Origin of the sequence: Pseudomonas graminis, from assembly GCF_004364335.1 — a bacterium.
GTDB classification, from domain to species: domain Bacteria; phylum Pseudomonadota; class Gammaproteobacteria; order Pseudomonadales; family Pseudomonadaceae; genus Aquipseudomonas; species Aquipseudomonas graminis_D.
In genome coordinates this window covers 1-56,282 of the sequence record NZ_SOCR01000010.1, presented here as the reverse complement: position 1 = coordinate 56,282, position 56,282 = coordinate 1, and the positions used below count along the sequence as shown (strand labels likewise).

At 57.5% G+C, this 56,282-nt stretch carries 61 protein-coding genes and 4 tRNA genes (1 of these 65 running past the window's edge); 11 read left to right on the top strand and 54 right to left on the bottom strand.

Annotated elements, in window-relative coordinates; translation table 11 throughout:
• Positions 1–184 carry the end of a thioredoxin gene (gene trxA / locus EC919_RS19505; RefSeq protein WP_133776014.1) on the top strand. It extends 689 nt beyond the left edge of the window, so only the last 184 of its 873 coding nucleotides appear in the window; the start codon falls outside the window, past its left edge; its stop codon occupies positions 182–184.
• A gap of 182 nt (positions 185–366) precedes the next feature.
• On the opposite strand, the gene EC919_RS19500 is transcribed toward trxA, so the two are convergent.
• Positions 367–720, bottom strand: a complete 354-nt coding sequence (locus EC919_RS19500; RefSeq protein WP_133776013.1) for a hypothetical protein — start codon at positions 718–720, stop codon at positions 367–369.
• A 346-nt stretch (positions 721–1,066) separates the two neighbouring features.
• Between EC919_RS19500 and EC919_RS19495 the strand changes: the two genes are divergently transcribed.
• The 5 genes from EC919_RS19495 to EC919_RS19475 all read left to right on the top strand — a co-directional run bounded on the left by EC919_RS19495 (position 1,067) and on the right by EC919_RS19475 (position 5,222).
• Positions 1,067–1,645 carry a DUF2796 domain-containing protein gene (locus EC919_RS19495; RefSeq protein WP_133776012.1) on the top strand — a complete coding sequence of 193 codons (579 nt, stop codon included), beginning with the start codon at positions 1,067–1,069 and terminating at the stop codon, positions 1,643–1,645.
• 63 nt (positions 1,646–1,708) lie between these two features.
• Positions 1,709–2,419 carry an ABC transporter ATP-binding protein gene (locus tag EC919_RS19490; protein WP_133776011.1) on the top strand — a complete coding sequence of 237 codons (711 nt, stop codon included), beginning with the start codon at positions 1,709–1,711 and terminating at the stop codon, positions 2,417–2,419.
• Between the two features lies 1 nt (position 2,420).
• Complete coding sequence (locus tag EC919_RS19485) at positions 2,421–3,686, top strand: ABC transporter permease (protein ID WP_133776010.1); 1,266 nt, start codon at positions 2,421–2,423, stop codon at positions 3,684–3,686.
• 16 nt (positions 3,687–3,702) lie between these two features.
• The gene (locus tag EC919_RS19480; protein ID WP_243842299.1) at positions 3,703–4,221 is read left to right on the top strand and encodes a DUF3299 domain-containing protein; all 519 of its coding nucleotides are present in this window, start codon (positions 3,703–3,705) and stop codon (positions 4,219–4,221) included.
• 314 nt (positions 4,222–4,535) lie between these two features.
• Entirely contained in the window at positions 4,536–5,222 is a 687-nt protein-coding gene (locus tag EC919_RS19475; RefSeq protein ID WP_133776009.1) for an OmpW/AlkL family protein, read from the top strand.
• 66 nt (positions 5,223–5,288) lie between these two features.
• On the opposite strand, the gene EC919_RS19470 is transcribed toward EC919_RS19475, so the two are convergent.
• Both EC919_RS19470 and EC919_RS19465 read right to left on the bottom strand, forming a co-directional pair.
• Complete coding sequence (locus EC919_RS19470) at positions 5,289–6,218, bottom strand: NAD-dependent epimerase/dehydratase family protein (RefSeq protein ID WP_133776008.1); 930 nt, start codon at positions 6,216–6,218, stop codon at positions 5,289–5,291.
• On the bottom strand, positions 6,211–7,095 hold the full coding sequence (locus EC919_RS19465; protein WP_133776007.1) for a sugar nucleotide-binding protein: 885 nt from the start codon (positions 7,093–7,095) through the stop codon (positions 6,211–6,213). The genes EC919_RS19470 and EC919_RS19465 overlap by 8 nt, the downstream gene beginning before the upstream one ends.
• 202 nt (positions 7,096–7,297) lie before the next feature.
• Between EC919_RS19465 and EC919_RS19460 the strand changes: the two genes are divergently transcribed.
• The gene (locus EC919_RS19460) at positions 7,298–11,611 is read left to right on the top strand and encodes a DEAD/DEAH box helicase (RefSeq protein ID WP_133776006.1); all 4,314 of its coding nucleotides are present in this window, start codon (positions 7,298–7,300) and stop codon (positions 11,609–11,611) included.
• A 263-nt stretch (positions 11,612–11,874) separates the two neighbouring features.
• Here the strand turns inward: EC919_RS19460 and EC919_RS19455 are convergent, their stop codons facing one another.
• On the bottom strand, positions 11,875–14,028 hold the full coding sequence (locus tag EC919_RS19455; protein ID WP_133776005.1) for a mechanosensitive ion channel family protein: 2,154 nt from the start codon (positions 14,026–14,028) through the stop codon (positions 11,875–11,877).
• Between the two features lie 20 nt (positions 14,029–14,048).
• A complete protein-coding gene (locus tag EC919_RS19450; protein ID WP_133776004.1) occupies positions 14,049–14,249 on the bottom strand; it encodes a hypothetical protein in 201 nt (66 codons plus the stop codon).
• Between EC919_RS19450 and EC919_RS19445 the strand changes: the two genes are divergently transcribed.
• From EC919_RS19445 to EC919_RS19435, 3 genes are read left to right on the top strand one after another with little or no spacing between them, the layout of a single operon-like run.
• Positions 14,248–16,602, top strand: coding sequence for an FdhF/YdeP family oxidoreductase (locus EC919_RS19445; protein ID WP_133776003.1), 2,355 nt, complete (start codon positions 14,248–14,250; stop codon positions 16,600–16,602). The genes EC919_RS19450 and EC919_RS19445 overlap by 2 nt on opposite strands.
• A gap of 57 nt (positions 16,603–16,659) precedes the next feature.
• Complete coding sequence (locus tag EC919_RS19440) at positions 16,660–17,238, top strand: TetR/AcrR family transcriptional regulator (RefSeq protein WP_133776154.1); 579 nt, start codon at positions 16,660–16,662, stop codon at positions 17,236–17,238.
• Positions 17,239–17,286: 48 nt separating this feature from the next.
• A complete protein-coding gene (locus tag EC919_RS19435; protein WP_133776002.1) occupies positions 17,287–17,766 on the top strand; it encodes a DUF1348 family protein in 480 nt (159 codons plus the stop codon).
• 91 nt (positions 17,767–17,857) lie between these two features.
• On the opposite strand, the gene EC919_RS19430 is transcribed toward EC919_RS19435, so the two are convergent.
• Both EC919_RS19430 and EC919_RS19425 read right to left on the bottom strand, forming a co-directional pair.
• The gene (locus EC919_RS19430; RefSeq protein ID WP_037017756.1) at positions 17,858–18,397 is read right to left on the bottom strand and encodes a single-stranded DNA-binding protein; all 540 of its coding nucleotides are present in this window, start codon (positions 18,395–18,397) and stop codon (positions 17,858–17,860) included.
• Between the two features lie 9 nt (positions 18,398–18,406).
• Positions 18,407–19,801, bottom strand: coding sequence for an MFS transporter (locus EC919_RS19425; protein ID WP_133776001.1), 1,395 nt, complete (start codon positions 19,799–19,801; stop codon positions 18,407–18,409).
• Positions 19,802–19,990: 189 nt separating this feature from the next.
• Between EC919_RS19425 and uvrA the strand changes: the two genes are divergently transcribed.
• A complete protein-coding gene (gene uvrA / locus EC919_RS19420) occupies positions 19,991–22,825 on the top strand; it encodes an excinuclease ABC subunit UvrA (RefSeq protein ID WP_133776000.1) in 2,835 nt (944 codons plus the stop codon).
• Between the two features lie 72 nt (positions 22,826–22,897).
• Here uvrA and bfr read toward each other — a convergent pair whose 3' ends face one another.
• The 47 genes from bfr to birA all read right to left on the bottom strand — a co-directional run bounded on the left by bfr (position 22,898) and on the right by birA (position 56,020).
• On the bottom strand, positions 22,898–23,362 hold the full coding sequence (bfr, locus tag EC919_RS19415) for a bacterioferritin (RefSeq protein WP_122623962.1): 465 nt from the start codon (positions 23,360–23,362) through the stop codon (positions 22,898–22,900).
• Between the two features lie 250 nt (positions 23,363–23,612).
• Positions 23,613–23,999 (bottom strand): 50S ribosomal protein L17, encoded by a 387-nt coding sequence (gene rplQ / locus EC919_RS19410; RefSeq protein ID WP_065988453.1) that lies wholly within the window; start codon positions 23,997–23,999, stop codon positions 23,613–23,615.
• A gap of 42 nt (positions 24,000–24,041) precedes the next feature.
• Positions 24,042–25,043, bottom strand: a complete 1,002-nt coding sequence (locus EC919_RS19405; protein WP_007970428.1) for a DNA-directed RNA polymerase subunit alpha — start codon at positions 25,041–25,043, stop codon at positions 24,042–24,044.
• Positions 25,044–25,065: 22 nt separating this feature from the next.
• Positions 25,066–25,686 carry a 30S ribosomal protein S4 gene (gene rpsD / locus EC919_RS19400; RefSeq protein ID WP_037017742.1) on the bottom strand — a complete coding sequence of 207 codons (621 nt, stop codon included), beginning with the start codon at positions 25,684–25,686 and terminating at the stop codon, positions 25,066–25,068.
• An 18-nt stretch (positions 25,687–25,704) separates the two neighbouring features.
• On the bottom strand, positions 25,705–26,094 hold the full coding sequence (gene rpsK, locus EC919_RS19395; protein ID WP_002555466.1) for a 30S ribosomal protein S11: 390 nt from the start codon (positions 26,092–26,094) through the stop codon (positions 25,705–25,707).
• Positions 26,095–26,124: 30 nt separating this feature from the next.
• Positions 26,125–26,481, bottom strand: a complete 357-nt coding sequence (gene rpsM, locus EC919_RS19390) for a 30S ribosomal protein S13 (RefSeq protein ID WP_037017739.1) — start codon at positions 26,479–26,481, stop codon at positions 26,125–26,127.
• A 131-nt stretch (positions 26,482–26,612) separates the two neighbouring features.
• Positions 26,613–26,729: a 50S ribosomal protein L36 gene (gene rpmJ / locus EC919_RS19385; RefSeq protein WP_002555468.1), complete on the bottom strand. Its 117-nt coding sequence runs from the start codon at positions 26,727–26,729 to the stop codon at positions 26,613–26,615.
• A gap of 28 nt (positions 26,730–26,757) precedes the next feature.
• The gene (gene secY / locus EC919_RS19380) at positions 26,758–28,089 is read right to left on the bottom strand and encodes a preprotein translocase subunit SecY (protein WP_133775999.1); all 1,332 of its coding nucleotides are present in this window, start codon (positions 28,087–28,089) and stop codon (positions 26,758–26,760) included.
• Entirely contained in the window at positions 28,090–28,521 is a 432-nt protein-coding gene (gene rplO, locus EC919_RS19375; protein ID WP_037017733.1) for a 50S ribosomal protein L15, read from the bottom strand. It lies immediately after the preceding gene.
• A gap of 3 nt (positions 28,522–28,524) precedes the next feature.
• The gene (rpmD, locus tag EC919_RS19370) at positions 28,525–28,701 is read right to left on the bottom strand and encodes a 50S ribosomal protein L30 (protein ID WP_028621547.1); all 177 of its coding nucleotides are present in this window, start codon (positions 28,699–28,701) and stop codon (positions 28,525–28,527) included.
• A 2-nt stretch (positions 28,702–28,703) separates the two neighbouring features.
• Complete coding sequence (gene rpsE, locus EC919_RS19365; protein WP_037017729.1) at positions 28,704–29,204, bottom strand: 30S ribosomal protein S5; 501 nt, start codon at positions 29,202–29,204, stop codon at positions 28,704–28,706.
• 3 nt (positions 29,205–29,207) lie between these two features.
• Positions 29,208–29,558 carry a 50S ribosomal protein L18 gene (gene rplR, locus EC919_RS19360; RefSeq protein WP_133775998.1) on the bottom strand — a complete coding sequence of 117 codons (351 nt, stop codon included), beginning with the start codon at positions 29,556–29,558 and terminating at the stop codon, positions 29,208–29,210.
• A gap of 10 nt (positions 29,559–29,568) precedes the next feature.
• Entirely contained in the window at positions 29,569–30,102 is a 534-nt protein-coding gene (gene rplF / locus EC919_RS19355) for a 50S ribosomal protein L6 (protein WP_108121485.1), read from the bottom strand.
• A 12-nt stretch (positions 30,103–30,114) separates the two neighbouring features.
• A complete protein-coding gene (rpsH, locus tag EC919_RS19350; protein ID WP_037017722.1) occupies positions 30,115–30,507 on the bottom strand; it encodes a 30S ribosomal protein S8 in 393 nt (130 codons plus the stop codon).
• 214 nt (positions 30,508–30,721) lie between these two features.
• The gene (gene rpsN / locus EC919_RS19345) at positions 30,722–31,027 is read right to left on the bottom strand and encodes a 30S ribosomal protein S14 (protein ID WP_003186042.1); all 306 of its coding nucleotides are present in this window, start codon (positions 31,025–31,027) and stop codon (positions 30,722–30,724) included.
• A 13-nt stretch (positions 31,028–31,040) separates the two neighbouring features.
• Entirely contained in the window at positions 31,041–31,580 is a 540-nt protein-coding gene (gene rplE, locus EC919_RS19340) for a 50S ribosomal protein L5 (RefSeq protein ID WP_037017720.1), read from the bottom strand.
• A 20-nt stretch (positions 31,581–31,600) separates the two neighbouring features.
• A complete protein-coding gene (gene rplX, locus EC919_RS19335) occupies positions 31,601–31,915 on the bottom strand; it encodes a 50S ribosomal protein L24 (protein ID WP_002555478.1) in 315 nt (104 codons plus the stop codon).
• A gap of 11 nt (positions 31,916–31,926) precedes the next feature.
• Positions 31,927–32,295, bottom strand: a complete 369-nt coding sequence (gene rplN / locus EC919_RS19330) for a 50S ribosomal protein L14 (protein ID WP_002555479.1) — start codon at positions 32,293–32,295, stop codon at positions 31,927–31,929.
• Positions 32,296–32,318: 23 nt separating this feature from the next.
• On the bottom strand, positions 32,319–32,585 hold the full coding sequence (gene rpsQ, locus EC919_RS19325; protein ID WP_003194644.1) for a 30S ribosomal protein S17: 267 nt from the start codon (positions 32,583–32,585) through the stop codon (positions 32,319–32,321).
• Between the two features lie 2 nt (positions 32,586–32,587).
• Positions 32,588–32,779, bottom strand: a complete 192-nt coding sequence (gene rpmC, locus EC919_RS19320) for a 50S ribosomal protein L29 (protein ID WP_002555481.1) — start codon at positions 32,777–32,779, stop codon at positions 32,588–32,590.
• Entirely contained in the window at positions 32,779–33,192 is a 414-nt protein-coding gene (gene rplP, locus EC919_RS19315) for a 50S ribosomal protein L16 (protein ID WP_003186052.1), read from the bottom strand. The genes rpmC and rplP overlap by 1 nt, the downstream gene beginning before the upstream one ends.
• 12 nt (positions 33,193–33,204) lie before the next feature.
• Positions 33,205–33,891, bottom strand: coding sequence for a 30S ribosomal protein S3 (rpsC, locus tag EC919_RS19310; RefSeq protein ID WP_003176422.1), 687 nt, complete (start codon positions 33,889–33,891; stop codon positions 33,205–33,207).
• Between the two features lie 13 nt (positions 33,892–33,904).
• Complete coding sequence (rplV, locus tag EC919_RS19305) at positions 33,905–34,237, bottom strand: 50S ribosomal protein L22 (protein ID WP_003103908.1); 333 nt, start codon at positions 34,235–34,237, stop codon at positions 33,905–33,907.
• Positions 34,238–34,250: 13 nt separating this feature from the next.
• Positions 34,251–34,526, bottom strand: coding sequence for a 30S ribosomal protein S19 (rpsS, locus tag EC919_RS19300; protein WP_002555486.1), 276 nt, complete (start codon positions 34,524–34,526; stop codon positions 34,251–34,253).
• Positions 34,527–34,542: 16 nt separating this feature from the next.
• Positions 34,543–35,367, bottom strand: a complete 825-nt coding sequence (gene rplB / locus EC919_RS19295) for a 50S ribosomal protein L2 (RefSeq protein ID WP_003176423.1) — start codon at positions 35,365–35,367, stop codon at positions 34,543–34,545.
• A 14-nt stretch (positions 35,368–35,381) separates the two neighbouring features.
• Positions 35,382–35,681, bottom strand: coding sequence for a 50S ribosomal protein L23 (gene rplW / locus EC919_RS19290; protein WP_065988457.1), 300 nt, complete (start codon positions 35,679–35,681; stop codon positions 35,382–35,384).
• Positions 35,678–36,280: a 50S ribosomal protein L4 gene (gene rplD, locus EC919_RS19285; RefSeq protein WP_037017717.1), complete on the bottom strand. Its 603-nt coding sequence runs from the start codon at positions 36,278–36,280 to the stop codon at positions 35,678–35,680. The genes rplW and rplD overlap by 4 nt, the downstream gene beginning before the upstream one ends.
• 12 nt (positions 36,281–36,292) lie before the next feature.
• The gene (gene rplC, locus EC919_RS19280; protein ID WP_065988459.1) at positions 36,293–36,928 is read right to left on the bottom strand and encodes a 50S ribosomal protein L3; all 636 of its coding nucleotides are present in this window, start codon (positions 36,926–36,928) and stop codon (positions 36,293–36,295) included.
• Positions 36,929–37,009: 81 nt separating this feature from the next.
• Positions 37,010–37,321, bottom strand: a complete 312-nt coding sequence (gene rpsJ / locus EC919_RS19275) for a 30S ribosomal protein S10 (protein WP_003186070.1) — start codon at positions 37,319–37,321, stop codon at positions 37,010–37,012.
• Positions 37,322–37,460: 139 nt separating this feature from the next.
• On the bottom strand, positions 37,461–38,654 hold the full coding sequence (gene tuf / locus EC919_RS19270) for an elongation factor Tu (protein ID WP_133775997.1): 1,194 nt from the start codon (positions 38,652–38,654) through the stop codon (positions 37,461–37,463).
• A gap of 31 nt (positions 38,655–38,685) precedes the next feature.
• On the bottom strand, positions 38,686–40,791 hold the full coding sequence (gene fusA, locus EC919_RS19265) for an elongation factor G (protein WP_133775996.1): 2,106 nt from the start codon (positions 40,789–40,791) through the stop codon (positions 38,686–38,688).
• 30 nt (positions 40,792–40,821) lie between these two features.
• A complete protein-coding gene (rpsG, locus tag EC919_RS19260) occupies positions 40,822–41,292 on the bottom strand; it encodes a 30S ribosomal protein S7 (RefSeq protein ID WP_002555493.1) in 471 nt (156 codons plus the stop codon).
• Positions 41,293–41,408: 116 nt separating this feature from the next.
• A complete protein-coding gene (rpsL, locus tag EC919_RS19255) occupies positions 41,409–41,780 on the bottom strand; it encodes a 30S ribosomal protein S12 (protein ID WP_002555494.1) in 372 nt (123 codons plus the stop codon).
• 202 nt (positions 41,781–41,982) lie between these two features.
• Positions 41,983–46,182, bottom strand: a complete 4,200-nt coding sequence (gene rpoC / locus EC919_RS19250; protein ID WP_108121483.1) for a DNA-directed RNA polymerase subunit beta' — start codon at positions 46,180–46,182, stop codon at positions 41,983–41,985.
• Positions 46,183–46,245: 63 nt separating this feature from the next.
• Positions 46,246–50,319, bottom strand: coding sequence for a DNA-directed RNA polymerase subunit beta (gene rpoB / locus EC919_RS19245; protein ID WP_133775995.1), 4,074 nt, complete (start codon positions 50,317–50,319; stop codon positions 46,246–46,248).
• Positions 50,320–50,540: 221 nt separating this feature from the next.
• Positions 50,541–50,903: a 50S ribosomal protein L7/L12 gene (rplL, locus tag EC919_RS19240; protein WP_133775994.1), complete on the bottom strand. Its 363-nt coding sequence runs from the start codon at positions 50,901–50,903 to the stop codon at positions 50,541–50,543.
• 78 nt (positions 50,904–50,981) lie between these two features.
• Positions 50,982–51,482, bottom strand: a complete 501-nt coding sequence (gene rplJ, locus EC919_RS19235; protein ID WP_133775993.1) for a 50S ribosomal protein L10 — start codon at positions 51,480–51,482, stop codon at positions 50,982–50,984.
• A gap of 197 nt (positions 51,483–51,679) precedes the next feature.
• Positions 51,680–52,375 carry a 50S ribosomal protein L1 gene (rplA, locus tag EC919_RS19230; RefSeq protein ID WP_065988464.1) on the bottom strand — a complete coding sequence of 232 codons (696 nt, stop codon included), beginning with the start codon at positions 52,373–52,375 and terminating at the stop codon, positions 51,680–51,682.
• Positions 52,375–52,806, bottom strand: a complete 432-nt coding sequence (gene rplK / locus EC919_RS19225) for a 50S ribosomal protein L11 (RefSeq protein ID WP_037017696.1) — start codon at positions 52,804–52,806, stop codon at positions 52,375–52,377. Before rplK ends, rplA begins: the two co-directional genes overlap by 1 nt.
• A 119-nt stretch (positions 52,807–52,925) precedes the next feature.
• Positions 52,926–53,459, bottom strand: coding sequence for a transcription termination/antitermination protein NusG (gene nusG / locus EC919_RS19220; protein ID WP_003317113.1), 534 nt, complete (start codon positions 53,457–53,459; stop codon positions 52,926–52,928).
• A gap of 9 nt (positions 53,460–53,468) precedes the next feature.
• Complete coding sequence (secE, locus tag EC919_RS19215) at positions 53,469–53,837, bottom strand: preprotein translocase subunit SecE (RefSeq protein ID WP_037017694.1); 369 nt, start codon at positions 53,835–53,837, stop codon at positions 53,469–53,471.
• A 44-nt stretch (positions 53,838–53,881) separates the two neighbouring features.
• Positions 53,882–53,957 (bottom strand) — tRNA-Trp (locus EC919_RS19210).
• A 176-nt stretch (positions 53,958–54,133) separates the two neighbouring features.
• A tRNA-Thr gene (locus EC919_RS19205) sits at positions 54,134–54,209 on the bottom strand.
• 27 nt (positions 54,210–54,236) lie between these two features.
• Positions 54,237–54,310 (bottom strand) — tRNA-Gly (locus tag EC919_RS19200).
• A gap of 27 nt (positions 54,311–54,337) precedes the next feature.
• Positions 54,338–54,422: transfer RNA gene (locus EC919_RS19195), tRNA-Tyr, on the bottom strand.
• Positions 54,423–54,564: 142 nt separating this feature from the next.
• Entirely contained in the window at positions 54,565–55,002 is a 438-nt protein-coding gene (locus tag EC919_RS19190) for a hypothetical protein (protein WP_133776153.1), read from the bottom strand.
• A gap of 61 nt (positions 55,003–55,063) precedes the next feature.
• Positions 55,064–56,020 carry a bifunctional biotin--[acetyl-CoA-carboxylase] ligase/biotin operon repressor BirA gene (gene birA / locus EC919_RS19185; protein ID WP_133775992.1) on the bottom strand — a complete coding sequence of 319 codons (957 nt, stop codon included), beginning with the start codon at positions 56,018–56,020 and terminating at the stop codon, positions 55,064–55,066.
• Between the last annotated feature and the right edge of the window lie 262 nt (positions 56,021–56,282).

Genomic DNA, 56,282 nt, shown 5'->3' with positions numbered 1-56,282 from the left:
CCAGCAATTGTCCCGTCAGCAATACGAAGCCGCGCTGGAAGGGTTGCTCAAGCTGTTCATCCGCAACCGCAGCTACAACGAAGGCCAGCCGCACAAGACGCTGCTACAGGTGTTCGACCTGCTGGGGAATGATCACCCGCTGGTCACGACGTATCGTCGTCGGTTGTTTGCGGCGCTTTACTAGCCTTCTCGGCCAGAGCCAGTCCTACATTGGACAGAGCCAGTCCCATTGAATGTACGCGGTCTACTAGTGGGACCGGCTTTAGCCGGGAAGAGGCCCGCATGAGCACCCTCAATTTTGTGGTGTGACGCTTGACGTCTTCCCGGCTAAAGCCGGTCCTACACGGAGCCTGCAGGCTGTGTGTATCACTCAACCCAGTGATACACCGGCGTGTCGCCCTGGCTTTCCACTTTCACATTAGTGCTGTGGCGCAGGCGCACCATCAGGCGTTTGCCCGCAGCGGTGCTGCCCGACAGGCCTTCCAGCTGACCGAGCAGGTCCGGTCCGGTCAGGTGGCCTGCCTTGCGCAACAACTCCTGAGCGATATCCCAGACAGCATCGTTGCGACCGGCCGCAGGCTTGACGGACGTATCCGTGGGCGCCGAAGTTTCCTGCACCTGCGCGCCCAGCTGAATGCCCAGCCGAGCCCAGTCGGCGTCGTCCATTTCCACAGTCAGATCCACCGGCAGATCGCCGACGGTTCCACGGATTCGCAGCATGGGGTGTGTCCTCTGATAGGGCGGACCGGCATGGTCCCACAGGAATTGGCGACCTGCACGCGATCCCTGACACCCCGCAATACTGTAGGAGCGTTGCCCCTGAAATCGCATTCGCGGGCAAGCGCGCTCCTACAAGGGGTGGCGTCGAACGTATGATCGGCGTCGTGCACAAGACCTGTAGGAGCGCGCTTGCCCGCGAACACGTCGGCGCATTCAGCATCTTGGTTGGCTGACACACCGCGTTCGCCACGCTCCTACAAGGCCGCTTGAAAAAGTTAAGAAACGGCGCAACACATTGTTATAAGATTACATAACAAATTTCAGACTCGCCTCCGGAGCTTCCCCCATGCGTCGTTTGCTACTCGCCCTGCCCTTCGCCCTGCTGCCCCTCGCCGTCGCCCACGCGGCCGATGAGCATGACCACGATCATGAGCACGGCAGCCTTGGCGCGCACGTGCATGGTGTGGCGCGGATGGACATGGCGCTGGACGGGCGCACGCTGGAACTGGAACTCGACACCCCGGCGATGAACATCGTCGGCTTCGAGCACCCGGCAACCACTGACGCAGACAAGATGACGCTTGCTCTGGCCAAGGAAACCCTGCTCAAGCCCCACGCGCTGTTCAGTCTTCCGGAAGCGGCCGGATGCACCGCCACCAAACAGCGGGTGGAAAGCACGCTGTTTGGCGACAAGGATGACGACGATCACGATCACACCGATGGCGACGCGGCTGAACATGAGCACAGCGAAATTCACGGCCATTATCAGTTCACCTGCAGCGCGCCGAACGTGCTCAACAAGCTCGACCTGACCCAGCTGTTCAAAAGCTTCCCGGCCACCCAGACCATTCAGGTGCAGCTGGTGACACCGAAACGCCAGATGGGCGCTGAAGTGCGTCCAAGCAATCCAGTGGTCAAGTTTTAACCAGCAAAGTTCTATCCGCGATCGGGCTTCCCGGTCGGTCACTTTTCAGACGCACGTGTGGTCATGACTCAAGCGCTCATTGAATTGTCCGAACTCGGCTTCAGCTGGCCGGGGCATCCGCAACTGCTGGACATTCCGGCGTTTCGCCTCGATGCCGGCGAAACCCTGTTTCTCAAAGGCCCCAGCGGTAGCGGCAAAACCACGCTGCTCGGTCTGCTGGGGGGTGTGCAACGCCCCAGTCGCGGGAGCGTTCGCCTGCTCGGTCAGGATCTGACACAGCTCTCGGCCGGCGCCCGGGACCGATTTCGTGTCGATCACACCGGCTACATTTTCCAGCAATTCAACCTGCTGCCGTTTTTGTCGGTGCGCGAGAACGTCGAGCTGCCCTGCCGCTTTTCCAAACTACGCACCCAGCGGGCGACCCAGCGTCACGGCAGCGTCGACAAAGCGGCTGAAACCCTGCTCGCTCACTTGGGTTTGAAAGACCCTGAAATGCTCAGCCGCCGCGCCGACTCCCTGTCCATCGGTCAGCAGCAACGCGTCGCTGCTGCCCGCGCCCTGATCGGCCAGCCGGAGCTGGTCATTGCTGACGAACCGACGTCGGCGCTGGATGCTGACGCCCGCGAAGCATTCATCCAGTTGCTGTTCGCCGAATGCCGCGAGGCCGGCGCCAGCCTGCTTTTCGTCAGCCACGATCAGAGCCTGGCGCCGCTGTTCGATCGCAACCTTTCGCTGGCCGAGCTCAATCGCGCCGCCGTTGCTGCAGAGGTCTGAGATGTATCTTCTTCGTCTGGCGCTGGCCAGCCTCGCCAACCGCCGCTTTACTGCATTCCTCACCGCGTTTGCCATTGCCCTCTCCGTCTGCCTGCTGCTGGCGGTCGAACGGGTGCGGACCGAAGCGCGCGCCAGCTTTGCCAGCACCATCAGCGGCACGGACCTGATCGTCGGCGCGCGCTCTGGCTCGGTGAACCTGCTGCTGTACTCGGTATTCCGCATCGGCAACGCCACCAACAACATCCGCTGGGACAGCTTCGAGCATTTCGCCAACAGCAAGCAGGTGAAGTGGGCGATCCCTATTTCACTGGGTGACAGCCACCGCGGCTATCGGGTGATGGGCACCAACGAATCGTATTTCGAGCATTACCAGTACGGTCGTCAGCAGCATCTGGAGCTGGCAGACGGTCGGGCATTTGCCACCGACCCGTTTGAAGTGGTCCTCGGCGCGGAAGTGGCGGACGCGCTGCATTACAAGCTCGGCGACAAACTGGTGCTGGCCCACGGCGTCGCGACGGTGAGTCTGGTCAAGCATGACGACAAGCCTTTCACCGTCGTCGGCATTCTCAAACGCACTGGCACGCCGGTTGATCGCACACTGCACATCAGCCTGGGCGGCATGGAAGCGATTCACATCGACTGGCACAACGGCGTGCCGGCACAAGGCGCCGGACGTATCAGCGCCGATCAGGCCCGCAACATGGACCTCACGCCCACCGCCATCACAGCGTTCATGCTTGGCCTGAACAGCAAGATCGCCACCTTTGCGGTGCAGCGCGACATCAACGAGTTTCGGGGTGAGCCGATGCTGGCGATTCTGCCGGGCGTGGCGTTGCAGGAGCTGTGGAGCCTGATGGGCACGGCTGAAAAAGCGCTGTTCGTGATCTCGTTGTTCGTTGTCTTGACCGGGCTGATCGGCATGCTGACGGCGATCCTCACCAGCCTTAACGAGCGGCGTCGGGAGATGGCGATTCTGCGCTCGGTGGGCGCGCGGCCTTGGCATATCGCCAGCCTGTTGGTGCTGGAAGCGTTTGCCCTGGCGTTGGGGGGCTCGGTCTGCGGGCTGGCGCTGCTTTACATCGGCATCGCCTCCGCGCAGGGTTACGTGCAGGCCAATTACGGTTTGTACCTGCCGCTGTCGCTACCCAGCACCTACGAGTGGACGCTGCTGGCGGGGATTCTCGGCGCTGCCGTGTTGATGGGCACCGTGCCCGCGTGGCGTGCCTATCGGCAATCGCTGGCAGACGGGTTGTCGATTCGTTTATGAGGTCGTTGTGATGCGGATGGGTTGGATGTGGCTGTTGATGCTAGCCGCGACGCCGTTGTGGGCGCAGGACCTGCGCGTGCTGACGTGGCAGGAAATGATCCCGCCTGACGCCCCTCCGGTGAAGCTGATCACCGCGCCGATTCACAACCTGTCGAGCCTGGCGGACACCCTGTCCGTCGAGTCCGCGCCGGCCGCGCATCAGTTGGCGCCCCATGCGCCGGTGGTCAAGTCGCTGGACGGCGAGCGAGTGCGGCTGCCGGGTTACATCGTGCCGCTGGAAGTCAGCGAGGAAGGCCGGGTGACGGAGTTTCTATTGGTGCCGTACTTCGGCGCCTGCATTCACGTGCCACCGCCGCCGCCCAATCAGATCGTCCACGTGACCAGCGAACTGGGCGTCAAGGTTGACGAGTTGTACCAGCCGTACTGGATCGAAGGCCCGATGCAGGTTAAATCCTCAACCAGCGAATTGGCCGATGCCGGTTACCAGATGGAAGCCGACAAGATTCTGGTCTACGAAATGCCGGATGAGCAGTGACCGCTCATCCCGGACACCGACGAACTCGATTGGACGCTGATCTGTAGGAGCCGGCTTGCTGGCGAACCCGGCAGGTCAGCCAATGTTGCAGCGTCTGATCTGATGCGTTCGCCAGCAAGCCGGCTCCTACAGTGAATCGCTGTTCATCGCCAATTCCAAGGGCCTGCCGTGTAGGGCCAGTGCATCACTCATGCCCCCATAGCCCGACGCCAATACCACTTAATTAATCGCTTTTTCATTGAGCCAAGTCAAAAACCGCGACCTGGACGCTTCGTAACATACGGCATCTCTTTTTATGCCCTTACGGAGCCCCCATGCACAAGTCCCTGCTCAGCGCGCCCCTGCTCGCGCTTGCACTCGGTGTCCCCTTCGCCGCTCAAGCTCACCAGGCCGGTGATTTCATCGTTCGCGCCGGGTCTGCCACGACAGCGCCCAACGAAGACAGCGGAAACCTGAAGCTCGATGGCGCCAAGGTCCCGGGCACCAAAGCGACGCTGACCAGCGACACTCAACTGGGCCTGACCTTCGCCTACATGCTCACCGATCACGTGGGCCTAGAGTTGCTGGCGGCAACGCCGTTTCAGCACACCGTCGGGATCAAAGGCCTTGGCCCGGGGCTGGACGGCAAACTGGCGAACGTGAAACAGCTGCCGCCGACTCTGTCGCTGCAGTACTACCCGATGGACGCGACGTCAAAATTCCAGCCGTACGCCGGTCTCGGCGTGAACTACACCTGGTTTTACGATGAAAACCTGAGCAGCGAACGCAAAGGCCAGGGCATGAACAACCTGCACATCAAGAACTCGTGGGGCTGGGCCGGTCAGATCGGCGCGGACTACATGTTGACGGACAAGATCATGCTCAACGCCGCCGTCTGGTACGTGGACATCGACACGCAAGCCACGCTGGACGGTCCTTCGGCGCTGGGCGTCGGCCGGACTAAAGTGAACGTGGACGTCGATCCGTGGGTGTACATGGTTGGCGTCGGCTACAAGTTCTAAGCGCTTGCGCCCGAACCAGCAGGCACAAAAAAGGCACCTTATCGGTGCCTTTTTGCTGCGCGGGTTTCAGCGCCCCAGCAACCGCGCCAGGCCAACTTTCAGCGGCGTCGGCTCGGGGACCTTGAAGCGCTCAAGCAAACGCTGATTGCTCGCCCGTGAATGCTTGATGTCACCCGAACGTGCGGGAAGGTAGCTCACCGGCGGCAGACTCCCGACCACCTCGGCCAGCGCCCCTAGCAGCTCATTCAGCGAAGTCGTGGCGTTCAGACCGACATTGACCGCGCCCTCTTCCACCGTCGGCATCTCGACCCCCTGCACCACGAGGTCAACCAGGTCCTCGACGTAGAAGAAGTCCCGCGTCTGCTCACCGTCGCCGAACACCGCAATCGGCAGACCGTTTACCGCACGCTCCGCGAAGATGCTGATCACGCCCGAGTACGGGGACGAAGGATCCTGGCGCGGGCCGAAGATGTTGAAGAAGCGGAACACGACGGGCTCGAAACCATGCTGACGGCGATAGAAATCGAAGTAATGCTCACCGGCCAATTTGTCCGACGCGTAGGGGGTCAGCGGTGCTTTCGGCGTGTCTTCAGTAATGGCCTCGCCTTCACCGTTGTTGCCGTAAACCGCAGCGCTTGAAGCAAACACCACGCGTTTGATGCCGGCCTGGCGCATCGCTTCGCAGACATTCAGCGTGCCGATGAAGTTGCTCTGATGCGTCTTCACCGGGTCATCCACCGAGGCCTGCACCGACGCGACGGCAGCCAGGTGCGCCACGGCCTGACAACCCACCGCCGCCCGGACCACCAGCGCGGCATCGGCCACATCACCTTCGATCAACTCGACACGCGGGTTGTCCAGCGGCAGGTTGCTGCGTTTGCCGGTGGAAAGATCGTCGAGGATGCGCACCGAATAGCCCTTGGCGAGCAGCGCGTCGGTCAGGTGCGAACCGATGAAACCGGCGCCGCCGGTGATGAGGACAGGAGCATCAGACATGGCGGTAATAGCGGTCCAGTAGATTGGGCAAGCCAGCACGCCAGGCGCGTGGCTTGATACCGAAAGTGTGGAGGATTTTCTTGCAGGCGAGCACGGCGTTCTGCGGCTCTTCGCTGGCGTCCGGACGTGCGGCGTGGGCCTGCGCGGTAGGTACCTCGATCGCCAGCGGGCGCAGCAGGCGAGCTTCGGTCAACACGGCCTGCCCAAACGCCAGTGGCGTGGTCGCTTCGTGGCCGGCGTAGTGATAAGTGCCCCACAGCGGCGCGGCGCAATCGAGCTGTTTGAGCACCGAAATGATGACCCTCGCGGCATCGTCGACCGGGGTCGGATTGCCACGCCGGTCGTCTGCCAGCAGCAATTCACCAGGGGATTCGGCGCGGCTGAGAAAGCGCCCGAGCACGCCTTCGGCGCTGTCGTCGAGCAGCCAGCCGAAACGCAGCAAGACATGCTGCGGGCAGGTGGCACGCACGCTTTGCTCAATGCGCCACAAGGCCTGACCACGGGAACCCAGCGGCACGGGCTCGTCTTTTTCGCTGTAAGCCGTGGCCCGCGAACCGTCGAATACGCGGTAGCTGGACGGTTGAACGAGGACGATATTGTGGTGCTGGCACAGTTCGGCGAGACGCTCGACGGAGCGTTCCTGATTATCCAGCCTGTCAGCGCTCACCTTCTCCGCCTGAAACCAGTCGAAGTAGTAAGCGAGATTGATCAAGGCATCCGGGCGGGTGTCATCGAGCAGTTGCGTCAGGCTTGCCGCATCCCAACCGTCTTGTGGTGGACGCGGCGCGAGGAATCCAATGTTCTCCTCGGCACCTAGACGAATCAACGCCTGCCCGAGGGCATTCCCGCCGCCCAACAGCATAAGGCGCATTCGCATAGAGTCAGCAGGCTCAGTCTTCAGGTCGATTAAAAATAGGTGAAAAACGTCCGCAAACATAACACGTCATCGGGCAAGTCCCAACAACGGCGGGCATGCGCGCGTGCGGCGCCCCTGAAACCTGTCACCGATCGCTCGCCCTGTGTCTTCCTCCGAGCATCTGACCCTTGCATCTACCAGCCGGCGCCCGCATTAATTGCGGATGAACCTTCCCCAGACGCCCGACCCGGTGCTCGACGCCTTTCATCCGGCGGTCAGCGCGTGGTTTCGTTCGACGTTTCCGGCCATTACCGCGGCCCAGGCCCAGGCGTGGCCGCTGATCAAACGCCGCGAGTCCACGTTGATCGCCGCGCCCACCGGCTCCGGGAAAACCCTGACGGCATTTCTGGCGGTCATCGATGATCTGGTGCATCAAGGGCTGGAGCGCGGCGGCGAGCTGCCGAACGAGACCTTCGTGGTGTACGTCTCGCCCCTGAAAGCGCTGTCCAACGACATCCAGATCAATCTGCAGAACCCGCTGGCGGGCATTACCGATCATTTGGTCCAGCAAGGCCTGCCCGGCCTGCGCATCACTACCGCCGTGCGCACCGGTGACACGCCGCAGAAAGAACGCACGGCCATGCGTAAAACCGCGCCGAACATTTTGGTCACGACACCGGAGTCGCTTTACGTGCTGCTGGGCTCCGACTCCGGCCGGCGCATGCTCGCGAGCACGCAGACTGTCATCGTCGATGAGATTCACGCCATCGCGGCCGGCAAGCGCGGCAGTCATCTTGCCCTGACGCTGGAGCGTTTGCAGGCGCTGTGTGCAAAACCCCTGCTGCGAATCGGGCTGTCAGCGACGCAAAAACCCATCGAGCGCGTATCACGCTTTCTGGTGGGCAGCGATCCGGTCAGCCGCCCGTGCGCCATCGTCGACATCGGCCACGCGCGCCCTCGGGACCTGGCTATCGAAGTGCCGCCGGTTGCCTTGAGCGCCGTGATGTCCAGTGACGTCTGGCAATTGGTCTACGACCGGCTCGCCGCGCTGGCGCGTGAACACCGCACCACCCTCATCTTCGTCAACACCCGGCGGCTGGCCGAGCGCATGGCGCGGCATCTGAGTGAGCGGCTGGGCAAAGAGGCAGTCGCCGCCCACCACGGCAGCATGGCAAAAGAGCAACGACTGGACGCCGAGCAGCGCCTCAAGCGCGGTGACCTACAAGTCTTGATCGCCACGGCTTCGCTGGAGCTGGGGATCGACATTGGCGACGTCGATCTGGTCTGCCAGATCAGCTCGCCCCGCTCCATCGCGTCCTTTTTGCAGCGCGTCGGCCGTTCCGGTCACCACGTAGGCGGCACGCCCAAGGGGCGGCTGTTCGCTGTTTCCCGGGATGATCTGATCGAGTGCGCGGCGTTGCTGGATTGCGTGCGTCGCGGCGAGCTCGACACGCTGGTCATTCCCAAGGCGCCGCTGGATGTGCTGGCGCAGCAGATCATCGCCGAGGTCAGTTGTCAGGAATGGCAGGAGCAAAACCTGCTGGCGCTGTTCCGCAAGGCTTCGCCCTACGCCGACGTCGACGAAGGCCATTATCAGGCGCTGCTGAGCATGCTCGCCGAGGGTTACAGCGGGCGTCAGGGCGTGCGCGCGGCGTACCTGCATCGCGACGCAGTGACCCGCACCTTGCGTGGCCGGCGCGGCAGCAAACTCACGGCGGTCACCAGCGGCGGCACGATTCCGGACAACGCCGATTACAGCGTCGTCCTCGAACCCCAGGCGCTGAACATCGGCACCGTCAACGAAGACTTCGCCGTGGAAAGCGCGGCGGGTGACATCTTCCAGTTGGGCAACACGTCCTACCGGATTCTGCGGATCGAGTCCGGCCGCGTGCGGGTCGAGGACGCCCACGGCATGCCGCCGAACATTCCGTTCTGGATGGGCGAGGCGCCGGGGCGCAGCGATGAATTGTCTTTTGCCGTCGCACGCTTGCAGGCCGACATCGACGGGCAGCTCAGCGCCCACCCCGGCAATCTTCGGGCCTGCACCGACTGGCTGATGAAAAGCCTGGGCCTGAGCCTCGCCAGCGCCGAGCAGATCATTGAATATCTCGCCCGCGCACATTCGGCCCTGGGCGCACTGCCGTCCCAGGACACGCTGGTCATCGAGCGCTTTTTCGACCAGTCCGGCGGCACGCAACTGGTGATTCATTCCCCGTTCGGCAGCCGGGTCAATCGTGCGTGGGGGCTGGCGTTGCGCAAGCGCTTCTGCCGCACCTTCAACTTCGAGCTGCAAGCCGCCGCCAGCGAGGACGCCATCGTGCTGTCGCTGTCCACGGCGCACAGCTTTGCGCTCGATGAAGTCTGGCGTTATCTCAACTCCGCCACCGCCGAGCATTTACTGATTCAGGCAGTGCTGGATGCGCCGCTGTTCGGCGTGCGCTGGCGCTGGAACGCCGGTGTCGCGCTGGCCCTGCCGCGTTACACCGGCGGGCGAAAAGTGGCGCCTCAGTTGCAACGGATCAAGAGCGATGACCTGATCGCCACCGTGTTTCCCGACCAGATCGCCTGCCTGGAAAATCTGGTGGGTGAGCGGGATGTGCCGGAGCATCCGCTGATCGAGCAGACCCTGGACGATTGCCTGCACGAAGCCATGGACGCCGAAGGGTGGCTGAAATTGCTACGACGTATGGAAAACGGCGAAGTGCGACTGGTCAGCCGCGATCTGCCCGCGCCCTCGCCGCTGGCGGCGGAAATCCTCAACGCCAAGCCGTATGCGTTTCTCGACAACGCGCCGCTGGAAGAACGTCGCACCCAGGCGGTGCTCAATCGGCGCTGGAGCGACCCGGAATCCACCGATGATCTCGGCGCGCTGGATGTCGATGCGATCAAAGCGGTGGCCGATGAAGCCTGGCCGCAGCCGCAAAACGTCGATGAGATGCACGAGGCGCTGATGAGCCTGGGGTGCATCACTGGCGTTGAGGCCCGCGAGCACAGCGGCTGGATGAAATGGCTGGAAAGTCTGGCCCGCTCCGGCCGGGGCACGCGCTTGCAGGTCACCCCTGAGCAAGCGTTGTGGATCCCCCTGGAACGCCTGACCTGCTTGCAGGCGATCTACCCCGCCGCCGAAATGCACCCGCCGTTGGCAGCATTGGCCGGGTTCGATGAAGCGTGGGGCGAGGACGAAGCGCGCGTCGAAGTCGTGCGGGCGCGGCTTGGCGGCTTCGGCCCGCTCACGGTCGCAGCCATCGCAGAGCCGCTGGCGCTGACACAGAACCAGGTCGCTCAGGCACTGGCGCAGTTGGAGAACGAAGGTTACGTGCTGCGAGGCCAGTTCAGCCCTGACGCCCGCGAGGAACAATGGTGCGAGCGGCATCTGCTGTCGCGCATCCACCGTTACACGGTCAAACGCCTGCGCCGGGAAATCGAGCCGGTCTCGCTGCAGGACTTCACCCGATTCCTGTTCGACTGGCAGCATCTCTCTGCGACGACCCAGAGTCAGGGCAAAGCCGCGCTGCCGGAAGTCGTCGCGCAACTGGAAGGTTTTTCGTCAGCCGCAGCCGCTTGGGACAGTGATCTGCTTCCGGCTCGCTTGAAGGACTATTCATCGATCTGGCTGGATGACCTGTGTCGGTCCGGCAAGGTGGTATGGATGCGTCTGACCAGTCGCAACAAAGTTGGCAGCGCTGCGTTGCGCAGTACGCCGATCGTGCTGCTGCCGCGACCGCAGGTTCGCCTGTGGACCGGGCTGACCGAACAGCCGGCGCCGACCGAATTGTCTCTGCGCGCGCAAAAGGTTCATGAGGTGTTGTCGAGCCAGGGCGCGATGTTTTTCGACGAGCTGACCGGGGAAGCGCATTTGCTGCGGGCTGAACTGGAAACGGCGCTGCAGGAGTTGGTCGGCGCCGGGCTGGTCAACGCCGACAGTTTCGCCGGACTGCGGGCGCTGATCACCCCGGCGAGCAAGCGCGCCAGCCACACCAGTCGGCGCAATCGCGGCGCTTTCATTGGCGGCATGGACGATGCCGGGCGCTGGGCGTTGCTGCGTCGCGCGCCGGCGAAGGAAGAAGGTGCGTCGCAAAGGATCGACAGCGATACGCTGGAGCATGTCGCCATGACGTTGCTGCGCCGATACGGCGTGGTGTTCTGGCGCCTGCTGGAGCGCGAGGCAGACTGGCTGCCGACGTGGCGCGAGTTGCTCCGCACGTTCCATCGGCTTGAAGCGCGCGGAGAGATTCGCGGCGGGCGCTTCGTAGCAGGACTGGCCGGTGAACAGTTCGCGTTGCCCGAAGCCATCCCGCTATTGCGCGAAGTCCGCAATCGCCCACTGGACGGCAGCCTGATTGCAGTCAGCGGAGTCGACCCGCTCAACCTCGCCGGTACCCTGCTGCCCGGCGCGAAAGTCCCGGCGATTGTGGGCAACAAGCTGGTTTACCGCGACGGCATCCCCATCGCCGCCATCATCGCCGGCAAGCCGCAGTACTGGGGCGAGGTGGATGAAGCGCTTATGTTGCAGGTGCGCGATAGGTTGTTCAGATAAGCGCAGCCGATCTCTGGGGAGCGAGTTGCTGGCGAAGATGGTGTGCCAGCCAGACTCGATGTTGGATGCACTGACGCCTTCGCGGGCAAGCGCGCTCCTACAGGGGCGTTACGTCGTTCGCATGAGTTGTGGTTGGCCCCAATCCGTAGGAGCCGGCTTGCTGGCGAACCTCGCCGGTCTGACACCGATGTAGCGTCTGAACGGACGCTTTCGCGGGCAAGCCGGCTCCTACAGCGGTGTATCGGCGCCCGCCGCGTAAGATCTCAAACCGGGCTTTCTGACCCATCCTTGTTCACCACCGAGGTCTTGCCGGGCAGCGCTTGTTGCTCTGCGCCTTCTTCCCCTTCAGGTGCCTGATGATTGTGCGGGCTCATCACCAGTTGTGGATAAGTTTGCGCGAACCGAACATCAGGGGACTTATCCACAAGCCGTTTGAGCCGATCGTTGAACGCACGGCTCACCGCGTACTGCCCGCCCGATGACGTCCGGAACTGCGCGGTGATGACGATCCCGTTCATGTCCATGCGATCCAGCCCGAACACTTCCAGCGGGCCCTGCAGTTTGCTCGCCAGCAGCAAATCGTCACTGATCGACTGCCCCGCTTCACGAATCAACGAGGTCGCCGCGTCCACGTCGGTGTCGTAGGTGAACTGGAACGAGAAGAACGCATAAGCGAACTGCCGCGACTGGTTGGTCACCGCCTTGATCTGCCCGAACGGCACCGAATGCACGAAGCCCTTGCCGTCGCGCAGACGCAAGGTACGGATCGTCAGGCTCTCGACTGTGCCGGCATGGCCTGAATCCAGCACTACCCAGTCGCCAATGGAGATGGTGTCCTCGATGATGATGAACAGCCCGGTAATGACGTCCTGCACCAATTGCTGCGAGCCGAAGCCGATCGCCAGACCGACAACACCGGCACCGGCCAGCAATGGCGCGACGTTGATACCCAGGTTCGCCATGGTCGTGATGGTGCAGATCACCACGAGGATGATTTTCATCGCGTTGCGCAGCAGCGGCAGGATGGTCTTGACCCGCGTGCTCGGCTGACGCCCGGAACGTCCATTGGCCGGAGGCTTCAGGGCTTCCTGAATCGCTGTATCCATCACCACCCACAGCAGCCAGGTCACCAGAAGAATCAGACCGATGCTGCTGAGGGAATCGCTGATTACTTTACCCAGCGCATTGCGTTGGGCGAACTCAAACAGCGAGAAACCCCAGATCCGCCCCAGCAACTCGATGAAGCCAATCGCCAGCGCGATACGCATGACCGCGTGCAACAGGCTCAGCAGACGCTCCTTGTAAACACTGTCGGTCCGCGCCTCGGGGGGCTTGAACATGTGCTGGAACAAGGTGCTGAGAAACACCGCGCCAATCAACAGCACCGTGGTCAGCAACGCGCAACGCAAAGCTTCCTGACTGCCTTCCCCGGCGCCGATCAGGTTCACCGCCGAGACCAGAATCATCAGCAGGATCGGCAAGTGCCAAAGGCTGGAGAAGATCTTCAGCGTCTGTTGCACCGCCGGCCGCGCCAACCGGGCACCCAGGGAACGGTTGCGGATCAGATGCGCGATCGGCCGGCGCATGCGGATGACGACCATGCCAAACATCACCGACGCCATCAGCCCGGTGAACGCCGCGATGCTGGTGGTCACGTTGCCGCCGAACAGCCTGGCAATCTGCGGGCTGGTCAACGCGTCACTCAACGCTGCGAGAAAGCCAATGATGAACAACGGGTGCGGCGCGTAGTGACGAATGATGCGCACCGCCGGCCGTTTATGGCCCGAGTTGAACAGCACGATCAGCGACAACAGCACCGAGGTGGAGAAAATCCCGCTGCTGGTCGAGTAAGCCAGACACAGCGCCAGCGCGCGGCCCACCGACGTCGGCATGAAGTGACTGACGTACAGCGTCAGCGGCAGGCAGATGAGCGCCGGCACCATGTACGGCAGCACATAGCCCAGCACCCCGACCACGCGATCCCGGCGGGCCAAAAACCGATGCCGTGATAACCGGGTCACGAGAAACGCACCAATGCGATTAAGCAGCAGGAACGCCCCCGCCCACACCAGGGACAGCATCACGAAATCGCCGGCGATCCGCCACGCAGACCGCGACTGTGGTTTGTTGACCAGCGCGTCGATCTCGTCGGCGGCGCGGTCAGCGCGCAGACGCCAGGAGTCGAGCAAGTGACCATCCACATCGAGCTTGTCTTGCACGCTGTCGATGCTGGAACTGATGGCGCCGAGCAATCCGCCTTTGACCAGAACCTCCGCTTTGGCAGGGTCCTCCGGCGCCGGGTCGGCGGGTTCGGCAGCGGGAGCACTGGTTGCGGCGGGTGCGTCGGCGGCTTGAACATTGACGCTGCAAACGCTTAACAGCAGGCAAAGCAACAGAAAGGGTTTGAAATTCGGCAAAACGCGAGTCACTCCTTCGGTCAGGGAACCGTGGAAAAATCGGCCCTCTGGAACTGATCGAATTTCATCCGGCAAGTTCGTTTCCAAGGCGCAATCGTCATGTTGGCCGTTGACGGTCCTTTCACCGAGAAATGTAACGAACCTTTACCGAGCCGCTTCGTCGTAGCCTTAACGAGGGCGACTGTCTCCAGTGCGCCCGCTCCGCCGAGGATCAACTCCATGTCGCTCATCCATCCCAAAGCCCATTACCGTCCGTACACGTCCGCCGCTGGCGGTTGGGGCTCGGCGAAGTCGGTGATGGAGATCCTCTGGCGCGAGCAGGCGCCGATTCGCGCGGGTCTGCCCCTGATCAAGCAGAACAAGCCGGGCGGGTTTGCCTGCGTCAGCTGCGCATGGGCCAAGCCCGGCAAACCCCACAGCCTGGAGTTCTGCGAAAACGGCGCGAAGGCTACGGCTTGGGAGCTGACGTCGCGGAAGACTGACCCGGCTTTTTTCGCCCGTCACACCCTCACCGAACTGCGCCAATGGCCCGATTACGACCTTGAGCAACAGGGCCGCCTGACGCACCCCATGCGGTACAACGCTGCAACCGATCGCTACCAGGAAACCACGTGGGAGGAGGCCTACCGTGACATTGGCGCGCAGCTGAAAAGCATGACGCCCGACAGCGTGGTTTTTTATGCGTCGGGGCGGGCCTCGCTGGAGACGTCGTTCATGTACCAGCTTTTCGCCCGCGCCTACGGCAACAACAATTTGCCCGACAGTTCGAACATGTGCCACGAGAGCACATCGGTCGGCTTGCAGGAAAGTATCGGCGTGCCGGTAGGAACGGTGACGCTGGATGACTTCGAGCACACCGACTGCATCCTGTTCTTCGGCCAGAACGTAGGCAGCAACAGCCCACGGATGTTGCATCAACTGCGTGAAGCCCGGCAGCGTGACGTGCCGATCATCACGTTCAATCCGATTCGCGAGCGCGGGCTGGAACGCTTCGTCAATCCGCAGTCCCCCGTGGAGATGCTCGGGCCGAAGTCGACCGTCATCAGCACGCAATATCACCAGTTGGCGATCGGCGGCGACACGGCGGTTGTTCTGGGTATCGCAAAATCGCTGTTTGAAATGGACGAGGCGGCGTTGGGCAAGGGTCAGCCCGGGATCATCGATCAGGCGTTCATTGCCCAACACACCGAGGGATTCGCTGAGTTCTGCAACTGCGCGCTCGAAATGCCGTGGGAAACCATCGAGCGTCAGGCAGGACTCAGCCGCGGTGCGCTGGAGGCAGTGGCCACGGTGTACGCCAGACACGAGCGCGTGATGTTGATTTACGGCATGGGCATCACCCAACACCGGCGCGGCGTGACCAACGTGCAGATGCTGGTGAATCTGCTCTTGCTGCGCGGCAACATCGGCAAGCGCGGCGCCGGGATTTGTCCTGTGCGCGGTCACTCCAACGTGCAGGGGCAGCGCACGGTTGGCATCACCGAAGACCCGAAAAAAATCCCTGTGGATAAGATTGAGGCGCTGTACGGTTTCACGGTCCCGACGAAAAAAGGTTTGAACACCGTTGAGACGTGCGAAGGACTGCTGGACGGGAGCGTGCGCGGCTTCATCGGACTCGGCGGGAATTTTCTGCGCGCAATCCCGGACACGTCCCGCATGGAGCCGGCCTGGAACACCTTGGACCTGAACGTTCAGATCGCGACCAAGCTGAACCGCACGCATCTGGTTCCGGGGAAAAACGCCTGGATATTGCCCTGCCTCGGGCGCATCGAAAAGGATGTGCAAAACGGCGTCGAACAGGTTTACACCACTGAAGACAGCACCGGCTGCGTTCGGGCCTGGCAGGGAAACAGCGAACCGGCCAGCGCCCATGCCCGCGCCGAGGTCGCCATTCTCGCCGGCCTCGCCGAGGCAACATTACCCGGTGCCACCCGAATCGATTGGGACGCCTGGCGCCGCGATTACGCGCTGATTCGTCAGGACATCGCTCAGGTCTATCCCGACATTTTTCACGACATGGAAACCCGTATGTGGGAAACCGGCGGGTTTCATCGTCCTATCCCGGCGGCGAAACGTGAATGGAAAACCGAGAGTGGCCGCGCACTGTTCATCACCCCCGAACTCATCGAAGAAAACGATGACGTGTACCCGAACCACACTCGTCGCGACGTGTTGCAACTGATGACGCTGCGCAGCAATGACCAGTTCAACACCACGATCTACGGCTACGAAGATCGCTTCCGTGGCGTCAGCGGCACCCGCGCGGTCATCTTCATGAACCGCAACGATGTCCTGCGAATGGGCTTCAAAGCGGGAGACTGGGTCAACGTGACTACGGCCATCGAGCCGCAGGTCACGCGTTCGGTAGGACCTCTGCAGATCATTGCCTATGACATCCCCGAGAACTGCTGCGCGGCGTACTACCCCGAGTGCAATCCACTCGTTCCACTGTGGCACCACGCTGAACGCAGCAAGGTGCCTGCAGCTAAATCCATCCCCGTTACGCTGGCCAAGGCTTCACCCCGTGCAGACGATTTGAAACGTGCGCTGCCGGAAACCGATCAGGTGCGTTGAGCCTGTTTTTGAATGAGTCGCTTGACGCAGGAGAACGTACGTTCTACCTTTTGCGCCATGACGACATCAACGACCAACACCCGCGAGAAAATCCTCGCGACCGCCGAGCAACTCATTTACCAGAACGGCATCCAGGCCACGGGCATGGACCTTCTGGTAAAGACGTCGGGCGTCGCGAGGAAAAGCATCTATCGCTATTTCGCCACCAAAGACGACGTGGCCGCTGCTGCGCTCAACGCACGCGATGTGCGCTGGATGGACTGGTTCCGGACTGAATCGAACAAGGCGGACACTCCCGAAGCACGCGTCCTGAATATGTTTGACGTGCTTAAAGGCTGGTTCGAGTCCGAAGGTTTTCGCGGCTGCGCGTTCATCAATACGGCAGGCGAAGTCGGCGACCCACAGGACCCCATACGTCTGATCGCCAAGCTGCACAAACAGAAGCTGCTGGACTACACATTGGAGCTCTGCGAGCAGCTTGGGATTGCCGATCCGCAAGCCTTGGCAAAACAGTTGCTGATCCTCATGGATGGCGCGATCACCGTTGCCCGCGTCATGGGTGACTACAGCGCTGCAGAAAGCGCCAAGGCGGTTGCGCAGCTGATGGTTGAACAGCGCTTGCGCTCCAGTTCCTAGCCACAAACATCCCACCCAACGCCGAATCATCACCGCCTGGAGGTCCCTATGTCGTCCAATGCCCAAACTCGCCCGCCACTTCCCCCTTTCACCCGAGAATCCGCCATCGAAAAGGTTCGCCTGGCGGAAGATGGCTGGAACAGCCGGGACGCTGAAAAGGTCTCGCTGGCCTACACGCTCAACACAAAATGGCGCAACCGCGCCGATTTCGCCGATAACCGTGAAGAGGCGAAAAATTTCCTGATCCGCAAGTGGACCAAGGAGCTCAACTATCGCCTGATCAAAGAGCTCTGGGCGTTTACCGACAACCGCATTGCAGTCCGTTACGCCTATGAATGGCACGATGATTCAGGCAACTGGTTCCGCTCGTACGGCAACGAGAACTGGGAATTCAATGAAGACGGCTTGATGGCGCGACGCTTCGCCTGCATCAATGACATGCCGATCAAAGAAGCGGATCGCAAGTTTCACTGGCCGCTGGGCCGCCGTCCTGACGATCATCCCGGGCTGTCGGATCTGGGTCTGTAATCCTCGAACGCGACCCAAAACAAAGCCCCCGACAGCTGAGCTGTGCGGGGGCTTTTGTTTGCTGCGTTATTGCGTTTGAGTAACGCGCTGCCTAGAACGGAATATCGTCATCGAAGCTGTCGAAATCAGGCGCAGGCTGCGGCGCTTGTTGCGGCGCAGGACGCGATTCACGCTGTGGCTGAGGAGCGGACTGCTGCGGGCGGGCCTGCTGCTGTGGACGCGGCGCGGAGTTCTGGGAGTTCTGATAACCGCCACCCCCCTGGCCCTGAGGGGCGCCATCGCCTTGAGGACGGCCACCGAGCAACTGCATGGTGCCTTGCATGTCGACGACGATTTCAGTCGTATAACGCTTGATGCCGTCTTTTTCCCATTCGCGGGTCTGCAATTTGCCTTCGATGTACACCTGCGAACCCTTGCGCAGGTACTCGCCGGCGATTTCCGCAACCTTGCCGAACATCGAAACACGGTGCCATTCGGTCTTCTCGACCTTCTGACCGGTTTGCTTGTCGGTCCACTGTTCGCTTGTTGCCAGACTCAGGTTGGTCACGGCATTACCGTTAGGCATGTAGCGGACTTCGGGATCCTGGCCGCATGTGCCGACCAATATGACTTTGTTTACCCCACGGGCCATAACGTTCTCCTAGGCTTCACACGTTTCCGACGCTGGATTGACCACTTCGTCGAAAGACGCCCGATCCAACAGTTCTTTGTCAAATTTGATATAGATGGCAGCCTCGTCGGCCACCACTACTGCATCTGTTACTCCACGTACGGCCAACACGCGATCGGCAAGGCCTGTGTCGCGTTGAGCCTCGGGCGACAACGGCAAGCGAAGGCTGGTTACGTAGGGAGATTCGCGCATGGTAACAGCAAACGCCAGCCAGATGGCGGCCAGCCCGGCGCCGCCGAGGAACACGACATCCAGTCCGCCGTGCTGGAAAAGCCACCCGCCGAGAATGCCCCCGGCAGCAGAACCCAGAAACTGACTGGTGGAATAAATCCCCATCGCCGTGCCCTTCCCGCCCGCCGGTGACACTTTGCTGATCAGCGAAGGCAGCGACGCCTCGAGCAAATTGAATGCGGTGAAAAAGACCACGGTACCGATGACCAGCGCGCGCAGCGTGTCGCCGAACTCCCAGAAGAATAGCTCAGTGAGCATCAGCACCAGCACGGCGCCGAGCAAAACTCGCTTCATCTGACGCTTCTTCTCGCCGTAGATGATGAAGGGGATCATTGCGAAGAAGGAAATCAGCAGTGCGGTCAGATAGACCCACCAGTGCTGCTCCTTGGGCAGGCCGGCTTTTTCGACCAGCGCCAGCGGTAATGCCACGAAACTGGACATCAGCATGGCGTGCAACGCGAAGATACCCAAGTCCAGACGCAACAGGTCGGGGTGACGGAGCGTTGCGCCCAATGCCTGTCGCGCCAGACCGGATTCACGGTGCTGCAGGGTCACCGTGGACTTGGGCACGACGAAGGCAACGATAGCCACGCCGACCAGCGCCATCGCGCCGGTCGCCAGAAACAGGCCGGACAATCCAAATGCACTGGTCAGAATGGGGCCGACCACCATCGCCACGGCGAACGACACGCCAATCGTCATGCCGATCATCGCCATGGCTTTGGTGCGGTGCTGCTCGCGGGTCAGATCTGACAGCAGCGCCATGACCGCAGCGGAGATAGCACCGGCGCCTTGAAGGACCCGACCAGCGATCACGCCCCAGATCGATGTCGACTGGGCCGCCAAGACGCTGCCAAGCGCGAACACGATCAGCCCCAGATAAATGACGGGGCGACGGCCGATGCGGTCGGAGATGATGCCGAACGGAATCTGCAACACCGCTTGCGTCAGGCCATAAGCGCCGATCGCCAGACCGATGAGCGCCGGGCTCGCGCCGGCCAGGTCCATCCCGTAAGTGGCGAGGACGGGCAGCACCATGAACATGCCAAGCATACGGAAGGCGAACACCAGCGCCAGCCCGCCCGCCGCGCGGGTTTCGCTGCCGCTCATGCGCTCGCTGTGAGAATCGTGCATGAAGAAACCTCGTATGAACCGGCGGCGATTCTACCAGTCCCATCGTGTAGAGCACATACGACGGTTTGCCGCGCATCGCAGGAATATTCTTTTTTCCGAGTGAGGCGGCGCGACCCTCAATAGTGTGTATCCATCCAGTATTTCCCCGTATACTTCCACGTTTTACACGCCCGCCGTGCGAGGCCAGCTTTGGACAAGATCTTGATTCGTGGGGCTCGAACCCACAACCTGAAGAACATCGACCTGACCCTTCCACGCGACAAGCTGATCGTCATCACCGGATTGTCCGGCTCAGGAAAGTCGTCCCTGGCGTTCGATACGCTCTACGCCGAGGGCCAGCGTCGCTACGTCGAATCGCTGTCCGCCTACGCGCGTCAGTTCCTGTCGATGATGGAAAAGCCGGACGTCGACACGATCGAAGGCCTGTCGCCCGCCATTTCCATCGAACAGAAGTCCACCTCCCATAACCCGCGCTCGACCGTGGGCACTATCACCGAGATCTACGACTACCTGCGTCTGCTGTATGCGCGTGTCGGTCAGCCGCGTTGCCCGGATCACGACATTCCTCTGGAGGCGCAAACCGTCAGCCAGATGGTCGACCTGGTCCTGGCGCAGCCCGAGGGCGCCAAGCTGATGCTGCTGGCTCCCGTGGTGCGGGAGCGTAAAGGCGAGCACCTGGCGGTTTTCGAAGAGCTACGCGCACAGGGTTTCGTGCGCGCCCGGGTGAACGGCCGGCTGTGCGAGCTTGACGAGCTGCCGAAGCTCGATAAACAGAAGAAGCATTCGATCGATGTCGTGGTTGACCGCTTCAAGGTGCGATCCGACCTGCAACAGCGTCTGGCCGAATCCTTCGAAACCGCGCTGAAGCTGGCAGACGGCATTGCGCTGGTCGCGCCGATGGACGATGAGCCAGGCGAAGAGATCATTTTCTCCGCCCGCTTCGCCTGCCCGATCTGTGGCCATGCGATCAGCGAGCTGGAACCAAAGCTGTTCTCGTTCAACAACCCCGCCGGCGCATGCCCGACCTGCGACGGGCTGGGCGTGAAGCAGTTCTTCGACACCAAGCGTCTGGTCAATGGTGAACTCACGCTGGCAGAAGGGGCGATTCGTGGCTGGGACAGGCGAAACGTCTATTACTTCCAGATGCTCGGCTCGCTGGCAAAGCATTACGGCTTCAGCCTCGAAGTGCCGTTCAAGGAACTGCCTGGCGATCTGCAGAAAGTCCTGCTGGGCGGCAGCGGTAAGGACAGTGTCGATTTCCGTTACTTGAACGACCGTGGCGACATCGTCAAACGAGCCCACCCGTTCGAAGGCATCGTTCCCAACCTGGAGCGCCGCTACCGGGAAACCGAATCGACCACGGTTCGCGAGGAGCTGGCGAAGTTTCTCAGCACGCAGCCGTGCCCCGAGTGCCGTGGCACGCGGTTGCGCCGAGAGGCCCGTCACGTTTGGGTCGGCGAAAAGACACTTCCCGCCGTTACCAACATGCCGATCGGCGACGCTACGCATTATTTTGGTGAGCTGAAGCTGGAAGGCCGACGCGGTGAAATCGCTGACAAGATTCTTAAGGAAATTCGCGAGCGCCTGCAGTTCCTCGTCAACGTCGGGCTTGATTACCTGACTCTGGACCGGAGCGCCGATACGCTCTCCGGCGGCGAGGCTCAGCGGATTCGTCTGGCCAGCCAGATCGGTGCCGGCCTGGTCGGCGTGATGTACATCCTCGATGAGCCTTCAATCGGCCTGCATCAGCGCGATAACGATCGTCTGCTGGACACGTTGCGGCACCTGCGAGACATCGGTAACACGGTCATCGTGGTTGAACACGACGAGGACGCCATCCGGCTGGCCGACTATGTGGTCGACATCGGCCCGGGCGCTGGCGTGCATGGCGGCAATATTGTGGCGGAAGGCACGCCGCAGGAAGTAATGGATCATCCGGATTCGCTGACCGGTAAATATCTGTCGGGCCGGGTGAAGATCGCCGTGCCAGCCAAGCGGACGCCTCGCAACAAGAAGCTGTCGCTCAAACTCAAAGGCGCGCGCGGCAACAACCTGCGCAATGTCGATCTGGAAATTCCAATTGGCTTGCTGACCTGCGTGACCGGTGTATCGGGATCGGGAAAATCGACGCTGATCAACAACACGCTGTTCCCTCTCAGCGCCACTGCACTCAATGGCGCAACGACGCTTGAGGCGTCGGCCCACGACAGCATCGATGGCCTGCAGCACCTGGATAAAGTCGTCGATATTGACCAGAGCCCAATCGGGCGTACCCCACGTTCAAACCCTGCGACGTACACCGGCCTGTTCACGCCAATCCGTGAGCTGTTCGCGGGCGTGCCTGAATCAAGATCCCGTGGTTACGGACCTGGCCGATTCTCTTTCAACGTCAAGGGCGGTCGCTGCGAGGCATGCCAGGGTGACGGCCTGATCAAGGTCGAGATGCATTTTCTGCCTGACATCTACGTCCCCTGCGATGTGTGCAAGAGCAAGCGGTACAACCGTGAGACGCTAGAGGTCAAATACAAGGGGAAAAACGTCCACGAGGTTCTGGAAATGACCATCGAGGAGGCAAGGACGTTCTTCGACGCCGTGCCTGCCCTTGCCCGGAAGCTGCAGACCCTGATGGATGTGGGCCTGTCCTACATCAAGCTGGGCCAGTCAGCGACCACGCTTTCCGGTGGTGAAGCGCAACGGGTGAAGCTGTCGCGCGAGCTGTCCAAGCGTGACACCGGCAAGACCCTGTACATCCTCGATGAGCCCACCACGGGTCTCCACTTTGCGGACATCCAGCAATTGCTGGACGTCTTGCATCGCCTCCGCGACCACGGCAACACGGTCGTTGTTATCGAGCACAACCTGGATGTAATCAAGACAGCCGACTGGTTGGTCGACTTGGGTCCTGAAGGGGGTTCGAAAGGCGGACAGATCATCGCGACCGGCACACCGGAACAGGTGGCGGAGATGAAACAGTCCTACACCGGCCACTATTTGAAGCCACTTCTGGAGCGCGATCGCGCCTGATCGTCTGACCGTAACAAAAAGCCCCTGTCGCGATACGCGCCAGGGGCTTTTTTATAGCGACTGTCTTAGTGTTCAGAACTGCGACTGAAGGTAATTCTCGAGGCCGATAGACTTGATCAGGCCCAGCTGCTTCTCAAGCCAATAGGTGTGGTCTTCTTCCGTGTCGGCGAGCTGAATTCGGAGGATGTCACGGCTTACGTAGTCCCTGTGCTGCTCACAGAGCGCAATGCCTTTGCAGAGCGCGGCTCGCACTTTGTATTCCAGGCGAAGATCGCTGGCGAGCATCTCGGGTACCGTCGTACCCACGTCCAGATCGTCAGGTCGCATGCGTGGAGTGCCTTCGAGCATCAGAATCCGGCGCATCAACGCATCAGCGTGCTGAGCCTCTTCTTCCATCTCGTGATTGATGCGTTCATACAGCTTGCTGAAACCCCAATCTTCGTACATCCGCGAGTGGACAAAATACTGGTCGCGCGCAGCCAGTTCGCCAGTCAGCAGCGTGTTGAGGTAATCAATTACATCCGGGTGGCCTTGCATCGCCGTCCATCTCCTCGTGAAAGGCGTCAGTTTGAACCAACCGGACAGATTGGTCACCCCGCCTGAGAGCAAATAAACATGGAAATCCGGCGATATTCGGACATTTGGTATCGAAAAGACGGGTAAATGAGGAGGGTTCCGTTTATCACTTAGAATCACCGCGTTTTGGGAGCAATTCCGTTAAAGCGCTGATTATAAAAGGCAACAAAAAACCGGGCACTAGGCCCGGTTCTTTGTAATGACTGATGTCTTATTCAGCAGTTTCTACAGAACCACCGACAGGACGATCAACCAGTTCGACGTACGCCATTGGCGCGTTGTCGCCAGCGCGGAAGCCGCACTTGAGGATGCGCAGGTAGCCACCCTCACGAGTTGCATAACGCTTGCCCAGATCGTTGAACAGTTTACCGACCATTTCTTTCGAACGGGTACGGTCGAATGCCAGACGACGATTAGCAACGCTGTCAATCTTGGCCAAAGTGATCAGCGGCTCAGCAACGCGACGCAGTTCTTTGGCTTTCGGCAGGGTAGTTTTGATCAGCTCGTGCTCGAACAGCGACACCGCCATGTTTTGAAACATGGCCTTACGGTGAGAGCTGGTACGGCTCAGGTGACGTCCACTTTTACGATGACGCATGGTTCATTCCTTACCAAACACTACGTTCGGTGATTACGACGATCAGGCAGTCGCCTTGTCGTCCTTCTTAAGACTTGCAGGCGGCCAGTTGTCGAGGCGCATGCCGAGGGAGAGACCACGAGAAGCCAGAACGTCCTTGATCTCGGTCAAGGATTTCTTGCCCAGGTTCGGAGTCTTTAACAGTTCTACTTCGGTGCGCTGAATCAGGTCGCCGATGTAGTAAATGTTCTCCGCCTTAAGGCAGTTGGCCGAACGTACGGTCAGTTCCAAATCGTCAACCGGACGAAGCAGGATCGGATCGATCTCGTCTTCCTGTTCGACTACAACGGGTTCGCTGTCACCTTTGAGGTCGACGAACGCAGCCAACTGCTGTTGCAGGATGGTTGCCGCACGACGGATAGCCTCTTCAGGATCCAGAGTACCGTTGGTTTCCAGATCAATAACCAGCTTGTCCAGGTTGGTACGTTGCTCGACACGGGCGTTTTCCACCACATAGGCGATGCGACGAACCGGGCTGAACGAAGAGTCAAGCTGCAAGCGACCAATGCTGCGGCTTTCGTCTTCATCGCTCTGACGCGAGTCTGCTGGTTCATAACCGCGACCACGAGCTACAACGAGCTTCATGTTCAGGGCGCCGTTAGACGCCAGGTTAGCGATTACGTGATCGGGGTTAACGATCTCGACATCATGATCCAGCTGAATATCGGCAGCGGTAACCACCCCCGAACCCTTCTTCGACAAGGTCAGCGTAACTTCGTCTCGACCGTGCAGCTTGATAGCCAGACCTTTAAGGTTCAACAGGATTTCAATGACATCTTCCTGTACACCTTCGATGGCGCTGTACTCATGGAGTACACCGTCAATCTCGGCCTCGACTACTGCACAGCCGGGCATGGAGGACAACAGGATGCGTCGCAGCGCGTTGCCCAGGGTATGGCCGAAACCACGCTCGAGAGGCTCGAGCGTGATTTTGGCGCGGGTCGGACTGACAACCTGCACATCAATGTGGCGGGGTGTCAGGAACTCATTTACCGAAATCTGCATGGATGCACCTATTTTCTAGCCCTTACTTGGAGTAGAGCTCGACAATCAGGCTTTCGTTGATGTCGGCGGACAGATCACTGCGAGCTGGAACGCTTTTGAAAACGCCAGATTTTTTCTCAGTGTCTACTTCTACCCATTCTACGCGGCCACGTTGGGCACACAGATCGAGAGCCTGGACAATACGCAGTTGGTTCTTCGCTTTTTCACGAATTGCCACTACGTCACCAGCACGAACCTGGTAGGACGGAACGTTAACGGTTTTGCCGTTTACGCTGACCGACTTGTGCGATACCAGCTGACGCGATTCGGCACGAGTCGAACCGAAGCCCATGCGGTATACAACGTTGTCCAGACGGCATTCGAGCAGTTGTAGCAGGTTCTCACCAGTCGCGCCTTTCTTGCCGGCAGCTTCTTTGTAGTAACCGCTGAACTGACGCTCGAGAACGCCATAAATACGACGGACCTTCTGCTTTTCACGCAGTTGGGTGCCGTAGTCGGACTGGCGACCGCGGCGTTGGCCGTGGATACCAGGTGCTGCTTCGATGTTGCACTTCGATTCGATCGCGCGCACGCCGCTCTTCAGGAAGAGATCGGTGCCTTCGCGACGAGCGAGTTTGCATTTTGGACCAATGTAACGAGCCATTCTTTACAATCTCCTGGATTACACGCGGCGCTTCTTCGGCGGACGGCACCCGTTGTGCGGGATTGGCGTCACGTCGGTGATGCTGGCGATCTTGTAGCCGCAGCCGTTCAAAGCACGGACAGCAGATTCACGACCTGGACCTGGACCTTTGACGTTAACGTCGAGGTTTTTCAGGCCGTATTCCAGCGCAGCTTGACCAGCACGTTCAGCAGCTACTTGAGCAGCAAACGGCGTGGACTTGCGAGAACCGCGGAAACCCGAACCACCGGAGGTTGCCCAGGACAGAGCGTTACCTTGACGGTCGGTGATGGTCACGATTGTGTTGTTAAAAGATGCATGGATGTGGGCGATGCCATCAACCACTGTCTTTTTAACTTTTTTACGAGGACGAGCAGCAGGTTTTGCCATGATTTAATTCCTGTCGATTCGCTGGGGCGATTACTTGCGGATCGGCTTACGCGGACCTTTACGGGTACGCGCGTTAGTCTTGGTACGCTGACCGCGTACTGGAAGACCACGACGATGACGCAGACCGCGATAGCAACCGAGGTCCATCAAGCGCTTGATTTTCATGTTGATTTCGCGACGCAGATCACCTTCAGTGGTGAACTTCGCGACTTCGCCACGCAGCTGTTCAATCTGCTCGTCGCTCAGATCTTTGATCTTTACCGCCGGGTTCACCCCGGTAGTAGCACAGATTTTGTGTGCAGTTGTGCGACCAACACCATAGATGTAGGTCAGCGAGATAACAGTATGCTTGTTATCTGGAATGTTAACGCCTGCAATACGGGCCATTCAGTGGGACTCCAATTGACAGCTACCTACGCCCCGGAAGCCAAGAAATAGGGCGCGAGATAATATCGCTGTAATAACAAATAATCAACCCAGCAGCGCACTAGCTGCTGGGCTTTTAGCACAGATCACATTTAGCCTTGGCGCTGCTTGTGACGTGGTTCCGCGCTGCAAATTACTCGAACAACACCTTCGCGGCGAATAATCTTGCAGTTGCGGCACAGCTTTTTCACCGATGCACGAACTTTCATCACCAACTCCTCGAACCTTATGGGTGCTTCAGCGCAGCATGCCGCTGCCGTAGCCCTTCAGGTTGGCTTTCTTCATCAGGGATTCATACTGGTGCGAAACGAGGTGCGATTGGACTTGGGACATGAAGTCCATCACAACCACGACCACGATCAGCAACGAGGTCCCGCCAAGGTAAAACGGCACGTTTGCAGCGACCACGAGAAACTGTGGAAGCAAGCACACGGCCATCATATAGAGAGCACCGAACATGGTCAGACGAGTCAGAACGCCATCAATATAGCGCGCAGACTGCTCACCAGGACGAATGCCCGGAATAAAGGCACCGGACTTCTTCAGGTTTTCCGCTACGTCTTTCGGATTGAACATCAACGCCGTATAGAAGAAGCAGAAGAAAATAATCCCTGCACTAAACAGCAGAATATTCAACGGCTGACCAGGTGCGATCGACTGCGAGATGTCCTGCAACCAGCCCATACCCTCAGACTGACCGAACCAGGCACCCAGCGAAGCCGGAAACAGCAAGATGCTGCTTGCGAAGATGGCAGGAATAACGCCCGCCATGTTCACTTTCAACGGCAAGTGGCTAGTTTGCGCAGCGAAGACCTTGCGGCCCTGCTGACGCTTGGCGTAGTGAACAGCAATACGACGCTGACCACGCTCAATGAACACCACGAAACCGATGATCGCTACTGCCAGCAAACCGATGGCGACCAAAGCGAAGATGTTGATATCACCTTGACGCGCAGACTCGAAAGACTGCCCGACCGCTCTCGGAAGACCGGCGACGATACCCGAAAAAATCAACATCGAGATACCGTTGCCAACACCGCGCTCAGTGATCTGCTCACCCAGCCACATCATGAACAGCGCACCAGCAACAAATGTGGTGACTGCAACGAAGTGGAAGCCGAGATCTGCTGAGAACGCCACGCCCTGACCAGCCAAACCAATGGACATGCCAATAGCTTGAACCAAGGCCAGGACGACGGTGCCATAGCGGGTGTACTGGCTGATCTTACGACGACCAGCCTCACCTTCCTTCTTCAACTGCTCCAGCTGTGGGCTGACCGCGGTCATGAGCTGCATGATGATCGATGCCGAGATATACGGCATGATCCCCAGTGCAAAAATGCTCATGCGCTCCAGCGCACCACCTGAAAACATGTTGAACAAGCTAAGAATGGTCCCCTCATTCTGTCGAAACAGGTCCGCCAGACGGTCGGGGTTGATACCCGGAACTGGGATATGCGCACCGATCCGATAGACGATAATCGCCAGGAACAGAAAACGCAGACGAGCCCAGAGTTCGGACAACCCGCCGCTTTTGCCTAGCGCTGAGAGAGCACCTTGCTTAGCCATTTATTCCTCGAACTTGCCGCCAGCTGCTTCGATAGCCGCACGCGCACCTTTGGTGGCTGCGATACCTTTGAGGGTGACTGCGCGAGTAACCTCACCGGACAGCATGATTTTCACACGCTGTACGTTTTGGTTGATCACGTTGGCATCCTTCAGAGACTGCACAGTGACGACGCCTTCAACTTTAGCCAGCTCGGAGGTGCGAACTTCTGCACGATCCATAGCTTTCAAAGAGACGAAGCCGAACTTGGGCAGACGACGATGCAACGGCTGTTGGCCGCCTTCGAAGCCCGGAGCAATGGTGCCACCGGAGCGGGAGGTCTGACCTTTGTGGCCACGGCCACCGGTCTTGCCCAAACCACTACCGATACCACGGCCCGGACGATGCTTTTCGCGACGGGAACCCGGCGCTGGACTCAGATCATTGAGTTTCATCGATTAACCCTCGACGCGCAGCATGTAGTAAGCCTTGTTGATCATCCCACGGTTTTCCGGGGTATCAACGACTTCTACAGTGTGACCGATGCGACGCAGACCCAAGCCCTTAACGCACAATTTGTGGTTAGGGATGCGGCCGGTCATGCTTTTGATCAGCGTTACTTTAACGGTAGCCATGATCAGAAGATCTCCTGGACGTTCAGGCCGCGTTTAGCAGCGATGGACTCAGGGGACTGCATGGTTTTCAAACCCTTGAACGTTGCGTGAACAACGTTAACCGGGTTAGTCGAACCGTAGCACTTGGCCAGAACGTTATGGACGCCGGCAACTTCGAGCACGGCGCGCATTGCACCGCCAGCGATGATGCCAGTACCTTCCGACGCAGGCTGCATGTAGACCTTCGAAGCCCCATGAGCGGACTTGATAGCGTACTGCAGCGTGGTGCCGTTCAGATCAACCTGGATCATGTTGCGGCGAGCAGCTTCCATTGCCTTCTGGATCGCAGCAGGCACTTCACGTGACTTGCCACGGCCGAAGCCAACACGCCCTTTACCATCACCAACCACGGTCAACGCGGTGAAGGTGAAGATACGGCCGCCTTTAACGGTTTTTGCTACGCGATTAACCTGTACCAGCTTCTCGATGTAGCCTTCGTCGCGTTTTTGGTCGTTATTTGACATAACTTAGAACTCCAGCCCGCCTTCACGAGCAGCATCAGCCAGCGCCTTAACGCGACCGTGGTACTTGAAGCCAGAACGATCAAAAGCCACTTGCGATACACCGACGGCTTTCGCACGCTCAGCGATCAGCTGGCCAACTTTAGTGGCCGCGTCGATGTTGCCAGTGGCGCCATCACGCAGTTCTTTGTCCAAAGTCGAGGCGTTTGCCAGGACTTTGCTGCCGTCGGCCGAGATGACCTGGGCATAAATGTGCTGCGAAGAGCGGTACACGCAGAGACGCACGACTTCGAGTTCGTGCATTTTCAGGCGTGCTTTGCGAGCGCGACGCAGTCGGGTAACTTTTTTGACGGTCATTTGCTATGCCCTACTTCTTCTTGGCTTCTTTACGACGGACGACTTCGTCCGCGTAACGCACGCCTTTGCCTTTGTACGGCTCTGGACGGCGGAAGTCGCGGATCTCAGCGGCCACTTGACCAACCAACTGCTTGTCGATACCGCGAATGACGATATCGGTTTGGTTGGGAGTCTCAGCGGTGATGCCTTCCGGCAATTCGTAGTCCACTGGGTGCGAGAAGCCAAGGGCCAGGTTCAGCACCGTGCCTTTTGCTTGCGCTTTGTAACCAACACCGACCAGCTGGAGCTTGCGCTCGAAGCCTTGGCTTACGCCCTGGACCATGTTGTTTACCAACGCACGAGTGGTACCGGCCATTGCGCGAGTTTGTTGATCGCCATTGCGAGCAGCGAAACGCAGCTCACCGGACTCTTCAACAATTTCAACGGACGAATGAATGTTCAGGTCTAGAGTGCCCTTGGCACCCTTCACCGAAAGCTGCTGGCCGACGAGTTTGACTTCGACGCCTGCTGGCAACTTAACGGGGTTCTTAGCTACGCGTGACATGCTTATCCCCCCTTAGAACACAGTGCAAAGCACTTCGCCGCCGACACCGGCAGCGCGCGCAGCACGATCCGTCATCACACCTTTGTTGGTGGAGACGATAGACACGCCGAGGCCGCCACGAACTTTTGGCAACTCATCGACGGACTTGTACTGACGCAGGCCTGGACGGCTAACGCGCTTCACTTCTTCGATGACCGGACGGCCTTCGAAGTACTTCAGCTCGATGGATAGCAACGGCTTGGTTTCGCTGCTGATCTGATAACCCGCAATGTAACCTTCGTCCTTCAGGACTTTGGCTACAGCCACCTTCAACGTGGAGGATGGCATGCTTACGACGGGCTTTTCAGCCATCTGGGCATTACGGATACGAGTTAGCATGTCCGCTAACGGGTCCTGCATACTCATGGGCTAGACGCTCCTGATACAAAAAAAATGAGCCTTGCGGCTACAACCTATCGCCTGAAAATTCCGGGCACGTGCAAGCACGGGCTCTGGCGAGCCGGCAATTCTAGGCGCACCCCAGAAATGAATCAAGCCCCAAAAGGGGCTTGATTCAAATTCAGGCGCTACGCCCATCGGTTCGAGGTGAACGCAATGAGCGAACTGCGAGAATAACTGCTTACCAGCTGGCCTTAACCAGACCTGGTACGTCGCCACGCATTGCTGCTTGACGCAGCATGTTACGGCCGAGGCCGAACTTGCGATATACGCCGTGCGGACGACCTGTCAGGCGGCAACGGTTACGCATGCGCGAGGCACTTGCGTCACGTGGTTGCTTCTGCAGTGCGACCGTAGCTTCCCAACGTGCTTCTGGACTTGCGTTCAGATCCACGATGATCGCTTTCAGCGCAGCACGCTTGGTAGCGTACTTGGCAACGGTGAGCTGACGCTTCAGCTCACGGTTTTTCATGCTCTTCTTGGCCATGGTCCTACTCCAATCAGTTGCGGAACGGGAACTTGAAAGCACGCAGCAATGCGCGACCTTCTTCGTCCGTACGAGCAGTGGTGGTCAGGGTAATGTCCAGACCGCGCAGGGCATCGATCTTGTCGTAGTCGATTTCCGGGAAAATGATCTGCTCTTTAACGCCCATGCTGTAGTTACCACGACCATCGAAGGACTTGGCATTCAGGCCGCGGAAGTCGCGAACCCGAGGCAGGGAGATCGACAGCAGACGATCCAGGAATTCATACATACGCTCACGGCGCAGAGTCACTTTGACACCGATCGGCCAACCTTCACGGACTTTAAAGCCAGCGATAGATTTGCGAGCGTAGGTCACAACGACTTTTTGGCCAGTGATTTTTTCCAGGTCTGCAACAGCGTGCTCGATGACTTTCTTGTCGCCGATCGCCTCGCCCAGACCCATGTTCAGCGTGATCTTGGTAACGCGTGGAACTTCCATCACGTTCGAAAGCTTAAGTTCTTCCTTAAGCTTCGGTGCGATTTCTTTCCAGTAAATCTCTTTTAGTCGTGCCATGGTCTTCTACCTAGCAGTGTTCAAGCATCAACCGCTTTTTGGGTCGACTTGAAGACACGAATTTTCTTGCCGTCTTCAACTTTGAAACCAACGCGGTCAGCCTTGTTGGTTGCGCCGTTGAAAATGGCGACGTTAGAAGCGTGCAATGGCGCTTCTTTCTCGACGATACCGCCCTGTACGCCCGACATCGGGTTTGGCTTGGTATGACGCTTCACCAGGTTGATCCCACCAACGACCAGACGGTCGTCAGCGAGAACCTTGAGCACCTTACCGCGCTTACCTTTGTCTTTGCCGGCGATCACGATGATCTCGTCGTCACGACGAATCTTTTGCATGTCGGATCTCCTTACAGCACTTCTGGGGCGAGCGAGACGATCTTCATGAACTTCTCAGTACGAAGTTCACGGGTCACTGGCCCAAAGATACGGGTGCCGATCGGCTCTTGCTTGTTGTTCAACAGAACAGCAGCGTTGCCATCAAAGCGGATGATGGAGCCGTCTGCGCGACGAACACCATGGCGAGTGCGGACTACTACTGCAGTCATCACCTGGCCTTTCTTCACCTTACCGCGCGGAATTGCTTCCTTGACGGTAACTTTGATGATGTCACCGATACCAGCGTAACGACGATGAGAGCCACCAAGCACCTTGATGCACATAACGCGGCGTGCGCCGCTGTTATCGGCCACATCGAGCATGGATTGAGTCTGAATCATATAATTTCTCCGACCCCTAGCCCTTAGACTTCCACAGCGCGTTCGAGAACATCAACCAGCGCCCAAGATTTGGTCTTGGCCATCGGACGAGTTTCACGAATAGTGACCTTGTCGCCGATGTGGCACTGATTGGTTTCGTCGTGCGCGTGCAGCTTAGTCGAACGCTTAACGTATTTACCGTAGATTGGGTGCTTGACGCGACGCTCGATCAGTACGGTGATGGTCTTGTCCATCTTGTCGCTGACGACACGGCCAGTCAGCGTACGGACGGTTTTTTCGGCTTCAGCCATGATTACTTACCTGCCTGCTGGTTGAGCACAGTCTTCACGCGAGCGATGTCACGCTTAACTTGCGAGAGCAGGTGAGACTGCCCCAACTGGCCAGTTGCTTTCTGCATCCGCAGATTGAACTGGTCGCGCAGCAAGCCGAGCAGTTGCTCGTTCAGTTGCTGTGCTGATTTTTCACGAAGTTCATTCGCTTTCATCACATCACCGTCCGCTTAACAAAGGAGGTGGCGAGCGGCAGCTTTGCAGCAGCCAGGGCGAAAGCCTCACGCGCCAACTCTTCGGAAACACCCTCGATTTCATACAGGACTTTGCCTGGCTGAATCTGGGCAACCCAGTACTCCACGTTACCCTTACCTTTACCCATCCGAACTTCGAGAGGCTTTTTGGTGACAGGCTTGTCCGGGAATACACGGATCCAGATCTTGCCGCCACGTTTAACGTGACGGGTCAGTGCACGACGCGCTGACTCGATCTGACGAGCGGTGAGACGACCACGAGCTACAGACTTCAGCGCGAACTCGCCGAAGCTGACTTTGCTACCGCGCAATGCCAGACCACGGTTGTGGCCGGTCATCTGCTTGCGGAACTTCGTACGCTTAGGTTGCAACATTTGGCGTACCCCTTACTTAGCAGCTTTTTTACGAGGCGCTGGTGCTTGCGGTTTCAGCTCTTCTTGGCGACCACCAATTACTTCGCCTTTGAAGATCCAAACCTTTACACCGATCACACCGTAAGTGGTGTGAGCTTCGTAGTTGGCATAGTCGATGTCGGCACGCAGGGTGTGCAAAGGCACACGACCTTCGCGATACCATTCAGTACGTGCAATTTCAGCACCGCCGAGACGACCGCTCACTTGGATTTTGATGCCTTTGGCACCAATGCGCATGGCGTTCTGCACTGCGCGCTTCATAGCGCGACGGAACATTACGCGACGCTCCAGCTGCTGAGCTACGCTCTGCGCAACCAGCATACCGTCGAGCTCCGGCTTACGGATCTCTTCGATATTGATGTGCACAGGCACACCCATTTGCTTGGTCAGGTCCTGACGCAGCTTCTCAACATCTTCACCTTTCTTCCCGATAACGATACCTGGACGAGCGGTGTGGATGGTGATGCGTGCAGTCTGCGCCGGACGATGGATATCGATACGGCTTACGGACGCGCTTTTTAGTTTGTCTTGGAGATACTCTCGCACCTTCAGATCAGCGAACAAATAGTCCGCATAAGTCCGACCGTCTGCGTACCAGACGGAGGTGTGCTCCTTGACGATTCCCAGGCGAATGCCAATGGGATGTACTTTCTGACCCATCTCTTCGACTCCGTTACTTGTCAGCAACCTTGACAGTGATATGGCAAGACCGCTTGACGATGCGATCAGCACGGCCTTTGGCACGTGGCATGATGCGCTTCAGCGAACGCCCTTCGTTGACGAAAACGGTGGAGACCTTGAGGTCATCAACGTCTGCGCCTTCGTTATGCTCGGCGTTGGCTACGGCCGACTCCAGCACTTTCTTCATGATCTCGGCGGCTTTCTTACTGCTGAAAGCCAACAGGTTGAGCGCTTCGCCCACCTTCTTCCCGCGGATCTGGTCGGCGACCAAGCGGGCTTTCTGGGCGGAGATTCGAGCGCCCGACAACTTAGCGGCTACTTCCATCGTTCCTTACCCCTTAACGCTTGGCTTTCTTGTCTGCCACGTGCCCACGATAAGTGCGGGTACCGGCAAACTCGCCTAGTTTGTGGCCGACCATGTCTTCGTTCACGAGAACAGGAACATGCTGACGACCGTTATGCACAGCAATGGTCAAACCGACCATTTGTGGCAGGATCATAGAACGGCGCGACCAGGTCTTAACTGGTTTGCGATCGTTCTTTTCCGCCGCCACTTCGATCTTCTTCAGTAGGTGAAGATCAATAAAAGGACCTTTTTTCAGAGAACGTGGCACTGTCGTATCCCTCTATTTACTTGCGACGACGGACGATCATTTTGTCGGTACGCTTATTACCACGAGTCTTCGCGCCCTTAGTCGGGAAGCCCCACGGCGATACCGGATGACGACCACCAGAGGTACGACCTTCACCACCACCATGTGGGTGGTCAACCGGGTTCATGGCAACACCACGAACGGTTGGGCGAACGCCACGCCAGCGTTTGGCACCAGCTTTACCCAGCGAACGCAGGCTGTGCTCGGAGTTCGAGACCTCACCCAGAGTCGCACGGCATTCAGCCAGAACTTTACGCATCTCACCAGAGCGAAGACGCAGGGTCACGTAGACACCTTCACGAGCGATCAGCTGTGCAGATGCGCCAGCGGAACGAGCGATCTGAGCACCTTTGCCCGGCTTCAACTCGATGCCGTGAACGGTAGAACCCACTGGAATGTTGCGCAGCTGCAAAGCGTTACCTGGCTTGATTGGAGCCAAGGCGCCCGCGATCAGCTGGTCGCCAGCACTCACGCCTTTAGGCGCGATGATGTAACGACGCTCGCCGTCTGCGTACAGCAGCAGTGCGATGTGAGCAGTACGGTTTGGATCGTATTCAATGCGCTCGACGGTGGCAGAGATGCCATCTTTGTCGTTGCGACGGAAATCGACCAGACGATAATGCTGCTTATGACCACCACCGATGTGACGAGTAGTAATGCGGCCATTGTTGTTACGACCACCAGTCTTCGATTTTTTCTCGAGCAGCGGTGCGTGAGGAGCGCCTTTATGCAGCTCCTGGTTGACCACCTTGACCACAAAACGGCGGCCAGGGGAAGTCGGTTTGCATTTAACGATTGCCATGATGCACCCCTTCCTTACTCAGCACTGCTGCTGAAATCGAGATCTTGGCCTGGCTGAAGGGAGATAACTGCCTTCTTCCAGTCATTACGCTTGCCCAGACCGCGAGCAGTGCGCTTGGTCTTACCCATAACATTCAGGGTAGTGACACGCTCTACTTTCACGCTGAACAGGCTTTCGACGGCCTTCTTGATTTCCAGCTTGGTTGCATCAGTAGCAACCTTGAAAACGAACTGACCTTTTTTGTCTGCCAGAACCGTAGCCTTCTCGGAAACGTGCGGGCCAAGCAGAACTTTAAATACGCGTTCCTGGTTCATCCCAGCAGCTCCTCGAATTTCTTCACGGCCGACACAGTGATCAACACTTTGTCGTATGCGATCAGACTAACTGGATCGGAACCTTGAACATCACGCACATCAACGTGCGGCAGGTTGCGAGCAGCCAGGTACAGGTTCTGATCAACAGCGTCCGACACGATCAAAACGTCGGTCAGGCTCATGTCATTCAGTTTGCCCAGCAGATCTTTGGTTTTCGGCGATTCAACAGCGAAATCCTGAACCACGACCAGACGATCAGTACGAACCAGTTCAGCAAGAATGGAGCGCAGTGCTGCGCGATACATCTTCTTGTTGAGCTTCTGAGAGTGATCTTGAGGACGTGCTGCGAAAGTGGTACCGCCGCCGCGCCAGATCGGGCTACGGATAGTACCGGCACGAGCACGGCCAGTACCCTTTTGACGCCAAGGGCGCTTACCGCCACCGGAAACGTCAGAACGGGTCTTTTGCTGCTTGCTACCTTGACGACCGCCAGCCATGTAGGCCACGACTGCCTGGTGAACCAGCGTCTCGTTGAATTCGCCGCCAAATGTCAGTTCGGAAACTTCGATCGCTTGAGCGTCATTTACATTTAATTGCATGTCAGCTTCCCCTTAACCGCGAGCCTTGGCTGCTGGACGTACAACCACATTGCCGCCAGTAGCGCCAGGAACAGCACCCTTGACCAACAACAGATTGCGTTCAGCGTCCACGCGCACTACTTCCAGGGACTGCACGGTCACGCGCTCAGCGCCCATATGACCGGACATTTTTTTGCCCTTGAATACACGACCAGGAGTCTGGCACTGGCCGATAGAGCCCGGGACGCGGTGGGACACGGAGTTACCGTGAGTATTATCTTGGCCACGGAAATTGTGGCGCTTGATAGTACCTTGGAAGCCTTTACCTTTGGACTGACCGGTAACATCTACCATCTGGCCAGCAGCAAAGATTTCTGCATTGATCAGATCGCCAGCCTTGTATTCGCCTTCTTCAAGACGGAATTCCAGGACAGTACGACCAGCAGCAACGTTCGCTTTAGCGAAGTGACCTGCTTGAGCAGCAGTCACACGGGAAGCACGACGCACGCCAACAGTGACTTGCACTGCACGATAGCCGTCGACTTCTTCGGTTTTGAACTGGGTGACGCGATTCGGTTCGATCTCAATGACCGTAACCGGAATGGAGACACCTTCTTCGGTGAAAATACGGGTCATACCGCATTTACGACCGACTACACCAATAGTCATGTTGTAAACCTCATGAGTGTACGGGGCTTTCACCCGCTATGGCCGCCCATTTCAGAGCGTTACACGACTAAGACCCGAGTCTTAGCCGAGGCTGATCTGTACTTCCACACCTGCCGCAAGATCAAGCTTCATCAGCGCGTCAACGGTTTTATCCGTTGGCTGGACAATGTCCAGAACACGCTTATGAGTGCGGATCTCGTACTGGTCGCGCGCATCTTTGTTGACGTGCGGAGAAACCAGAACGGTGAACCGCTCTTTACGGGTAGGGAGTGGAATCGGACCACGCACTTGAGCACCAGTACGTTTCGCGGTTTCCACGATTTCCTGGGTGGATTGGTCGATCAGGCGATGGTCAAAAGCCTTCAACCTGATACGGATTTGCTGATTTTGCATTGGATTTCAGACTCCAGGCTACTTCCCACCGAGCGCAATACGCCCGTTTAAAGGAGGCGCAATTCTATAGACGAGCTAACGGGGTGTCAACCCAATAAAAAAGCCCCCGCAAGCGGAGGCTCTTTTTGAAGATCATCGCTTACGCGATGATTTTGGCTACGACGCCAGCGCCGACGGTACGACCGCCTTCACGAATAGCGAAACGCAGACCGTCTTCCATTGCGATTGGCTTGATCAGGGTAACGGAAACTTTCACGTTATCACCTGGCATAACCATCTCAACGCCTTCCGGCAGTTCGCAGCTACCAGTTACGTCGGTAGTCCGGAAGTAGAACTGTGGACGGTAGCCTTTGAAGAACGGAGTGTGACGGCCGCCTTCTTCTTTGCTCAGAACGTAGATTTCAGCTTCGAACTGAGTGTGCGGCTTGACAGTACCTGGCTTGACCAGAACCTGGCCACGCTCAACGTCGTCACGCTTGGTGCCGCGCAACAGAACGCCGCAGTTCTCGCCAGCACGACCTTCGTCGAGCAGCTTACGGAACATTTCAACACCGGTGCAGGTGGTGACGGTAGTGTCACGCAGACCAACGATTTCCAGTGGATCTTGAACCTTGACGATACCGCGCTCAACACGACCAGTCACAACAGTACCGCGACCGGAGATCGAGAATACGTCTTCGATTGGCATCAGGAACGGCTTGTCAACAGCACGCTCTGGCTGAGGAATGTAGCTGTCCAGAGTTTCAACCAACTTCTTGACGGCAGTGGTGCCCATCTCGTTGTCGTCTTTGCCTTCCAATGCCATACGGGCAGAGCCGATGATGATTGGAGTGTCGTCGCCCGGGAAGTCGTAAGTGCTCAGCAAATCGCGCACTTCCATCTCAACCAGTTCCAGCAGCTCAGCGTCGTCTACCAGGTCAGCCTTGTTCAGGAAGACCACGATGTACGGAACGCCTACCTGACGGGACAGCAGGATGTGCTCACGAGTTTGTGGCATCGGACCATCAGCAGCCGAACAAACCAGAATAGCGCCGTCCATTTGGGCAGCACCGGTGATCATGTTCTTCACGTAGTCGGCGTGACCTGGGCAGTCAACGTGTGCGTAGTGACGCACGGCCGAGTTGTACTCAACGTGAGCGGTGTTGATGGTGATACCGCGAGCTTTCTCTTCTGGTGCGCTGTCGATCTTGTCGAAGTCAACACGAGCCGAACCGAAAACTTCGGAGCAGACGCGAGTCAAAGCAGCGGTCAGCGTGGTTTTACCATGGTCAACGTGACCGATAGTGCCAACGTTGACGTGCGGAAGGGAACGATCAAATTTTTCTTTAGCCACGACAAATAACTCCTAGCCTAAAGGCGCTGAATCAGCCTTGTTTTTTGGTTACAGTTTCGACGATGTGCGACGGAGCTGTATTGTATTTTTTGAATTCCATAGAGTAGCTTGCGCGACCTTGGGACATGGAGCGAACGTCGGTCGCATAACCGAACATCTCACCCAACGGAACCTCGGCACGAATTACCTTGCCGGAGACCGTATCTTCCATACCCAGGATCATGCCGCGACGACGGTTAAGGTCGCCCATCACGTCACCCATATAGTCTTCAGGCGTAACAACCTCTACAGCCATGATCGGCTCAAGCAACTCACCGCCGCCCTTCTGGGCCAGTTGCTTGGTCGCCATGGAAGCAGCCACCTTAAACGCCATCTCGTTCGAGTCGACGTCGTGGTAAGAACCATCAAACACGGTAGCCTTCAAGCCGATCAGCGGATAGCCGGCAACAACGCCGTTCTTCATCTGCTCTTCGATGCCCTTCTGGATAGCCGGGATGTATTCCTTAGGAACCACACCACCCACTACTTCGTTCACGAATTGCAGACCTTCCTGACCTTCGTCAGCAGGCGCAAAACGGATCCAGCAGTGGCCGAACTGACCACGACCGCCGGACTGGCGAACGAACTTGCCTTCGATTTCACAGTTTTTCGTGATTCGCTCACGATACGAAACCTGAGGCTTACCGATGTTGGCTTCGACGTTGAACTCACGGCGCATCCGGTCAACCAGGATGTCCAGGTGCAATTCGCCCATGCCAGAGATGATCGTCTGACCAGTCTCTTCATCAGTTTTAACGCGGAAAGACGGGTCTTCCTGAGCAAGCTTGCCCAGTGCGATACCCATTTTTTCCTGGTCATCCTTGGTCTTAGGCTCTACGGCAACCGAAATAACCGGCTCCGGGAAGTCCATCCGAACCAGAATGATTGGCTTGTCAGCGTTGCACAAGGTTTCACCAGTGGTGACGTCCTTCATGCCGATCAAGGCCGCGATATCACCAGCGCGTACTTCCTTGATCTCTTCGCGAGCGTTTGCGTGCATTTGCACCATACGGCCCACGCGCTCTTTCTTGCCCTTGACCGAGTTGATCACGCCGTCGCCGGATGCCAACACGCCCGAGTAAACACGGACGAAGGTCAGGGTACCCACGAATGGGTCAGTAGCGATCTTGAACGCCAGAGCCGAGAACGGCTCGTTGTCGTCTGCGTGACGCTCCAGATTGATAGTCTCGTCATCAGGGTCAGTGCCCTTGATGGCAGGAATATCAACCGGTGCCGGCAGATAGTCGATCACGGCGTCGAGAACCAGGGGAACGCCCTTGTTCTTGAAGGAAGAACCGCAAACAGCCAGGACGATTTCACCAGCGATAGTACGCTGACGCAAGGCATCCTTGATTTCCGCGTTGGTGAGCTCTTCACCTTCGAGGTACTTGTTCATCAGCTCTTCGCTGGCTTCGGCCGCAGCCTCAACCATGTTGCCGCGCCACTCGTCAGCCAGTTCCTGCAACTCAGCAGGAATCGGCTTGCGAACAGGGACCATACCCTTGTCGGAATCGTTCCAGTAGACCGCTTCCATGGACATCAGATCGATCTGACCCTGGAAGTTGTCTTCGGAGCCGATAGCCAACTGGATAGGGACCGGAGTATGACCCAGACGCTGCTTGATCTGACCGATAACGCGCAGGAAGTCTGCACCGGCACGGTCCATCTTGTTTACGTACACAAGACGTGGGACACCGTACTTGTTGGCCTGACGCCATACGGTTTCCGACTGCGGCTCTACGCCGGAAGTACCACAAAAAACCACGACCGCGCCGTCGAGTACACGCAGGGAACGCTCAACTTCAATGGTGAAGTCTACGTGGCCCGGGGTGTCAATCACGTTGAAGCGGTACTGGTCTTTGTGCTGCTTCTCGGAACCCTGCCAAAAGGCAGTAATAGCAGCAGAAGTAATGGTAATACCACGCTCCTGCTCCTGAACCATCCAGTCGGTGGTCGCGGCGCCGTCATGCACCTCGCCCATCTTGTGGCTTTTACCGGTGTAAAAAAGGACGCGCTCAGTGGTGGTGGTTTTACCAGCATCCACGTGAGCAACGATACCAATGTTACGGTAACGGTTGATCGGTGTAGTACGAGCCATAAAGCCCTCGCAAAATTAGTGACGCTGAAATTAGAAGCGGTAGTGCGAGAAAGCTTTGTTGGCTTCAGCCATACGGTGCACGTCTTCACGCTTCTTGACCGCAGCACCTTTACCTTCGGCGGCGTCCAACAATTCGCCAGCCAAACGCAGAGCCATAGACTTCTCACCGCGCTTGCGCGCGAAGTCTACCAGCCAACGCATTGCCAGAGCATTACGACGGGACGGACGAACTTCGACCGGAACCTGGTAAGTAGCACCGCCTACACGGCGCGACTTCACTTCGACCAGCGGAGCGATGGCGTCGAGAGCTTTCTCGAAGATTTCCAGGGGATCGGAGTTCTTGCGTTCTTTAACCTTTTCCAGCGCGCCATAAACGATACGCTCGGCAACGGCTTTCTTGCCGCTTTCCATAACGTGGTTCATGAACTTGGCCAGAATCTGGCTGCCGTATTTTGGATCGTCAAGCACTTCGCGCTTGGCTGCTACGCGTCTTCTTGGCATGGATAAGCCCTCAAACGGTCTTCAGGTTCGCTCGGAATTAGCACCTACTGGCGCTTCCGACCTTACTCTTATCGACTCAGAAAATAAGATGATTCAGTTTTTACAAAAAGCCGCTACTACTTAGGCTTCTTGGTACCGTACTTCGAACGACCCTGGTTACGACCTTTAACACCGGAGGTATCCAACGAACCGCGAACGGTGTGGTAACGAACACCTGGCAAATCTTTTACACGGCCGCCGCGAATAAGTACGACGCTGTGCTCTTGCAGGTTGTGGCCTTCACCGCCGATGTACGAGGAAACCTCGAAACCGTTGGTCAGACGTACACGGCAGACTTTACGCAATGCCGAGTTAGGTTTTTTCGGCGTAGTTGTGTACACGCGAGTGCACACACCACGACGCTGCGGGCAGTTCTGCAGCGCAGGCACGTCGGATTTCTCGACGATACGCTTACGCGGCTGACGTACCAGCTGGTTGATAGTTGCCATCTACTAGCTCCACTGTTGTCTTGCGACGCTATTGTCTTACAAGAAAAGCAAAATGGCAGGACATGCGTCCCGCCAGATTTAGGGGTACAGGAGTCTAAAGAGGATCCTGCCCCCAGTCAAGGCAAAGCCCCGATGTCCACAACCACTGGCAACCCATCCGAAACGGGTCAGACCAATGACTATGAAAATCGGGGCCCTACTCTCAATTACTGCTTGAGTTCAACGCTTCGGTCAGCGCGGCTTCAACTTCGCTCGCACTTACACGCATCGGTTTGTCAGCTTCACGACGACGCTTGCGCTCGCTGTGATATGCCAGACCGGTACCCGCAGGAATCAGACGACCCACTACCACGTTTTCTTTCAGACCGCGCAGGTAATCGCGCTTGCCGGTAACCGCCGCCTCGGTCAGTACGCGAGTGGTCTCCTGGAAGGAGGCCGCCGAGATGAACGATTCGGTGGACAGCGAGGCCTTGGTGATACCAAGCAACACACGAGTGAATTTGGAAACAAATTTCTCGTCGGCTGCCAGGCGTTCGTTTTCAACCAGTACGTGCGTCAACTCCATCTGGTCGCCCTTGATGAAGCTGGAGTCGCCCGACTCAGCGATCTCGACTTTACGCAGCATCTGACGAAGGATCGTCTCAATGTGCTTGTCGTTGATCTTCACGCCTTGCAGGCGGTAAACGTCTTGAATCTCGTTGACGATGTATTTCGCCAGAGCGCTAACACCCAGCAGACGCAGGATATCGTGCGGATCGCTAGGACCGTCGGAGATAACCTCACCACGGCTGACCTGCTCACCTTCGAAGACGTTCAGGTGACGCCACTTCGGAATTAGCTCTTCGTACGGATCGGTACCGTCGTTTGGCGTGATGACCAGACGGCGCTTGCCTTTGGTCTCTTTACCGAACGCGATCGTACCGCTGACTTCAGCGAGGATCGACGCTTCTTTAGGACGACGCGCTTCGAACAAGTCAGCAACGCGCGGCAGACCACCGGTGATGTCACGAGTCTTGGAGGTCTCTTGCGGGATACGAGCGATAACATCACCCACACCCACTTGCACACCATCCGCAACACCGACGAGGGCGTTTGCCGGCAGGAAGTACTGAGCAGGTACGTCGGTACCCGGCAACAGCAGATCCTTGCCATCAACGCCAACCATCTTGACCGCAGGACGAATGTCTTTACCTGCTGCAGGACGATCTTTGGCATCCAGTACTTCGATGTTGGTCAAACCGGTCAATTCGTCGGTCTGGCGCTTGATCGTAATACCTTCTTCCATGCCCACATAGGTCACGGTACCTTTCATCTCGGTGACGATTGGGTGAGTGTGCGGATCCCACTTGGCCACGATGGACCCAGCGTCGACCTTGTCACCTTCCTTCACCAGAATCACGGCGCCGTACGGCAGCTTGTAACGCTCGCGCTCACGCCCGAATTCGTCGGCAATCGCCAGCTCACCCGAACGCGAAACCGCAACCAGGTGACCGTCAAGACGCTCAACGTGCTTCAGGTTGTGAAGACGAACAATACCGCCGTTCTTCACTTGAACACTGTCCGCGGCAGAGGTACGGCTGGCCGCACCACCGATGTGGAATGTACGCATGGTCAGCTGAGTACCCGGCTCACCGATCGACTGCGCAGCGATAACGCCGACAGCTTCACCGATGTTCACCTGGTGACCGCGTGCCAGATCACGGCCGTAACACTTGGCGCAGATACCGAAACGGGTTTCGCAGCTGATTGGCGAGCGCACGATAACTTCGTCGATGCTGTTCAGCTCGATGAATTCGACCCACTTCTCGTCGACCAGCGTACCGCCTGGAACGATGACGTCTTCAGTGCCAGGCTTGAATACGTCACGGGCGATCACTCGACCCAGTACGCGTTCGCCCAACGGTTCTACGACATCACCGCCTTCGATGTGCGGCGTCATTACCAGACCGTGTTCGGTACCGCAATCAACCTCGGTAACAACCAGATCCTGCGCCACGTCCACGAGACGACGCGTGAGGTAACCGGAGTTCGCGGTTTTCAACGCGGTATCCGCAAGACCCTTACGAGCACCGTGAGTCGAGATGAAGTACTGGAGTACGCTCAGACCTTCACGGAAGTTTGCAGTGATCGGCGTCTCGATGATCGAGCCATCCGGCTTGGCCATCAGGCCACGCATACCTGCCAACTGACGAATCTGTGCTGCGGAGCCCCGCGCACCAGAGTCGGCCATCATGTACATCGAGTTGAAGGATTCCTGGTCAACGGTCTCACCGTGACGATCGACAACCTTCTCTTTCGAGAGGTTCGACATCATCGCTTTCGAGACTTCATCGTTGGCCTTGGACCAGAGGTCGATCACCTTGTTGTACTTCTCGCCCTGGGTAACCAGGCCGGAGGCGTACTGACTTTCGATCTCTTTCACTTCATCGGTTGCGGCGTCGATGATGCGAGCTTTTTCATCAGGAATAACGAAGTCGTTAACGCCGATGGAAACACCCGAGATCGTCGAGTAGGCAAAACCGGTGTACATCAACTGGTCAGCGAAGATAACAGTCTCTTTCAGGCCAACCACGCGATAGCACTGGTTGATCAGCTTGGAGATTGCCTTCTTCTTCATTGGCTGATTGACGACGTCATATGACAGGCCGGCCGGAACCACCTGGAACAGCAACGCACGGCCGACGGTTGTGTCGACGATACGGGTATTCTTGACGCTGCCACCGTCACGATCATTGACCGTTTCGTTGATGCGCACTTTTACTTTCGCATGCAGCGCGGCTTCGCCGGCACGGAACACACGGTCAACTTCCTGCAGATCCGCGAATACACGACCTTCGCCTTTGGCGTTGATCGCTTCTCGGGTCATGTAGTACAGACCCAATACAACGTCCTGCGAAGGCACGATGATTGGCTCACCGTTCGCTGGCGACAGAATGTTGTTGGTCGACATCATCAACGCACGAGCTTCGAGCTGGGCTTCCAGCGTCAGCGGCACGTGGACAGCCATCTGGTCACCGTCGAAGTCGGCGTTGTATGCCGCACAAACCAACGGGTGCAGCTGGATCGCTTTACCTTCGATGAGAACCGGCTCAAACGCCTGGATACCCAGACGGTGAAGCGTTGGTGCACGGTTCAGAAGCACTGGGTGTTCGCGAATGACTTCGGCGAGAACGTCCCAGACTTCTGGCAGCTCGCGCTCGACCATTTTCTTGGCAGCTTTGATGGTGGTAGCGAGACCACGCATTTCCAGCTTGCCGAAAATGAACGGCTTGAACAGCTCAAGTGCCATCTTCTTAGGCAGACCGCACTGATGCAGACGCAGGGTCGGACCTACGGTAATTACCGAACGGCCAGAGTAGTCAACACGCTTACCGAGCAAGTTCTGACGGAAACGACCCTGCTTACCCTTGATCATGTCAGCCAGGGATTTCAGAGGACGCTTGTTGGAACCTGTGATGGCGCGACCGCGGCGACCGTTATCGAGCAATGCATCCACAGCTTCCTGCAGCATGCGCTTTTCGTTGCGCACGATGATGTCAGGAGCAGACAGATCCAGCAGGCGCTTCAAACGGTTGTTACGGTTGATCACCCGACGATAGAGATCGTTGAGGTCAGACGTCGCGAAACGACCACCATCCAGCGGAACCAGTGGACGCAGGTCTGGCGGCAGAACCGGCAGAACGGTCAACACCATCCACTCTGGAAGGTTGCCGGAACCCTGGAAGGCTTCCATCAACTTCAGACGCTTTGACAGCTTCTTGATTTTGGTCTCGGAGTTGGTTTGCGGAATCTCTTCGCGCAGACGGCCAATCTCGTGTTCCAAATCAATAGCGTGCAGCAGCTCGCGGACGGCCTCGGCACCCATGCGGGCGTCGAAGTCATCGCCGAACTCTTCGAGAGCTTCGAAGTATTGCTCGTCGTTCAGCAACTGCCCTTTTTCGAGCGTGGTCATGCCCGGATCGATAACGACATAGCTCTCGAAGTAGAGAACGCGTTCGATATCACGCAGGGTCATGTCCATCAGCAAGCCGATACGGGACGGCAGCGATTTCAGGAACCAGATGTGAGCTACCGGCGATGCCAGCTCGATGTGAGCCATGCGCTCACGACGGACTTTGGCCAGTGCGACTTCAACGCCGCACTTCTCGCAGATGACGCCACGATGCTTCAAGCGCTTGTACTTACCGCACAGGCACTCGTAATCCTTGACCGGGCCAAAGATCTTGGCGCAGAACAGGCCGTCACGCTCAGGTTTGAACGTACGGTAGTTGATGGTTTCCGGCTTTTTAACTTCACCGAACGACCACGAACGGATCATCTCAGGCGATGCCAATCCGATGCGGATGGCGTCGAACTCTTCGACTTGACCCTGGTTTTTCAGCAAATTCAGTAGGTCTTTCAAGGCCTTTCCTCCTGGCGGAGCAGAGGGCAGTCATACCGACCCACCCTCGATTCGCGTCACGTGTTATTCGGTTTCCAGATCGATATCGATACCGAGCGAACGGATTTCTTTGATCAACACGTTGAAGGACTCGGGCATGCCCGGCTCCATACGGTGATCGCCGTCCACGATGTTCTTGTACATCTTGGTCCGACCGTTCACGTCGTCCGACTTCACTGTGAGCATTTCTTGCAGAGTGTACGCCGCGCCATATGCTTCCAGCGCCCAGACCTCCATCTCCCCGAAACGCTGACCACCGAACTGAGCCTTACCACCCAGCGGCTGCTGGGTGACCAGGCTGTACGAACCAGTGGAACGCGCGTGCATCTTGTCGTCCACCAAGTGGTTCAGCTTCAGCATGTACATGTAGCCAACGGTGACCGGACGCTCAAACTTATTACCGGTACGGCCGTCGAACAGCTGCATCTGGCCACTGTCCGGCATGTCCGCCAAGCGGAGCATTGCCTTGATTTCGGATTCCTTGGCACCGTCGAATACCGGGGTAGCCATTGGAACGCCGCCACGCAGGTTCTTTGCCAGATCCAGAATTTCCTGATCAGACAGGTCATCAAGACTTTCCTGACGGCCGCCAATTTCGTTGTAGATCTCGTTCAGGAACTTACGCAGCTCAACGACTTTACGCTGCTCTTCAAGCATGCGGTTGATCTTCTCGCCCAACCCTTTAGCCGCGAGGCCCAGGTGAGTTTCGAGGATCTGACCCACGTTCATACGCGAAGGTACACCCAATGGGTTGAGGACGATATCCACCGGCGTGCCGTTGGCATCGTGCGGCATGTCTTCAACCGGCATGATCACGGAGACCACACCTTTGTTACCGTGACGACCGGCCATCTTGTCGCCCGGCTGGATGCGGCGGCGAATGGCTAGGTAGACCTTGACGATCTTCAGCACGCCTGGAGCAAGGTCATCGCCCTGCTGCAGCTTGCGCTTCTTGTCTTCGAACTTGTCGTCAAGCAGACGGCGACGGTCAACGATGTACGCCTGAGCCTTCTCGAGCTGCTCGTTCAGCGCATCTTCAACCATGCGTAGCTTGAACCACTGACCATGTTCCAGACCGTCCAGAACTTCGTTGGTGATTTCCTGCCCTTTCTTCAGGCCGGCACCACCTTCAGCGGTACGGCCTACCAGGGCGGAACGCAGACGCTCGAACGTCGCGCCTTCGACAATACGGAACTCTTCGTTCAAGTCCTTGCGGATCTCGTCAAGCTGGCTCTTCTCGATGGACAGGGCACGAGCATCACGCTCAACACCATCACGCGTGAAGACCTGGACATCAATGACCGTACCTTTGGTACCGGTAGGTACGCGCAAGGAGGTATCTTTAACGTCACTGGCTTTTTCACCGAAGATTGCACGCAGCAGCTTCTCTTCCGGAGTCAGCTGGGTCTCGCCTTTCGGAGTGACCTTACCTACCAGAATGTCGCCAGCGCCTACTTCCGCACCCACATAAACGATACCGGCTTCGTCCAGCTTGTTCAGCGCTGCTTCACCCACGTTAGGAATGTCAGCAGTGATCTCTTCAGGCCCGAGCTTGGTATCACGCGCCACGCAGGTCAGTTCCTGAATGTGGATCGTGGTGAAGCGGTCTTCCTGAACAACACGCTCGGACAGGCAGATGGAGTCTTCGAAGTTGAAGCCGTTCCACGCCATGAACGCGATGCGCATGTTCTGACCCAGCGCCAGCTCACCCATATCGGTTGACGGGCCGTCAGCCATGATGTCGCTACGTTGAACACGATCACCCTTGCTCACCAGCGGACGCTGGTTGATGCAGGTGTTCTGGTTCGAACGTGTGTATTTGGTCAGATTGTAGATGTCGACACCGGCTTCGCCTGTCTCAACCTCGTCATCCGCAACACGAACCACGATACGGCTGGCGTCTACCGAATCGATCACGCCACCACGACGGGCCACGACGCAAACACCGGAGTCACGCGCAACGTTGCGCTCCATGCCAGTACCAACCAGCGGCTTGTCAGCGCGCAATGTCGGGACAGCCTGACGCTGCATGTTCGAACCCATCAACGCACGGTTGGCGTCGTCGTGTTCCAGGAACGGGATCAGCGATGCTGCAACCGAAACAACCTGCTTCGGCGAAACATCCATCAGGGTGACGTCTTCCGGCGCCTTGACGGTGAACTCGTTCAAGTGACGAACAGCAACCAGCTCGTCGATCAGGATCTTCTTGTCGTTCATTGCCGCGGAAGCCTGGGCAATAACGTGATCCGCCTCCTCAATAGCTGAGAGGAAAACGATTTCGTCAGTTACCAGCGCGTCCTTAACAACACGGTACGGGCTCTCGAGGAAGCCGTACTGGTTGGTGCGCGCATACGCGGCCAAGGAGTTGATCAGACCAATGTTCGGACCTTCCGGCGTTTCAATCGGGCATACACGACCGTAGTGAGTCGGGTGTACGTCACGAACTTCAAAGCCGGCACGCTCACGCGTCAGACCACCAGGGCCGAGTGCAGAGACGCGACGCTTGTGGGTGATCTCGGACAGTGGGTTGTTCTGGTCCATAAACTGAGAAAGCTGGCTGGAACCGAAGAACTCTTTCACCGCCGCCGCTACAGGCTTGGCGTTGATCAGGTCCTGAGGCATCAGGCCTTCGCTTTCTGCCATCGACAGACGCTCTTTCACCGCACGCTCAACACGCACCAGACCTACACGGAACTGGTTCTCGGCCATCTCGCCTACGCAACGAACGCGACGGTTACCAAGGTGATCGATGTCATCGACGATGCCTTTACCATTACGGATGTCGACCAGGGTCTTCAGCACGGCGACGATGTCGTCTTTGTGCAGGACGCCCGAACCCTCGATCTCGGTACGACCGATACGACGGTTGAACTTCATCCGACCTACAGCCGACAGATCGTAACGCTCCGGGCTGAAGAAGAGGTTGTTGAACAGCGTCTCGGCGGCATCCTTGGTAGGTGGCTCACCAGGACGCATCATCCGATAGATTTCGACCAGGGCTTCCAGCTGATTGCCTGTTGAGTCGATCTTCAAAGTGTCGGAGATGAACGGACCGCAGTCGATGTCGTTCGTGTACAGCGTTTCGATCCGGACAACCTGTGCCTTGGCAATTTTCGCCAGGATCTCGGTGTTCAGCTCGGTATTGCACTCAGCGATGATTTCACCGGTCGCCGGGTGCACGATCGCTTTGGCGCTGGTGCGGCCGATGACGTAGTCGAGCGGAACTTCAAGTGTCTTGATGTTCGCTTTTTCGAGCTGGTTGATGTGGCGAGCCGTGATACGGCGGCCTTGCTCAACAATCACCTTGCCCTTGTCGTCCAGAATGTCCAGAACGGCAATTTCGCCACGCAGGCGCTGAGGCACCAACTCCAGATTCAGGTTCTCGCCCTGAACGTGGAATACGTTGGTGGTGTAGAAGGCATCCAGCACTTCTTCAGTGGTGTAACCCAGCGCACGGAGCAGAACCGATGCAGGGAGTTTGCGGCGACGGTCGATACGTACGAAGACACAGTCTTTCGGATCGAATTCGAAGTCCAGCCACGAACCACGGTAAGGAATGATGCGAGCCGAGTACAACAGCTTGCCAGAACTGTGCGTCTTGCCGCGGTCGTGGTCAAAAAACACGCCCGGGGAACGGTGCAGCTGGGAAACGATCACTCGTTCGGTACCGTTGATAACGAAGGTACCGTTCTCAGTCATCAGGGGGATTTCACCCATGTAGACTTCTTGCTCTTTGATGTCCTTGATCGCTTTATTCGACGATTCTTTGTCGAAAATGATCAGACGTACTTTCACCCGCAAAGGTACGGCGTATGTCACACCGCGGAGCACGCATTCCTTGACATCAAAAGCCGGTTCGCCCAGACGATAACCCACATACTCCAAAGCAGCATTGCCGGAGTAGCTGATGATCGGGAAAACAGATTTGAAGGCCGCATGCAGGCCCACGTCGCGGAACTGATCTTTAGTCGCTCCCGCTTGCAAGAATTCACGATACGAATCCAGCTGGATGGCCAGGAGGTAAGGCACATCCATGACGTCCGGCAACTTGCTAAAGTCCTTGCGGATACGTTTTTTCTCAGTATATGAGTAAGCCATCAGCGTTCCCCAGCTTGGTCACCTGCTTGTTTGGCTCCTCCCGACGGGAGCAGCCAGAAAAATCTTGCGAACCCCATGGTTCGCGCCACCGTTCGAGGTGGGTAGATCACGTAATCAGCGCTAACCGAATCAGCTGCCAACAACGGAAAAAGGCCGGTGGCAGAAGCCACCAGCCATCAGCCTTTCGCTCAACGCTTGGGCTGGAAACGCAAAGTCGATGCTTACTTCAGCTCGACTTTAGCGCCTGCTTCTTCCAGAGTAGCCTTGGCTTTGTCAGCAGCGTCTTTAGCTACTGCTTCCAGGACCATTGCTGGAGCGCCGTCAACAACTGCCTTGGCTTCTTTCAGGCCCAGACCAGTCAGTTCACGTACTGCTTTAATAACGTTAACTTTCTTCTCGCCAGCTTCCAGCAGCATGACGTTGAATTCAGTTTGCTCTTCAACAACGGCAGCAGCAGCTGGGCCAGCGGAAGCAGCGGCAGCGCTAACACCGAACTTTTCTTCGAATGCTTTGATCAGCTCTACAACCTGCAGAACGGACATTTCAGCTACGGCGTTGAGGATATCGTCTTGAGAGATAGACATGACTCTAATTCCTGAATTGGGGGACGGCCTACGCGACCATCGAAATAAACAAAAATACGCGAGAGGAAGTGCCAGCCCTTAGGCTGCAGCGGCTTCTTTCTGTTCGCGGATGGCCGCCAGAGTACGAGCGAGCTTGCTGGTAGCGCCTTGAATCACGCTCATCAGCTGCGAAATCGCTTCGTTGCGGGTCGGCAGTGTTGCCAGAACGTCGATCTGATTAGCTGCGAGGAACTTGCCCTCGAACGCAGCTGCCTTGATCTCGAACTTATCCTGACCTTTAGCGAACTCTTTGAACAAACGGGCAGCAGCGCCTGGATGTTCGTTGGAGAAGGCGATCAAGGTCGGGCCAGTGAACACGTCGTTGAGGACACTGTATTCAGTGTCAGCAACGGCGCGCTTGAGCAGGGTGTTACGTACTACACGCACGTACACGCCAGCTTCACGAGCCTCTTTACGGAGTCCGGTCATCGCGCCTACTGTCACACCGCGGGCATCAGCCACAACAGCAGACAGAGCGACTTTGGCAGCCTCGTTGACTTCAGCGACGATGGCCTTCTTGTCTTCGAGTTTAATTGCCACGGGTTTAACTCCTGCTTGTTACCGTTTCATCTGACCTGAGCCGGATGTCGTTTTGGTGTCTGATTCGGTAAGGAACCGGGAGCACCATCTGCGTAGGCTTGAGGTTTAAGGCTTTCACCGCCTACGGTCTTGGATAGCCCCCGCCAGGCAGGGACCCCAATTTTTGCAATGACGCGGTTACCCTCGCCATGCCAGTCTTACGCGTCCAACGAACCTTGGTCGATGACCAAGCCTGGGCCCATAGTGGTGCTCAGTGTTACGCGCTTGACGTAAATACCTTTCGAGGAAGCAGGCTTGATACGCTTCAGATCAGCGATCAGCGCTTCGACGTTCTCACGCAGCTTGTCCGCTTCGAAGCCGACCTTGCCAACGGAAGTGTGGATAATACCGTTTTTGTCGGTGCGATAACGAACCTGACCGGCCTTGGCGTTTTTAACGGCAGTGGCTACGTCTGGAGTAACGGTACCGACCTTCGGGTTAGGCATCAGGCCGCGTGGACCAAGGATCTGACCCAACTGACCAACAACCCGCATTGCGTCCGGGGAGGCAATAACGACGTCATAGTTCAGATCGCCGCCCTTCATTTCAGCAGCCAGGTCGTCCATGCCAACACGATCAGCGCCGGCAGCCAGAGCAGCTTCAGCAGCTGGACCCTGAGTAAACACGGCTACACGAACGGTCTTGCCAGTGCCGTGCGGCAGCACGGTAGCGCTACGTACGACCTGGTCGGATTTACGAGGATCAACACCCAGGTTCACAGCAACGTCTACAGACTCGCTGAACTTCACTGTCGACAACTCAGCCAGCAGAGCAGCGGCTTCGTTGAAGTTGTACGATTTGCCAGCTTCAACTTTGGAAGCGATAGCCTTTTGGCGCTTAGTCAGCTTAGCCATTACACACCCTCCACGTTAAGGCCCATGCTACGAGCGGAACCGGCGATGGTGCGCACGGCGGCGTCCATATCAGCAGCGGTCAAGTCGGCATTTTTTGCCTTGGCGATTTCTTCCAGCTGAGCACGGGTTACGGTGCCAACTTTTACGGTGTTCGGACGAGCCGAGCCGCTGGTCAGGCCAGCTGCTTTTTTCAGCAGTACCGAAGCCGGGGTGCTTTTGGTTTCAAAGGTGAAGCTGCGGTCACTGTAAACAGTGATGATCACAGGCGTCGGCAAACCTGGCTCAATACCCTGAGTACGGGCGTTGAACGCTTTGCAGAATTCCATGATATTCACGCCGTGCTGACCCAGTGCAGGACCCACAGGCGGGCTCGGGTTAGCCTGAGCGGCTTTCACTTGAAGCTTGATGTAAGCGGTAATCTTCTTGGCCATGAGGCACTCCAATTACGGGTACTAGCGCCTCGAAAGGCTCCCCGGTTACTTGCGCGTTTATCCCGGTGACGAAAAAACCCCACAGCACAAGGCTGCGGGGTATGGGATTCTGAGCTCAGTTACGCCTTTTCGACCTGACTGAACTCTAGCTCCACCGGGGTGGAGCGTCCGAAAATGAGCACCGCCACTTGGATCCGGCTCTTCTCGTAATTAACTTCTTCGACAGTACCGTTAAAATCAGCAAACGGACCGTCTGTGACACGGACCACTTCCCCCGGCTCGAAGAGTGTTTTCGGCTTCGGCTTGTCGCTGCCGTCAGCAACGCGGCGCAGAATAGCCTCAGCTTCTTTATCGGTAATAGGAGCAGGCTTGTCTGCCGTGCCACCGATGAAGCCCATGACACGAGGAGTGTCCTTGACTAAGTGCCAAGTACCCTCGTTCATGTCCATCTGGACAAGCACATAGCCAGGGAAGAATTTGCGCTCGCTTTTGCGTTTCTGGCCGTTACGCATTTCCACTACTTCTTCAGTAGGGACCAGAATCTCGCCGAAGCCATCTTCCATGCCTGCAAGCTTTACACGCTCAACAAGAGAGCGCATGACATGCTTCTCGTAACCCGAGTAGGCATGCACTACGTACCAACGCTTAGCCACGGGACACCCTTAGCCGACAATCAAGGAAACAAGCCAGCCGAGCAGGGAATCTAAACCCCACAACAGCAGCGCCATGACAAGAACGACCGCAACCACAATCAGAGTGGTCTGAGTAGTCTCTTGACGCGTAGGCCACACGACTTTACGAATCTCAGCGCGAGCTTCCTTGGCCAAAACAAAGAAAGCCTTGCCCTTCCCGGTCTGCAGAGCCACGTAGGCTGCCACAGCGGCGATCACAAGCAGGGCAAGAACGCGATACAGGATTGGTTGCGCGGAGTAGTATTGATTTCCAACGACACCCACGACTACTAGAAGCACTACTACAAGCCACTTCACGAGATCAAAACGGGAGTCTTGGGCTTCAGCCTTTGGATTCATCTACTAAAATCCTGTGAAAAGAAAGCCAGATACTTTAGAGAATCTGGCAGGTCAGGAGGGAATCGAACCCCCAACCTACGGTTTTGGAGACCGTCGCTCTGCCAATTGAGCTACTGACCTAAAAGCAAAATCAGGCCGAACATTATGCGGACCTGACAGGAAGATTTCAACAGCAAGTCGATAAACACACATCGCGCAAGTCGACTCACTGCGGCACCGCCTCACCAAGCACTTGAAAAGCCTGACATTCGTAGCACCTAAAACAAAGGCAGATACTTACATATCTGCCTTAGTAATGGAGCTCTTGAGCGGATTTGAACCGCTGACCTCACCCTTACCAAGGGTGTGCTCTACCAACTGAGCTACAAGAGCAAAACACATTGCACAACCAGAAAAACTTGGAGCGGGTAGCGGGAATCGAACCCGCATCATCAGCTTGGAAGGCTGAGGTTCTACCACTAAACTATACCCGCTGAGCTTTACCGCTTACGCTCGAAATTTGGTGGAGGGGGAAGGATTCGAACCTTCGAAGTCGTAGACGTCAGATTTACAGTCTGATCCCTTTGGCCGCTCGGGAACCCCTCCTAAGCGAGGCAGCATTCTATATCATGCCACCCTTCTGTCAATCTTTTTCTCAATAAAAACTTGAGGTTACAAGCATTGACTCTAGCTACACGAGCACCTATCTATTGATCTGCACTGCGAAGCGGGCGCCATTCTATTCAAACTATTCTACGGTTGCAATGCCTTCACACGACATTATTTCGTTTTTTAGCATGGGGAAATCCCTGCGGAGCTCAGCGATCAATGCCTCGCTGACCAAACGCCGGCTGGTAGGCGCGATTTTCACCCAATACACACCTCCTTGGGGGTCAGCCCCCTTTTCAAGACCACTGCCGATATCCAAAGCAACAAGGCGCTGTTCGATAAGCGCTGCCTCAGCCTGCTTGGCGACGCCACCCAGGTAGAGGCATTTCTCTTGTTCTGCAGCGTGGCGCGCATTATCACCACCCAGCCCCGACTCGCTAACCAACCTAATATCCTGGCCATATGCTCGATGGGTTAGCAGCGGCTCGACCTCTTTGGGGCGTAGCGGCGCATCCTGCTGATGCCAGACAAAATAAAGACCGTTCAACAGGAGTAACAACAAACATGCCCAAGGCATACCCACCTCATAAACCATACGCATTCGGATGCATGGATACCTACTCACTACGATTTCGTCCCTAATTACCCTGGAGCCTCAGGCTCACCTCTCCTCCGCTGAAATGCTCCTCGCGGCCACCTACCTCCAGACGTAACGCCCCATCATTACCGACTCCCAGGACAACGCCCTGAGTGATCTTCGGACCCGCGGTAAGAGCTACCGCGAGCCCTTGCCATAAGTGCTTGCTCTCCCAATCTCTGCGGTAGGCCGCAAAGCCTTTTTCTTGATGACCAGCAAGATAGCCGCTGAGATTTCGACTGAGCGCGCAAGCAACCTTGTTCCGGTCATACAGACGCCCCAACTCAAGGACCAACGAAGTCCACGCCTGGTCGACGTTGCTGGATTCACGCATATTGATATTGATGCCAATACCAATCACTACGTGGCATAAATTGGCAGGATCGCCGGTTACCTCGAGCAGCACTCCAGCGAGCTTCTTGCGACCCACCAGAATGTCATTAGGCCATTTCAGCCCCGCGCTGTGAATACCAAGCTCTCGCAGGGTATCCACCACTGCAAGCCCTACGAGAAGGCTGAGGCCGTCGAGCCGACGCGTTCCGCCATCCATACGCAAGGCAAGGCTGTAATAGAGGTTTTCACCGAAAGGACTTATCCACTGGCGCCCACGCCTGCCGCGGCCTGCCGCCTGCTGCTCCGCAAGAACCAAGCAAGGAAGTTCAGCGCCTGAATTCGCCACTCGCATCGCTTCAGCATTTGTCGAGTCGATAGTTTCATGAACACTGCAGGTCCAACCCAACCCAGCATGCTCAAGGCGCAACGCTTCATCGTCCAATAAGGACATCGGCGAAGCCAAACGGTAACCACGACCACGCACCTTGTGAATTTCTATGCCGAGCTCAGCTTGGGCCTGCTGCAGCTGCTTCCAGACAGCACTGCGGCTCACGCCCAGAGCAAGCCCCAGATCTTCCCCGGAGTGAAACGCTCCGTCTTTTAGCAGCTTGAGCAATGTATGCATGAGTGTAAGCGCCTGGTAGTAAGACGCGCATGATAGCCATCCAGCCGACCTACGCAAGCGTACACTTCACCGCCCAGACCGCAGCCAACCGGCGCATATGCGTTGGTTATCCCGGTTGAGATGAATACCCTCTTTTCCGCGCGCAAAAACAAAACCCCATCTGCTTACGCAGATGGGGTTTCGGAATTTAATCTTGACGATGACCTACTCTCACATGGGGAAACCCCACACTACCATCGGCGATGCATCGTTTCACTGCTGA

What these genes read in the sequence shown, in the direction of transcription:
- rplF (WP_108121485.1), bottom strand. Translation starts at nt 30,102, where the DNA reads ATGTCACGCGTAGCTAAGAACCCCGTTAAGTTGCCAGCAGGCGTCGAA.
- EC919_RS19425 (WP_133776001.1), bottom strand. Translation starts at nt 19,801, where the DNA reads ATGCACGATTCTCACAGCGAGCGCATGAGCGGCAGCGAAACCCGCGCG.
- rpmC (WP_002555481.1), bottom strand. Translation starts at nt 32,779, where the DNA reads ATGAAAGCGAATGAACTTCGTGAAAAATCAGCACAGCAACTGAACGAG.
- rplR (WP_133775998.1), bottom strand. Translation starts at nt 29,558, where the DNA reads ATGACCGTCAAAAAAGTTACCCGACTGCGTCGCGCTCGCAAAGCACGC.
- EC919_RS19475 (WP_133776009.1), top strand. Translation starts at nt 4,536, where the DNA reads ATGCACAAGTCCCTGCTCAGCGCGCCCCTGCTCGCGCTTGCACTCGGT.
- rpsG (WP_002555493.1), bottom strand. Translation starts at nt 41,292, where the DNA reads ATGCCAAGAAGACGCGTAGCAGCCAAGCGCGAAGTGCTTGACGATCCA.
- rpsM (WP_037017739.1), bottom strand. Translation starts at nt 26,481, where the DNA reads ATGGCCCGTATTGCAGGCGTTAACATTCCAGATAACAAGCATACTGTT.
- rplV (WP_003103908.1), bottom strand. Translation starts at nt 34,237, where the DNA reads ATGGAAGTAGCCGCTAAGTTGTCGGGCGCTCGAATCTCCGCCCAGAAA.
- rpsE (WP_037017729.1), bottom strand. Translation starts at nt 29,204, where the DNA reads ATGTCAAATAACGACCAAAAACGCGACGAAGGCTACATCGAGAAGCTG.
- EC919_RS19405 (WP_007970428.1), bottom strand. Translation starts at nt 25,043, where the DNA reads ATGCAGATTTCGGTAAATGAGTTCCTGACACCCCGCCACATTGATGTG.
- rpsC (WP_003176422.1), bottom strand. Translation starts at nt 33,891, where the DNA reads ATGGGTCAGAAAGTACATCCCATTGGCATTCGCCTGGGAATCGTCAAG.
- rplD (WP_037017717.1), bottom strand. Translation starts at nt 36,280, where the DNA reads ATGCAATTAAATGTAAATGACGCTCAAGCGATCGAAGTTTCCGAACTG.
- EC919_RS19445 (WP_133776003.1), top strand. Translation starts at nt 14,248, where the DNA reads ATGTCGCTCATCCATCCCAAAGCCCATTACCGTCCGTACACGTCCGCC.
- EC919_RS19490 (WP_133776011.1), top strand. Translation starts at nt 1,709, where the DNA reads ATGACTCAAGCGCTCATTGAATTGTCCGAACTCGGCTTCAGCTGGCCG.
- rpsN (WP_003186042.1), bottom strand. Translation starts at nt 31,027, where the DNA reads ATGGCCAAGAAGAGCATGAAAAACCGTGAGCTGAAGCGTCAGCTCACC.
- rplO (WP_037017733.1), bottom strand. Translation starts at nt 28,521, where the DNA reads ATGAAACTCAATGATCTGAGTCCAGCGCCGGGTTCCCGTCGCGAAAAG.
- rplN (WP_002555479.1), bottom strand. Translation starts at nt 32,295, where the DNA reads ATGATTCAGACTCAATCCATGCTCGATGTGGCCGATAACAGCGGCGCA.
- EC919_RS19500 (WP_133776013.1), bottom strand. Translation starts at nt 720, where the DNA reads ATGCTGCGAATCCGTGGAACCGTCGGCGATCTGCCGGTGGATCTGACT.
- rpoB (WP_133775995.1), bottom strand. Translation starts at nt 50,319, where the DNA reads ATGGCTTACTCATATACTGAGAAAAAACGTATCCGCAAGGACTTTAGC.
- EC919_RS19440 (WP_133776154.1), top strand. Translation starts at nt 16,660, where the DNA reads ATGACGACATCAACGACCAACACCCGCGAGAAAATCCTCGCGACCGCC.
- rplK (WP_037017696.1), bottom strand. Translation starts at nt 52,806, where the DNA reads ATGGCCAAGAAGATTACCGCTTACATCAAGCTTCAAGTGAAAGCCGCT.
- rpsD (WP_037017742.1), bottom strand. Translation starts at nt 25,686, where the DNA reads ATGGCTCGTTACATTGGTCCAAAATGCAAACTCGCTCGTCGCGAAGGC.
- EC919_RS19190 (WP_133776153.1), bottom strand. Translation starts at nt 55,002, where the DNA reads ATGCCTTGGGCATGTTTGTTGTTACTCCTGTTGAACGGTCTTTATTTT.
- EC919_RS19485 (WP_133776010.1), top strand. Translation starts at nt 2,421, where the DNA reads ATGTATCTTCTTCGTCTGGCGCTGGCCAGCCTCGCCAACCGCCGCTTT.
- rpmJ (WP_002555468.1), bottom strand. Translation starts at nt 26,729, where the DNA reads ATGAAAGTTCGTGCATCGGTGAAAAAGCTGTGCCGCAACTGCAAGATT.
- rplA (WP_065988464.1), bottom strand. Translation starts at nt 52,375, where the DNA reads ATGGCTAAGCTGACTAAGCGCCAAAAGGCTATCGCTTCCAAAGTTGAA.
- rpsJ (WP_003186070.1), bottom strand. Translation starts at nt 37,321, where the DNA reads ATGCAAAATCAGCAAATCCGTATCAGGTTGAAGGCTTTTGACCATCGC.
- rplW (WP_065988457.1), bottom strand. Translation starts at nt 35,681, where the DNA reads ATGAACCAGGAACGCGTATTTAAAGTTCTGCTTGGCCCGCACGTTTCC.
- rpmD (WP_028621547.1), bottom strand. Translation starts at nt 28,701, where the DNA reads ATGGCTACCGTTAAAGTAACGCTGATCAAAAGCATGACCGGCCGCATC.
- rplP (WP_003186052.1), bottom strand. Translation starts at nt 33,192, where the DNA reads ATGTTGCAACCTAAGCGTACGAAGTTCCGCAAGCAGATGACCGGCCAC.
- rpsH (WP_037017722.1), bottom strand. Translation starts at nt 30,507, where the DNA reads ATGAGTATGCAGGACCCGTTAGCGGACATGCTAACTCGTATCCGTAAT.
- EC919_RS19450 (WP_133776004.1), bottom strand. Translation starts at nt 14,249, where the DNA reads ATGGAGTTGATCCTCGGCGGAGCGGGCGCACTGGAGACAGTCGCCCTC.
- rplE (WP_037017720.1), bottom strand. Translation starts at nt 31,580, where the DNA reads ATGGCACGACTAAAAGAGATTTACTGGAAAGAAATCGCACCGAAGCTT.
- rpsL (WP_002555494.1), bottom strand. Translation starts at nt 41,780, where the DNA reads ATGGCAACTATCAACCAGCTGGTACGTCAGCCGCGTAAGCGTATCGTC.
- EC919_RS19470 (WP_133776008.1), bottom strand. Translation starts at nt 6,218, where the DNA reads ATGTCTGATGCTCCTGTCCTCATCACCGGCGGCGCCGGTTTCATCGGT.
- bfr (WP_122623962.1), bottom strand. Translation starts at nt 23,362, where the DNA reads ATGCAAGGCCACCCGGATGTAATTGATTACCTCAACACGCTGCTGACT.
- rplX (WP_002555478.1), bottom strand. Translation starts at nt 31,915, where the DNA reads ATGCAAAAGATTCGTCGTGACGACGAGATCATCGTGATCGCCGGCAAA.
- secE (WP_037017694.1), bottom strand. Translation starts at nt 53,837, where the DNA reads ATGAATCCAAAGGCTGAAGCCCAAGACTCCCGTTTTGATCTCGTGAAG.
- rplL (WP_133775994.1), bottom strand. Translation starts at nt 50,903, where the DNA reads ATGTCTATCTCTCAAGACGATATCCTCAACGCCGTAGCTGAAATGTCC.
- rplB (WP_003176423.1), bottom strand. Translation starts at nt 35,367, where the DNA reads ATGGCAATCGTTAAATGCAAACCGACTTCCCCTGGCCGCCGTTTTGTG.
- EC919_RS19465 (WP_133776007.1), bottom strand. Translation starts at nt 7,095, where the DNA reads ATGCGAATGCGCCTTATGCTGTTGGGCGGCGGGAATGCCCTCGGGCAG.
- birA (WP_133775992.1), bottom strand. Translation starts at nt 56,020, where the DNA reads ATGCATACATTGCTCAAGCTGCTAAAAGACGGAGCGTTTCACTCCGGG.
- fusA (WP_133775996.1), bottom strand. Translation starts at nt 40,791, where the DNA reads ATGGCTCGTACTACACCGATCAACCGTTACCGTAACATTGGTATCGTT.
- EC919_RS19460 (WP_133776006.1), top strand. Translation starts at nt 7,298, where the DNA reads ATGAACCTTCCCCAGACGCCCGACCCGGTGCTCGACGCCTTTCATCCG.
- rpsQ (WP_003194644.1), bottom strand. Translation starts at nt 32,585, where the DNA reads ATGGCTGAAGCCGAAAAAACCGTCCGTACGCTGACTGGCCGTGTCGTC.
- EC919_RS19435 (WP_133776002.1), top strand. Translation starts at nt 17,287, where the DNA reads ATGTCGTCCAATGCCCAAACTCGCCCGCCACTTCCCCCTTTCACCCGA.
- EC919_RS19480 (WP_243842299.1), top strand. Translation starts at nt 3,703, where the DNA reads ATGGGTTGGATGTGGCTGTTGATGCTAGCCGCGACGCCGTTGTGGGCG.
- rplQ (WP_065988453.1), bottom strand. Translation starts at nt 23,999, where the DNA reads ATGCGTCATCGTAAAAGTGGACGTCACCTGAGCCGTACCAGCTCTCAC.
- EC919_RS19430 (WP_037017756.1), bottom strand. Translation starts at nt 18,397, where the DNA reads ATGGCCCGTGGGGTAAACAAAGTCATATTGGTCGGCACATGCGGCCAG.
- rplC (WP_065988459.1), bottom strand. Translation starts at nt 36,928, where the DNA reads ATGACTATTGGTGTAGTCGGTCGTAAATGCGGTATGACCCGTATTTTC.
- EC919_RS19495 (WP_133776012.1), top strand. Translation starts at nt 1,067, where the DNA reads ATGCGTCGTTTGCTACTCGCCCTGCCCTTCGCCCTGCTGCCCCTCGCC.
- rpsK (WP_002555466.1), bottom strand. Translation starts at nt 26,094, where the DNA reads ATGGCAAAACCTGCTGCTCGTCCTCGTAAAAAAGTTAAAAAGACAGTG.
- secY (WP_133775999.1), bottom strand. Translation starts at nt 28,089, where the DNA reads ATGGCTAAGCAAGGTGCTCTCTCAGCGCTAGGCAAAAGCGGCGGGTTG.